Annotated in this window: 43 protein-coding genes (1 of these 43 cut by a window edge); 27 read left to right on the top strand and 16 right to left on the bottom strand. The window is 63.8% G+C overall.

Annotation, left to right across the window (positions count from 1 at the left end; all coding sequences use genetic code 11):
• The 12 genes from rplQ to B6V73_RS15075 form a co-directional block, all read left to right on the top strand.
• A protein-coding gene (rplQ, locus tag B6V73_RS15020; protein ID WP_075776021.1) for a 50S ribosomal protein L17 crosses the window boundary here: on the top strand, window positions 1-238 show its 3' portion. The gene continues 182 nt to the left of window position 1, outside the view; the window shows 238 of its 420 coding nt (coding positions 183-420); the start codon falls outside the window, past its left edge; its stop codon occupies window positions 236-238.
• 245 nt (window positions 239-483) lie between these two features.
• The gene (locus tag B6V73_RS15025) at window positions 484-1,095 is read left to right on the top strand and encodes an autoinducer binding domain-containing protein (protein ID WP_088725634.1); all 612 of its coding nucleotides are present in this window, start codon (window positions 484-486) and stop codon (window positions 1,093-1,095) included.
• A 52-nt stretch (window positions 1,096-1,147) separates the two neighbouring features.
• A complete protein-coding gene (locus B6V73_RS15030; RefSeq protein ID WP_075775950.1) occupies window positions 1,148-1,738 on the top strand; it encodes an acyl-homoserine-lactone synthase in 591 nt (196 codons plus the stop codon).
• An 87-nt stretch (window positions 1,739-1,825) separates the two neighbouring features.
• The gene (locus B6V73_RS15035; protein ID WP_088725635.1) at window positions 1,826-3,142 is read left to right on the top strand and encodes a replication-associated recombination protein A; all 1,317 of its coding nucleotides are present in this window, start codon (window positions 1,826-1,828) and stop codon (window positions 3,140-3,142) included.
• A gap of 44 nt (window positions 3,143-3,186) precedes the next feature.
• Complete coding sequence (gene crcB, locus B6V73_RS15040) at window positions 3,187-3,564, top strand: fluoride efflux transporter CrcB (protein WP_088725636.1); 378 nt, start codon at window positions 3,187-3,189, stop codon at window positions 3,562-3,564.
• Window positions 3,561-4,601, top strand: a complete 1,041-nt coding sequence (locus B6V73_RS15045) for an RluA family pseudouridine synthase (RefSeq protein ID WP_088720339.1) — start codon at window positions 3,561-3,563, stop codon at window positions 4,599-4,601. Before crcB ends, B6V73_RS15045 begins: the two co-directional genes overlap by 4 nt.
• The gene (locus B6V73_RS15050) at window positions 4,598-5,263 is read left to right on the top strand and encodes an HAD-IA family hydrolase (protein ID WP_088725637.1); all 666 of its coding nucleotides are present in this window, start codon (window positions 4,598-4,600) and stop codon (window positions 5,261-5,263) included. Before B6V73_RS15045 ends, B6V73_RS15050 begins: the two co-directional genes overlap by 4 nt.
• Entirely contained in the window at window positions 5,260-5,970 is a 711-nt protein-coding gene (locus tag B6V73_RS15055; protein WP_088722965.1) for an ATP12 family protein, read from the top strand. Before B6V73_RS15050 ends, B6V73_RS15055 begins: the two co-directional genes overlap by 4 nt.
• A 218-nt stretch (window positions 5,971-6,188) precedes the next feature.
• Window positions 6,189-7,205, top strand: coding sequence for an amino acid ABC transporter substrate-binding protein (locus B6V73_RS15060; RefSeq protein WP_075775956.1), 1,017 nt, complete (start codon window positions 6,189-6,191; stop codon window positions 7,203-7,205).
• Between the two features lie 137 nt (window positions 7,206-7,342).
• Window positions 7,343-8,605, top strand: a complete 1,263-nt coding sequence (locus B6V73_RS15065) for an ABC transporter permease subunit (RefSeq protein WP_075775957.1) — start codon at window positions 7,343-7,345, stop codon at window positions 8,603-8,605.
• Between the two features lies 1 nt (window position 8,606).
• Window positions 8,607-9,926 (top strand): amino acid ABC transporter permease, encoded by a 1,320-nt coding sequence (locus B6V73_RS15070; RefSeq protein ID WP_075775958.1) that lies wholly within the window; start codon window positions 8,607-8,609, stop codon window positions 9,924-9,926.
• Between the two features lie 16 nt (window positions 9,927-9,942).
• Window positions 9,943-10,734 (top strand): amino acid ABC transporter ATP-binding protein, encoded by a 792-nt coding sequence (locus B6V73_RS15075; RefSeq protein ID WP_075775959.1) that lies wholly within the window; start codon window positions 9,943-9,945, stop codon window positions 10,732-10,734.
• Between the two features lie 131 nt (window positions 10,735-10,865).
• Here the strand turns inward: B6V73_RS15075 and B6V73_RS15080 are convergent, their stop codons facing one another.
• The 4 genes from B6V73_RS15080 to argB form a co-directional block, all read right to left on the bottom strand.
• Entirely contained in the window at window positions 10,866-11,849 is a 984-nt protein-coding gene (locus B6V73_RS15080; RefSeq protein WP_075775960.1) for a malate dehydrogenase, read from the bottom strand.
• A 106-nt stretch (window positions 11,850-11,955) separates the two neighbouring features.
• On the bottom strand, window positions 11,956-12,474 hold the full coding sequence (locus tag B6V73_RS15085; protein WP_088725638.1) for a histidine phosphatase family protein: 519 nt from the start codon (window positions 12,472-12,474) through the stop codon (window positions 11,956-11,958).
• Window positions 12,471-13,121 carry a ferredoxin gene (locus tag B6V73_RS15090; RefSeq protein WP_233243099.1) on the bottom strand — a complete coding sequence of 217 codons (651 nt, stop codon included), beginning with the start codon at window positions 13,119-13,121 and terminating at the stop codon, window positions 12,471-12,473. The genes B6V73_RS15085 and B6V73_RS15090 overlap by 4 nt, the downstream gene beginning before the upstream one ends.
• The gene (argB, locus tag B6V73_RS15095) at window positions 13,114-13,992 is read right to left on the bottom strand and encodes an acetylglutamate kinase (RefSeq protein ID WP_075775963.1); all 879 of its coding nucleotides are present in this window, start codon (window positions 13,990-13,992) and stop codon (window positions 13,114-13,116) included. The genes B6V73_RS15090 and argB overlap by 8 nt, the downstream gene beginning before the upstream one ends.
• A 149-nt stretch (window positions 13,993-14,141) precedes the next feature.
• Here argB and B6V73_RS15100 point away from each other — a divergent pair, with 149 nt between their 5' ends.
• Complete coding sequence (locus B6V73_RS15100) at window positions 14,142-14,873, top strand: SDR family oxidoreductase (RefSeq protein WP_075775964.1); 732 nt, start codon at window positions 14,142-14,144, stop codon at window positions 14,871-14,873.
• Window positions 14,874-14,879: 6 nt separating this feature from the next.
• On the opposite strand, the gene plsY is transcribed toward B6V73_RS15100, so the two are convergent.
• From plsY to B6V73_RS15120, 4 genes are read right to left on the bottom strand one after another with little or no spacing between them, the layout of a single operon-like run.
• Window positions 14,880-15,488 carry a glycerol-3-phosphate 1-O-acyltransferase PlsY gene (gene plsY, locus B6V73_RS15105; protein WP_075775965.1) on the bottom strand — a complete coding sequence of 203 codons (609 nt, stop codon included), beginning with the start codon at window positions 15,486-15,488 and terminating at the stop codon, window positions 14,880-14,882.
• 19 nt (window positions 15,489-15,507) lie between these two features.
• On the bottom strand, window positions 15,508-16,788 hold the full coding sequence (pyrC, locus tag B6V73_RS15110; RefSeq protein ID WP_075775966.1) for a dihydroorotase: 1,281 nt from the start codon (window positions 16,786-16,788) through the stop codon (window positions 15,508-15,510).
• Window positions 16,789-16,798: 10 nt separating this feature from the next.
• Entirely contained in the window at window positions 16,799-17,284 is a 486-nt protein-coding gene (locus B6V73_RS15115) for a hypothetical protein (RefSeq protein ID WP_077701094.1), read from the bottom strand.
• Entirely contained in the window at window positions 17,277-18,242 is a 966-nt protein-coding gene (locus B6V73_RS15120) for an aspartate carbamoyltransferase catalytic subunit (protein ID WP_075775967.1), read from the bottom strand. Before B6V73_RS15120 ends, B6V73_RS15115 begins: the two co-directional genes overlap by 8 nt.
• Before the next feature lie 98 nt (window positions 18,243-18,340).
• Here B6V73_RS15120 and B6V73_RS15125 point away from each other — a divergent pair, with 98 nt between their 5' ends.
• From B6V73_RS15125 to B6V73_RS15135, 3 genes are all read left to right on the top strand, one after another.
• A complete protein-coding gene (locus tag B6V73_RS15125; RefSeq protein WP_088725639.1) occupies window positions 18,341-19,165 on the top strand; it encodes a uracil-DNA glycosylase in 825 nt (274 codons plus the stop codon).
• Between the two features lie 162 nt (window positions 19,166-19,327).
• Window positions 19,328-20,788, top strand: coding sequence for an efflux RND transporter periplasmic adaptor subunit (locus B6V73_RS15130; RefSeq protein WP_088725640.1), 1,461 nt, complete (start codon window positions 19,328-19,330; stop codon window positions 20,786-20,788).
• A 1-nt stretch (window position 20,789) separates the two neighbouring features.
• Window positions 20,790-24,158, top strand: coding sequence for an efflux RND transporter permease subunit (locus B6V73_RS15135; RefSeq protein ID WP_088725641.1), 3,369 nt, complete (start codon window positions 20,790-20,792; stop codon window positions 24,156-24,158).
• A 24-nt stretch (window positions 24,159-24,182) separates the two neighbouring features.
• Here B6V73_RS15135 and B6V73_RS15140 read toward each other — a convergent pair whose 3' ends face one another.
• Complete coding sequence (locus B6V73_RS15140) at window positions 24,183-25,040, bottom strand: protein-disulfide reductase DsbD domain-containing protein (protein WP_088725642.1); 858 nt, start codon at window positions 25,038-25,040, stop codon at window positions 24,183-24,185.
• A 174-nt stretch (window positions 25,041-25,214) separates the two neighbouring features.
• Here B6V73_RS15140 and B6V73_RS15145 point away from each other — a divergent pair, with 174 nt between their 5' ends.
• On the top strand, window positions 25,215-25,775 hold the full coding sequence (locus B6V73_RS15145; protein ID WP_075776024.1) for a YqgE/AlgH family protein: 561 nt from the start codon (window positions 25,215-25,217) through the stop codon (window positions 25,773-25,775).
• Window positions 25,776-25,851: 76 nt separating this feature from the next.
• On the opposite strand, the gene B6V73_RS15150 is transcribed toward B6V73_RS15145, so the two are convergent.
• Window positions 25,852-26,814, bottom strand: coding sequence for an L-threonylcarbamoyladenylate synthase (locus B6V73_RS15150; protein WP_088722971.1), 963 nt, complete (start codon window positions 26,812-26,814; stop codon window positions 25,852-25,854).
• A gap of 114 nt (window positions 26,815-26,928) precedes the next feature.
• On the opposite strand from B6V73_RS15150, the gene B6V73_RS15155 reads away from it, so the two are divergent.
• The 5 genes from B6V73_RS15155 (at window position 26,929) to B6V73_RS15175 (ending at window position 31,039) form a co-directional block, all read left to right on the top strand.
• Window positions 26,929-28,620: an acyl-CoA dehydrogenase gene (locus B6V73_RS15155; protein WP_075775972.1), complete on the top strand. Its 1,692-nt coding sequence runs from the start codon at window positions 26,929-26,931 to the stop codon at window positions 28,618-28,620.
• Window positions 28,617-29,669, top strand: a complete 1,053-nt coding sequence (locus B6V73_RS15160) for an MBL fold metallo-hydrolase (RefSeq protein ID WP_088725643.1) — start codon at window positions 28,617-28,619, stop codon at window positions 29,667-29,669. Before B6V73_RS15155 ends, B6V73_RS15160 begins: the two co-directional genes overlap by 4 nt.
• Window positions 29,666-30,160, top strand: coding sequence for a DUF6173 family protein (locus B6V73_RS15165; RefSeq protein ID WP_075775974.1), 495 nt, complete (start codon window positions 29,666-29,668; stop codon window positions 30,158-30,160). Before B6V73_RS15160 ends, B6V73_RS15165 begins: the two co-directional genes overlap by 4 nt.
• Window positions 30,161-30,222: 62 nt before the next feature.
• Window positions 30,223-30,357 (top strand): aa3-type cytochrome c oxidase subunit IV, encoded by a 135-nt coding sequence (locus tag B6V73_RS15170; protein WP_075775975.1) that lies wholly within the window; start codon window positions 30,223-30,225, stop codon window positions 30,355-30,357.
• Between the two features lie 46 nt (window positions 30,358-30,403).
• Window positions 30,404-31,039: a hypothetical protein gene (locus tag B6V73_RS15175; RefSeq protein WP_240504148.1), complete on the top strand. Its 636-nt coding sequence runs from the start codon at window positions 30,404-30,406 to the stop codon at window positions 31,037-31,039.
• 5 nt (window positions 31,040-31,044) lie between these two features.
• On the opposite strand, the gene B6V73_RS15180 is transcribed toward B6V73_RS15175, so the two are convergent.
• Window positions 31,045-32,193: an AbrB family transcriptional regulator gene (locus B6V73_RS15180; protein WP_346426029.1), complete on the bottom strand. Its 1,149-nt coding sequence runs from the start codon at window positions 32,191-32,193 to the stop codon at window positions 31,045-31,047.
• Window positions 32,194-32,379: 186 nt separating this feature from the next.
• On the opposite strand from B6V73_RS15180, the gene B6V73_RS15185 reads away from it, so the two are divergent.
• The 4 genes from B6V73_RS15185 (at window position 32,380) to B6V73_RS15200 (ending at window position 36,320) form a co-directional block, all read left to right on the top strand.
• Complete coding sequence (locus B6V73_RS15185) at window positions 32,380-33,330, top strand: TAXI family TRAP transporter solute-binding subunit (RefSeq protein ID WP_075775976.1); 951 nt, start codon at window positions 32,380-32,382, stop codon at window positions 33,328-33,330.
• A 90-nt stretch (window positions 33,331-33,420) separates the two neighbouring features.
• Window positions 33,421-35,502 carry a TRAP transporter permease gene (locus B6V73_RS15190; protein WP_088720327.1) on the top strand — a complete coding sequence of 694 codons (2,082 nt, stop codon included), beginning with the start codon at window positions 33,421-33,423 and terminating at the stop codon, window positions 35,500-35,502.
• A complete protein-coding gene (locus B6V73_RS15195; protein WP_088725644.1) occupies window positions 35,499-35,864 on the top strand; it encodes a DUF1850 domain-containing protein in 366 nt (121 codons plus the stop codon). The genes B6V73_RS15190 and B6V73_RS15195 overlap by 4 nt, the downstream gene beginning before the upstream one ends.
• 138 nt (window positions 35,865-36,002) lie before the next feature.
• Window positions 36,003-36,320: a hypothetical protein gene (locus tag B6V73_RS15200; RefSeq protein WP_088725645.1), complete on the top strand. Its 318-nt coding sequence runs from the start codon at window positions 36,003-36,005 to the stop codon at window positions 36,318-36,320.
• On the opposite strand, the gene B6V73_RS15205 is transcribed toward B6V73_RS15200, so the two are convergent.
• The 3 genes from B6V73_RS15205 to B6V73_RS15215 are packed head-to-tail and all read right to left on the bottom strand — an operon-like array spanning window position 36,293 to window position 38,980.
• Window positions 36,293-37,819, bottom strand: coding sequence for a hypothetical protein (locus B6V73_RS15205; RefSeq protein ID WP_088725646.1), 1,527 nt, complete (start codon window positions 37,817-37,819; stop codon window positions 36,293-36,295). The two genes, B6V73_RS15200 and B6V73_RS15205, sit on opposite strands and share 28 nt — an antisense overlap.
• Window positions 37,816-38,532 (bottom strand): FAD:protein FMN transferase, encoded by a 717-nt coding sequence (locus tag B6V73_RS15210; protein WP_206185584.1) that lies wholly within the window; start codon window positions 38,530-38,532, stop codon window positions 37,816-37,818. Before B6V73_RS15210 ends, B6V73_RS15205 begins: the two co-directional genes overlap by 4 nt.
• A 37-nt stretch (window positions 38,533-38,569) precedes the next feature.
• On the bottom strand, window positions 38,570-38,980 hold the full coding sequence (locus tag B6V73_RS15215) for an FMN-binding protein (RefSeq protein WP_075775981.1): 411 nt from the start codon (window positions 38,978-38,980) through the stop codon (window positions 38,570-38,572).
• 494 nt (window positions 38,981-39,474) lie between these two features.
• On the opposite strand from B6V73_RS15215, the gene B6V73_RS15220 reads away from it, so the two are divergent.
• Window positions 39,475-40,332, top strand: a complete 858-nt coding sequence (locus tag B6V73_RS15220) for a hypothetical protein (RefSeq protein WP_088725648.1) — start codon at window positions 39,475-39,477, stop codon at window positions 40,330-40,332.
• Window positions 40,333-40,344: 12 nt separating this feature from the next.
• Here B6V73_RS15220 and B6V73_RS15225 read toward each other — a convergent pair whose 3' ends face one another.
• Both B6V73_RS15225 and B6V73_RS15230 read right to left on the bottom strand, forming a co-directional pair.
• On the bottom strand, window positions 40,345-40,980 hold the full coding sequence (locus B6V73_RS15225) for a recombinase family protein (protein WP_088725649.1): 636 nt from the start codon (window positions 40,978-40,980) through the stop codon (window positions 40,345-40,347).
• Between the two features lie 422 nt (window positions 40,981-41,402).
• Window positions 41,403-42,230: ParB/RepB/Spo0J family partition protein (locus B6V73_RS15230; RefSeq protein ID WP_346426030.1), on the bottom strand; the 828-nt coding region annotated here is incomplete at its 5' end.

The raw sequence follows: 42,230 nt of genomic DNA on the forward strand, positions 1-42,230 counted from the left end.
CGCTCGCCGTCAGGCGGCCTCGCAGCTCAAGCAGGACCAGTATGTCGCGAAGCTGTTCGACATCCTCGGCCCGCGCTACAAGGAGCGTCAGGGCGGCTACGTTCGCATTTTGAAAGCCGGTTTCCGTTACGGCGACATGGCGCCGATGGCGATCATCGAATTCGTCGACCGCGATCTGGACGCCAAAGGTGCTGCAGATAAAGCACGCGTCGAAGCCGAAGAGGCTGCAGAGGATTGATCCTCGCAGATGATTTCCCTGCGAAATCAACGAGTACTGGGAAATCCCGCCTTTTGGGCGGGATTTTCTTATTTCCGCCTGCATTTTCACGCAATTCTCGCGCAAAAGGTTATTGCGCAGGTGTGAAGCTTTCGCGAGTGTAAACGCGAGGGCGAGTGGGGACGTAAAGCCACTGTCGGAGCGAACTCCGCAGGGCGCGAACACTTTTAAGTTGACCGGGTTAATTCCAAACTGTCTAAAAAGATATGTCGATACAGAGCAGAATCGATTTGAAACTCCGTGACTTGGATCGTTTAGCTCCAGGTGGTTATTTTGTTGGACTGCATATTCGTTTTACGGCGCCGCTGATGACGTTCCAGACTTACGACAAGGCTTGGCTCGATCATTACACCGCAAACGGCTATGTGCTCCGCGACCCAATGACTGCTTGGGGGTTTAGCGAGACCGGCGCAATCCGGTGGAGCGACCCGCGGCTACCCGATCCTTTCCGTCTCTTCGATGAGGCCAAGAAATACGGTCTTATCTACGGGGCGACAGTCTCATGCGGCCCGATCCGGTCCCGTACTATCGCAAGCATGGCGCGCGATGATCGGGAATTCGACCTTACCGAGATCGAGACCTTCGAGCTTATCGTGCGTGAAATGCACGATATGACTGAACCGCCTGAGGAACTCACGCGAGCTCAGATCGAAGCCCTGCGCTGTGTTGCTGGGGGTGACCGACACGCGGCGGCGGCCGCGAAACTTGGAATTTCGGAAAGCGCGCTCAAGGCGCGGCTGAATTCTGCGCGCGCAAGACTGATGGCTCGGACGACCGCCGAAGCTATTCAGCGCGCAAAGGATTTCCGCCTGTTATAGTGTTGTTGACCCTCCGCACGGCTGTACTGTGTTAAACCTGCAGGAGGAAGACATGCAGACCACTACGCTTTCGTTCACCAATTTCCATAATCATGGTGAGCTATTCGCAAACATGCTGCGCGCACGTCGCGAGCTCTTCATCGTCCAGAACAAATGGGACCTCCCTGAAGCGATGGGCATGGAATATGATCAGTATGACACCCCGGCGAGCCGCTGGGTGGTGGTCCATGACGAACTGGGCAAGGTGCTGGCAGGCAACCGTCTCACGCCCACGACGGCAACCTGCGGGATCTACAGCTACATGATCCGCGACGCGCAGCGTGGGCTACTCGCGACGATCCCGTCAGATCTTCTCTATGACGAAGCTCCGGTCAGCGAGACCGTGTGGGAAAGCTCGCGTCTCTTCGTGTCGCATGACGTTCCGATGGCGCTGCGCCGCAAGGTCCATGCGCGACTCGTGCAGGAAATCGGCAATTCTGCCCGGCAACTCGGCGCAAGCTCCGCCCTTACCCTTCTGAACGCGAATTGGCCGCGTTGGGCGGGTCGGGTTGGAGTGGACATGACGGCGATGGGGCCGGTCATGGAGATCGACGGGATCAAGAACCAGGTCGTGTCGATGGACTTTTCCCAGAACCTTCATTGAAAGCGTGGGGGAGATCAGGGCTCCCGTGCGACCCCACACGCACGGGGGCTTTTCGTGAGCCGAGCTAATCACTAGGTTCACGCCATCATGGCCGACCTATTCGACACGCCCCCCGATCCCTCCGCGCCTGCGCCCGAAGCGCCGCGCCCGCTCGCCGATCGCATCCGCCCCAAAACGCTGGGTGAGGTGATCGGTCAGGAGCAGGTGCTTGGCCCCGATGGGCCGCTGGGTGCGATGCTGGCCGCGGGCTCGCTTGGCTCGCTGATCCTTTGGGGGCCGCCCGGCGTCGGCAAAACGACCATCGCGCGACTGCTGGCCGATGCCTCCGACCGCGCCTTCGTACAGATTTCCGCAATCTTCACCGGCGTGCCGGAACTGCGCAAAGTCTTCGAAGCTGCCAAGCTTCGGCGCGGGCAGGGCAGGGGCACGCTCCTCTTCGTCGACGAGATTCACCGTTTCAACAAGGCGCAGCAGGACAGCTTCCTGCCGCATATGGAAGACGGCACGATCATGCTGGTGGGGGCCACCACCGAGAATCCGAGCTTCGAGCTGAACGCCGCTGTGCTGAGCCGGGCGCAGGTCATGGTACTCGAGCGGCTCGACCTCGCCGATCTGGAGCGCCTCGCGCAGCGCGCCGAGAAGGCGCTCGGCCGTCCCCTGCCGCTGACCGGCAAGGCGCGCGAGGCGCTGCTGGAGATGGCCGATGGCGACGGGCGCGCGCTTCTGAACCTGATCGAGCAGGTCGCGGCATGGAAAGTGACCGGCAATCTCGACACGGACGCGCTCTCGACCCGACTGATGCGCCGCGCGGCGAAATACGACAAATCGGGCGACGAGCATTACAACCTGATCTCGGCGCTCCATAAATCCGTGCGCGGATCGGACCCGGATGCCGCGCTCTATTGGTTCGCGCGGATGCTGGAGGGCGGCGAGGATCCGCGCTACCTCGCGCGGCGCTTCGTGCGCATGGCGGTGGAGGATATCGGGCTTGCCGATCCGCAGGCCCAGACGCATGCGCTGCATGCGTGGGAAATCTACGAGCGCATCGGCTCGCCCGAGGGGGAGCTGGCGCTGGCGCAGACGGTGATCTATCTCGCACTCGCGCCAAAATCCAACGCGGGCTACGTCGCCTACAAGGGGGCGCGGGCGCAGGCGCAGAAGACCGGCTCGGAGCCGCCGCCGAAGCATATTCTGAACGCCCCGACCAAGCTGATGTCGGAACAGGGCTACGGTGCGGGCTACGCCTATGACCACGACGCCGAGGACGGGTTCTCGGGGCAGAACTACTTCCCCGACACGATGAAGCGCCCGGTCCTCTACCAGCCGGTCGAGCGTGGCTTCGAGCGCGAGTTGAAAAAGCGGGTCGACTGGTTTGCCAAGCTGCGCGAACAGCGCAAATCTTGACATTCAGGCCCGTGACCGCTCTTACGGCGCCAAAGGAGACAGCGATGCTTTCTACGATCTTGCAGGTCGCGCTTGGCGGCGCGATGGGCGCATCGGGGCGGTACCTCGTGGGCGTCGGGGTGATGCGCAGCTTCGGCCCGCAGCCCTTCCCGCTGGGCGTGATCACGGTGAACATCCTCGGCTCGTTCCTGATGGGCGCGCTCGTGGTATTCCTTGGTGACAAGCAGCTGACCCATTGGAACGCCTTCCTAGCGACCGGCTTCCTCGGGGGCTTTACGACCTTCTCCTCCTTCTCGCTCGAAGCCTATCGCTTGATCGAGAAGGGCGACGTCACATTGGCAGTCAGCTATATCGGACTGTCGGTCGGCGCGGGGCTTCTAGGCCTCGTCGCGGGCATTCTACTTATGAGGGCCATGCTATGAGCGGCGTCCAGCATATCACCGTCACCGAGGAAGAGGGCGAACAGCGCCTCGACCGGTTCCTGAAAAAGCGGTTTCCGCATCTGTCCCAAGGCATGATCGAGAAGTTTTGCCGCAAGGGCGACCTGCGCGTGGACAAGGGCCGGGTAAAGGCCAATTCGCGCGTCGCGCCGGGGCAGGAAATCCGCGTGCCGCCGATCCCCGATTCCGCGCCCGCGCCGAAGACCGAGGGCATCTCGGAGGCGGATGCGAAATTCATCCAGAGCTGCGTGCTGTGGAAGGATGAACACATCATCGCGCTCAACAAACCGCCGGGGCTGCCCTCGCAGGGCGGCTCGGGGCAGGGCAACCGTCATGTCGACGGGCTGAGCGAGGCGCTGAAATTCGGCTACAAGGACAAGCCGAAGCTGGTGCATCGCTTGGACAAGGACACCTCCGGCGTTCTGCTGCTCGCGCGCACCGACCGCGTCGCGCGCCGCCTGTCAGAGGCGTTCCGCGGTAAGACCACCCGCAAGATCTATTGGGCGGCCGTCGCAGGCGCACCCGAACCGAAGACCGGAACGATCCGCTTCGGCCTCGTGAAGGCGCCGGGTCATGGCCGAGGTGGCGAGGGCGAGAAGATGATCTGCGTGCATCCCGCGAAGGTCGACAAGACCGAGGGCGCCAAGCGCGCGACTACCGATTATTTCACGCTGCACATCCTCGGGCAGCGGGTCAGCTGGGTCGCGCTGGTGCCGATCACCGGGCGCACCCACCAGCTGCGCGCACATATGGCCGAGATCGGCAACCCGATCATCGGTGACGGCAAATACGGCGGCTCGGGTCAGGAGAATCTCGGCGATGGCTGGGGCGCGCAGCTGGGAGGAGAAATCTCCCGCAAGCTGCATTTGCACGCGCGCCAGATCAGCTTCGATCATCCGATCAGCGGCAAGCGGATCACCCTGACCGCGCCGCTGCCCGAACATATGAAACGGACATGGGACCTGCTGGACTGGCACGAGAAAGACGTGCCCGCCGACCCGTTCGAGGATCTGGCATGAAACTTGCGATCTTCGACGTCGACGGCACGATCTCGGACAGCCAGAATCATATCACCCACGCGATGACGCTCGGGTTCGAGGCGGCGGGCCTTCCCGCGCCGACCGCGTCCGAAGTGCTCCAGATCGTGGGCCTGTCGCTGCCGCTCGCGGTGGCACGGCTCGCGCCCGAGCACGATGCCGAGACGCAGGCGCGCATCGTCGAGGGCTACAAGCAAAGTTACATGACCACCCGCGCCGCCTCTCCCGCACCGCTCTATCCCGGGGCGGAGGCGCTCCTGCGCAAGCTCGCCGCGCGCGATGACATGCTGCTGGCGGTCGCCACCGGGAAATCCCGCCGCGGGTTGCGCGCGCTGATCGAGCATCACGGGCTGGAAGGGCTGTTCGTCAGCCTGCAGACGGCGGACGATCACCCCTCCAAGCCGCACCCGTCGATGATCGGCGCGGCGCTGAGCGAGACCGGCGTGGACGCACGCGACGCGGTGATGATCGGCGATACTAGCTTCGACATGGCGATGGGCCGCAGCGCGGGCGTCGCGACGATCGGCGTGCGCTGGGGTTACCATGCGCCACAGCTGCTAGAAGCGGCGGGCGCGCATTGGATGGTCGATGATTTCGACTCGCTGGAAACGACACTTCTGGACCTGTGGGAGATGAGCGCATGAGCGAATGGGCGGCGAAACGGTTCTGGAAAGAAACCACCGTCACCGAGCGTCCGGAAGGCTTCGGCGTGGCGCTTGACGGGCGTGCGGTGAAGACGCCGGCGAAAGCCGCGCTGACCGTGCCGACCCGTGCCTATGCCGAGGCGATCGCCGCCGAATGGGACGCGCAAGAGGGCGCGATCCAGCCCCACAAGATGCCGGTCACCCGTTCGGCCAACGCCGCGATCGACAAGGTCGCGCGCCAGCATTCGGAGGTGGTCGCCCATGTCTGCGAATTCGGCGGCACCGATCTTCTGTGCTACCGCGCCGAGGCGCCGGCGGAGCTGGTCGATCTTCAGGCAGAGAAATGGGATCCGTTGTTGGAGTGGGCCGCGCAGACCTATGGCGCAGCGCTCAAGGTCACGACGGGTATCCTGCCGGTCGATCAGCCTGCGGACCATCTGGCTCGGCTGGAAGCGGAAGTCGCAGCCCTCGATCCGTTCGCGCTCGCGGCGCTCCACGATCTCGTGGGCATCACCGGCTCGCTCGTTCTGGGGCTGGCGGTAGCCCGCGGTCGGCTCTCGGCGGAAGAGGCGTGGGCGCTCTCGCGGCTCGACGAGGATTGGCAGATCGCGCAATGGGGGGAGGACGAAGAGGCGGCCGAGATCGCCGCACACAAGCGCGAGGCGCTGTGTGACGCGGCTCGAATCTGGTCGCTCGCCGAAAGGTGACCGCCCGGGATTCTTACGCCGCTTACGGACCTGCCAAAAGCATCATCACTTGCCGATGATTTGCGCAGCTACCCTCACGAAATCCGGAAACTAGCCTTGACCTTCTTTGATCGGATGGACCAAACTTTCGTTACTCCGTGTCATGGGACACGATCGACCAGGTCCGTGAGGGACCAAGAACCGCTCTGTCAGAGCGGCGACAACAGGAAGAGGTAAAAATGAAGAAATCCGTCTTTTTCGGCGCGCTGACGGCTGCGACGCTGACTGCCGGTCTGGCTGGCGCGGCCACGCTCGATGACGTGAAATCGCGCGGAGAGCTGATCTGCGGCGTGAACACCGGTCTCGTCGGCTTCGCCGCGCCGGATGCCAACGGTAACTGGTCCGGCTTCGACGTCGCGGTCTGCCAGGCCGTCGCCGCCGCTGTGCTGGGCGACCCCTCGAAGGTTAAGTATGTTCCCACCTCGGGCCAGACGCGCTTCACCGCGCTCGGTTCGGGCGAAGTGGACCTGCTGGCACGTAACACCACCTGGACCTTCTCGCGCGACACCGACCTCAAGCTCCAGTTCACCGCGACCAACTACTACGACGGTCAGGGCTTCATGGTGCGCAAGGACTCGGGCGTGACCTCGGCCAAGGAACTCGACGGCGCGTCGATCTGTATCCAGACCGGCACCACGACCGAGCTGAACCTTGCCGACTACTTCAAGGCCAACAACATGTCCTATCAGCCGATCACGGTTGATTCGAATGCCGAAGGCGAACAACAGTTCCTCGCTGGCGCTTGTGACGCCTACACCACCGACGCGTCCGGCCTCGCTGCCACCCGCGCCGCTTTCGCGAACCCGTCGGATTACGTGATCCTGCCGGAAATCATCTCGAAAGAGCCGCTGGCTCCCGCCGTCCGTCAGGGCGACGATCAGTGGACCGACATCGTCCGCTGGACCGTCTTCGCGCTGATCGCGGCCGAAGAATACGGCGTGACCTCGGCCAATATCGACGAGCTGGCCAAGGGCACCGACAACCCGGAAGTCAACCGCCTGCTCGGCACCGAGGGTGACCTCGGCGCGATGATCGGCCTCGACAAGACTTGGGCCGTCAACGCCATCAAGGCCAACGGCAACTACGGCGAGATCTTCGCAGCGACCATCGGCGAGCAGACCCCGATCGGTCTGGCCCGTGGCCTGAACGCACAATGGACCCAGGGCGGTCTGATGTACGCTCCTCCTTTCCGCTAAGGAGGGCCCGGCAGGGGCGCGGTTCAATCCGCGCCCCTGATCCGTTTTCAAGAGACCGTGCGTAGGGGAGACATCCCCGCAAGGGCCCGTAAGAATGGCCTTACAAAAACAGCGACGCGGCAACAGGGGAAATAAGAATGACAAGCGCGCCCGACGCGCCGGAGCAGGGCTTCCGGCTCAGCCAGCTTATCTATGACACGCGTTATCGCTCCCTGACGATCCAGGTGGTCGTCTTCATCCTCGTGATGGGCGGCGCGGCATGGCTGGTGGACAATGTGATCCAGAACCTCAACGATCTCGGGAAGGATTTCAATTTCTCCTTCCTCGGGCAGAGGGCCGGTTACGATATCGGCAATGCCATCATCCCGTATAACAACGACATGAGCCACGGCCGCGCGCTGCTGGTCGGTCTGATCAACACGCTCTGGGTGTCCTTCCTAGGCTGCGTCGCGGCGACGATCATCGGGATCTTCGTGGGCGTGCTGCGCCTCTCGAAGAACTGGCTCGTGGCGCGGCTGATGACCGTCTATGTCGAAGTCTTCCGCAACATCCCGGTGCTGCTCTGGATCCTCGTGGCGATCGCGCTGCTGACCGATGTGGCCCCGTCGCCCAACGCCTACAAGGTGAACCAGCAGACCGGCGAGGCGCAGGCGTCGATGATCCTCGACTCCGTCGCCTTCACCAACCGCTATACCGCGATCCCCGCGGTGCATTTCGACCGCTCGCTTGGATCGCTCGACACGGCTCTCGCGCCGATCTCGCTCGACTTCCTCGCGCTCGTGATCGTGCTGATCGCCTCGATCTGGGTGAACAAGCGGCTTATGACCCATGCCGCCAAAGTACAGGAGGCGACCGGGAAGAGGCCGACCACGTGGTGGAAGAGCATCCTCATCATTCTCGGGCCGGTGCTGATCCTCGCAATCGCGCTCGGCATCAATCCCGAAGAGCCGCAGATCAAGGGCTTCAACTTTACCGGCGGCACGAACGTGTCGAACTCCTTCGTGGCGCTCTGGCTGGGCCTGTCGCTCTATACGGCGGCCTTCATCGCCGAGATCGTCCGCGCCGGTATTCTCGCCATCTCGAAAGGCCAGACCGAGGCCGCCTTTGCGCTGGGTCTGCGGGCCAATCGCACGATGAGCCTCGTGATCCTGCCGCAGGCGCTGCGGGTCATCATCCCGCCGCTGATCTCGCAATATCTGAACCTGACGAAGAACTCCTCGCTCGCGATCGCCGTGGGCTACCTGGAACTGCGCGGCACGTTGGGCGGCATCACCCTGAACCAGACCGGGCGCGAGCTCGAGGCGATCACGCTGATGATGCTGATCTACCTCGCGATCTCGCTGACGATCTCGGGCGTGATGAACGTCTACAACAATCGCGTGAAGCTGAAGGAGCGGTGAGATGAGCGATACCGAAGCCCATTCCGTCGCCTATGTCCGCGACTCGATGCTGCCGCAGCAGCCGGCCCCCGCGGGGCAGTCCGGCGCGGTCCAATGGCTGCGCGAGAACCTGTTCTCGGGCTGGCTGAATACGCTGCTGACCCTTGTGGGCGTGGCGGTGATCTATACGCTGGTCATGCATTTCCTGCCGTGGTTCCTGCATGGCGTCTGGGACGCCAACTCGATCAAGGAGTGCCGCACGATCATCACCGACCGTTACGGCGAAGGCGCAACCGGCGCCTGCTGGGCGGTGATCCGCGAGCGGTGGCACCAGTTCATCTTCGGTTTCTACCCGCCGGAGCTCTACTGGCGTCCGATTCTCGCCTTCCTGCTGCTCTTCGTGGCGGTCGGCCCGCTTCTCTTCACCTGGGTGCCGCGTGCGCTGGCGTGGTTCACGCCGGTCTACCCGTTCCTCGCCGTCTGGCTGCTCTGGGGCGGCACCGGCTGGGCCCCGGTCATGGTGTTCGCGGGTTTCTTGCTGGGCGGGGCGATCTTGATGCTGCTCGCGTCGCGCATCGGCTCCATCGCGGCCTTCTCGGTCGGTGCTTTCGTGACGATCCTCTATTTCCTCTTCGTGGTGGGCCCGCTGATCGGCGGTCTGCAGGCGATCCTCCCCTGGGGAATCGAGCCGGTGGAATCCGCCAAGTTCGGGGGCTTCCTGCTGGCGATCACGCTGGGCGTAGGCGGCATTATGATGTCGCTGCCGCTGGGGATCATCCTTGCACTCGGGCGTCAGTCGGACATGCCGCTGGTCAAGGCCTTCTCGGTGATCTTCATCGAGTTCATCCGCGGCGTGCCGCTGATCACGCTGCTGTTCGTAGCCTCGCTGCTGCTGAACTACTTCCTGCCGCCGGGCACGAATTTCGACATCATCCTGCGGGTGATGATCCTCGTGACCTTCTTCGCCGCGGCCTATATCGCCGAGGTGATCCGCGGCGGTCTCGCGGCGCTTCCGCGGGGCCAATACGAAGCGGCGGATGCGCTGGGGCTCGACTACTGGAAGGCGCAGCGGCTGATCATCCTGCCGCAGGCGCTGAAGATCTCGATCCCGGGCATCGTCTCGACCTTCATCGGCATGTTCAAGGATACGACGCTGGTCGTGTTCGTGGGTCTCTTCGACCCGCTCAAGGGCATCCCGGACTTCATCCGCGCCGACTTCAACTGGAAAGGCATCTACTGGGAGCCCTTCATCTTCGTCGGCGCCATCTTCTTTATCCTGAACTTCGCAATGTCGCGCTACTCGATGTCTCTCGAGCGTCGACTGCAGCGTGATAACCATTAATCGGGGACTAGACACAATGACCGAACCGCATTTCGAACGTCAGGTCGACCGCAGCCACATGCAGGTCTCCGACGAGGTTGCGATCCAGATCGAGAACATGAACAAGTGGTATGGCCAGTTTCACGTGCTGCGCGACATCGATCTGACCGTGCAGCGCGGCGAGCGCATCGTCATCGCCGGGCCCTCCGGCTCGGGGAAATCGACGCTGATCCGCTGCATCAACCGGCTCGAGGAGCACCAGCAGGGCAAGATCATCGTCGACGGAATCGAACTGACCAACGACCTGAAGAACATCGACAAGATCCGCCGGGAAGTCGGCATGGTGTTCCAGCACTTCAACCTGTTCCCGCATCTCACGATCCTCGAGAACCTGACGCTGGCCCCGATCTGGGTGCGCAAGACGCCCAAGAAGGAAGCCGAAGCGACGGCGATGCATTACCTCGAGAAGGTGAAAATCCCCGAGCAGGCCGACAAGTATCCTGGCCAGCTCTCGGGCGGCCAGCAGCAGCGTGTGGCGATCGCGCGTTCGCTGTGCATGAAGCCGCGCATCATGCTCTTCGACGAACCGACCTCGGCACTCGATCCGGAGATGATCAAGGAAGTGCTCGATACGATGATCGAGCTGGCCGAAGAGGGGATGACCATGCTCTGCGTGACCCACGAGATGGGCTTCGCGCAGGCGGTGGCGAACCGGGTGATCTTCATGGCCGACGGTCAGATCGTCGAGCAGAACAACCCGCATGACTTCTTCAACAACCCGAAATCCGAGCGGACTCAGCAGTTCCTGAGCCAGATCCTCGGGCACTGAGCCAAGGCTGCGGGCAGAGGCTGGGGGTTTCATACCCCCAGACCCCCATGGGATATTTCCGCCAAGGCGAAGAATTAAGAGAGGGGCGGCGCGAATAATCGTGCCGCCCCTGTTCTATATTCGGGTCTGATTTAAAGCAGGTCGGAAACCGCTTCGCGCTCTTCTTCCAGTTCGCCGACGGTGCGTGCCATCATCTCTTTCTGGAAGTCGTTGAACTCGAGCCCTTCGACGCGCTCGTAATGGCCATCCTTGCAGATCACCGGCAGACCGACCATCAGCCCCTCGGGGATGCCGTAGAGGCCGGTCGACGGCACGGCCATCGACACCCATTTACCATCGGTGCCGTGGATCCAGTCATGCATGTGATCGATCGCGGCATTCGCGGCGGACGCGGCTGAGGAGGCGCCGCGCGCTTCAATGATCGCCGCGCCACGGGTGGCGACCTGCGGGATCAGCGTTTCGCGATACCAGGTCTCGTCGCCGATAATCTCGGAAAGCTTGCGGCCCTTCGCTTCGGCTTCGGTCCAATCGGCGAACATGGTGGGCGAGTGGTTGCCCCAGACCACGAAGCGCTCGATGTCGTCGACATGCAGATCGGCTTTCGACGCGAACTGGGTCAGCGCGCGGTTATGGTCGAGCCGGATCATCGCCGTGATGTTCTCGGTGGGGAAGTTCGGCGCGTTGGCCGCGAGGATCATCGCGTTGGTGTTGGCCGGATTGCCGACGACCACGCATTTCGCGTCGCGCTTGGCAGCCTTGTCGAGCGCTTCACCCTGCACGCGGAAGATCTCGGCATTGGCCGACAGCAGGTCGCGGCGCTCCATGCCTTTGGTGCGGGGGCGCGAGCCCACGAAGAACGCGGCATCGATATCGGTGAAGGCGGTCACCGGGTCATCGGTCACGACTGTCCCTGCGAGCAGCGGGAAAGCGCAGTCTTCCAGTTCCATCACGACGCCGCGCACCGCGTCGAGCGCCTGCGGCAGGTCGAGAAGCTGCAAGATCACCGGTTGATCGGGACCGTAGACATCCCCCTTGGCGATGCGAAACAGCAGCGCGTAGCAGATCTGACCGGCAGCCCCGGTGACGGCGATGCGTTTCGGCGTTTGAGCGGACATGGAAACCCTCCTGTGATGATTACGCCCGAGAGATAGGGCACCGGCGCGCGACTGGCCACAGAAAACCGTGTCCCGACGTCACGATCATGGGAGAGAAATGCCGCGATCAGCCGCGCCGGGTCGGCGTGAAGAAATCGAGCACCGATCCCTGTCCCGGCTGCACCTCGTCCCAGCTTTCGATCTGGAAATCGATGATCAGCGTGGCACAGGTGGGGAAGCGGCGGAAATCGGGGTCGTGCAGGGCGCGCGCGGGCAGGCGATGGGCGAATTCCGCGATGCCCGGGTTGTGGCCCAGCATCATCACCGTCGGCGCGGAGGCGGTGCGCAGGACCTGCAGCATCATCTCGGGGGCGGCGTGGTAGAGGTCTTCGACATAGCTCACCTGCGGCCGCGTCTCGATCACCGCGCGTTCGACCCGGTCCCACGTCTCGCGGGTGCGGGTGGCCGAGGAGCAGAGCACCTCTTCCGGCTCCAACCCGCGCGAGGCGAGGAAATCGCCGAGTTCCAGCGCGGCGGCTCGGCCACGCCCATTCAGCGGGCGGTCACGATCCTCCATCGCCGGGTCATCCCAGCTGGATTTCGCATGACGGGTCAGGATCAGGCGGCGATAGCCGAGCGGGGTCATGGGTGAAACTGCCTCATATGCCATGCGGATTGCTGGGGCAGCCTGCCATAGCTTTCACCTGCCGGGCAAGCGCGTCTTGCAAGGCAGCCGAGATCGCGACAGGTCGCACCCTCGGGGCGGTCGAGATGCGCGTGACAGCTTGCCGTGTCGTAACCGTCCGCCGTGAGCGCGTCGACCGGGCAGGCGGTGGCGCAGGGCGCGGGGCAACCGAGGCAGGGATTGGCTGCGGCTGCGGGCAGCGGAAGCAAGCCGGGCAGGGCCAGCGCGCCCCGTACCGAGGCCCAGAGGCCCATATGCATATGGCACATCAGGTGGACCGGCGAGGCGAAGCTCTGTCCGCTTTTCAAGGCCCAGCTTACGAATGGCTGCCAGGGCGGACCGGTGAAGGGGAAAAGCGCGCGGGCTTCAAATTGCCGTGCGATGGCGCCGATCACCCGTGCCGACCAGCGATCCAGAGGATCGAGAACGTCCTCGGCGAATTCCGGCTGAGCGGTGACATGCGCCCAAAACCCCGGCTCGTCGGGGGAGATCAGCGCGATCGTCTCGCTGCCCTCATGCAGCAGCCCCGATACGAACAGCCGATGCGGGGCGAGCGCCTCCGCGAGCGGCTCGATCGCCGGAAAAGTCACCGGCGGCGTCTCACTCACCGCGCGGTTTCACGCGCGGCTCGGTCGAGCGGATCATCGAGCCCGCCCCATGTTCGGTGAACAGTTCCAGCAGGCAGGCATTGGCCACGCGCCCGTCGACGATGACAACCGCGCGCACGCCCTCTTCGACCGCTTTCAGCGCGGTCTCGACCTTGGGGATCATGCCGCCCGCGATGGTGCCATCGGCGATCATCGCTGTGACGTCTTCCGGCGTCAGCTGCGTCACCACTTCGCCGGCCTTGTTCTTGACGCCCGCTACGTCGGTCAGCAGGAGCAGGCGATCGGCGCGCAGCGCGCCCGCGATGGCGCCAGCCGCAGTGTCGCCATTGACATTGAATGTCTCGTTATCGGCCATACCGGTCGCGACCGGGGCGATCACCGGGATCATGCCCGCGTTGTAGAGGTCGCGGATCACCTGCACGTTCATCTCGACCGGACGACCGACGAAACCGAGTTCCGGGTCGTCCGCCTCGCAGACCATCAGGTCGTCGTCCTTGCCCGAGATACCGACCGCACGACCGCCCTGATCGTTGATCGCCTGCACGATGCGCTTGTTGACGAGGCCCGAGAGGATCATCTCGACCACCTCGACGGTCGCCTTGTCGGTGACGCGCTTGCCGCGGACCCACTGGCTCTCGATGCCGAGCTTGCCCAGCATCTCGTTGATCATCGGCCCGCCGCCATGCACCACGACCGGGAAGATGCCGACCTGGCGCATCAGCACGATATCGCGGGCGAAATCGGCCATCGCCTCTTCGTCGCCCATCGCGTTTCCGCCGAATTTCACCACGACCACGGCGCCGGAATAGCGTTGCAGGTAGGGCAGGGCTTCGGAGAGGGTGCGGGCGGTGGCAATCCAGTCACGATCCATGGTCTGCTTTCTCATCTGGCTGGTCCTCGGGCAGGGTGATCCCATCTTGCTAGACCGTTCGCGCCGGGTTTGGAAGGGTGCAATCGGGGCCGTTGCGCTCGGACCAAAACCGACTAGGGTCGGGAACGCGCTGACGGGGAGTTCGAGTGATGGACGATCGCAAAGTAATGCTGCTGACAGGGGCGAGCCGCGGGATCGGCCACGCCACGGTGAAACGTTTCGCAGCCGAGGGGTGGCGCGTGATTACCTGTTCGCGCCAACCGTTTCCCGAGCAATGCCCGTGGGGCGGCGGCCGCGAAGACCACATTCAGGTCGATCTCTCGAAGCCCGACGAGGTGATCGACGCGATCGCAGATATTCGCAGCCGGATCGACGGGCGGCTGCATGCCTTGGTGAACAATGCCGGGATTTCGCCCAAAGGGCCCGAGGGCGAGCGGCTCAATACGCTCGACACCGATCTGCGTACCTGGGGGCAGGTGTTCCACGTCAATTTCTTCGCCTCCATCGTGCTTGCGCGCGGGTTGGTCGAGGAACTGTCGGCGGCGCAGGGGGCTGTGGTCAACGTGACCTCCATCGCCGGGCTGCGGGTGCATCCTTTCGCGGGGGCGGCCTATTCCACGTCGAAGGCGGCACTGAAGGCGCTGACGCGCGAAATGGCGCATGATTTCGGGCCGCTCGGCGTGCGCGTGAACGCGATCGCGCCGGGCGAGATCGAAACCTCGATCCTCAGCCCCGGCACCGAGAAGATCGTCGAGAACCTGCCGTTGCGCAGGCTCGGCCAACCGTCGGAAGTGGCGGATGTGATCTGGTTTCTGTGCTCGGACGCGTCGAGCTACGTCACCGGCACCGAGATCGAGGTGAACGCGGGCCAGCACGTCTGAGGTGGCTCAGGTCTTCTTGCCGATCTTCGGCTCCGTGCCCATTGCAAGGCGTGCGATATTGGTGCGGTGGCGCCAGAAGATCAGCACCGACAGGCCCGCCGCCAGCATCATCAATTCGCGATAGCCGAGGAAATAGGCCAACGGTACCGTCGCCGCCGCCGAAACAAGTGCTGCGAGCGAGGAAATCCGCGTTACCACCGCGGTCACCAGCCAGACGGCGCATGTCGCGAGACCCACAGGCCAGGCCAGCGCGATCATCGTGCCGAGGAAGGTCGCGACCCCTTTGCCGCCCTGAAAGCGCAGCCAGACCGGGTAGATATGACCGATGAAGGCCGCAGCGCCCGCCACCTGTGCGGCGGTTTCTCCCAGCACATAGCGCGCGATGAGAACCGCGATCGCGCCTTTGCCGCTGTCGAGGAGCAGGGTCGCGAGCGCCGCGCTCTTGCTTCCGGTGCGCAGGACGTTCGTCGCGCCGATATTCCCGGAGCCGATCTTGCGCAGGTCGCCCAGTTTGAAAAGCTTGGTGATAACGAGCCCAAAGGGCACGGATCCGAGCAGGTAGCCCAGTGCAGCCACCAGCCCGAGCCATGCGGACCCGTTCTCAATTCCCGGCATGTGCCTGCCCTCGCCTCATTTATGAGTCGTTATTGTTGTTATAAACCTGCACCCCTGCGACGAATGTGGCAAGCGTTTTGCCTTCCATTCGAGCAGTATCGAAGGGGGTATTCTTCGATTTTGAGCGCAATTTAAACCTGTCGAGCACGAACGGCGCGTCCGGATCGAAGAGCACGAGGTCTGCCGGAGCTCCCTCGGAAAGCCGCCCCTGCGGCAGTCCGAGCCGCTTTGCCGGGTTCAGCGACATCGCCCGGAAGAGCTGCGGCAGGGTCAGCTGACCGGCATGATACAGGCGCATCGCAGCGGGCAGGATCGTCTCTAGCCCGACCGCGCCAGAGGCCGCTTCCTCGAAGGGCAGGCGCTTGGATTCCTCGTCGGCGGGCGTGTGGAGCGAGCAGATCACGTCGATCGTTCCGTCCGCCACCGCCTCGATCACCGCGAGCCGGTCTTCCTCGTCGCGCAGCGGCGGCGTCAGTTTGAAAAAGGTTCGGTAATCGCCCACGTCGAGCGCGTTCAGCGTCAGGTGGTGGATCGAGACCCCGGCGGTGACATCAAGCCCCGCCGCCTTCGCACGGCTCAGCGCGGGCAGGGCCTTCGCGGTGGTGATCTGGTCGGCGTGATAGGCGAGGCCCGTCATCTCCACCAGCGCAAGATCGCGGTCGAGCCCCATCCGCTCGGCCATCGGGGACACGCCGGGAAGACCGCGCAGTGAGGCGAATTTGCCCGAGGTGACGGCCGCTCCTTTCGACAGGACCGGTTCCTGCGGATGGCCGATCACCAGAGCCCCCAGGTGGGCCGCATAGGTGAAGGCGCGTTGCAGCACCTTGGTCTGATCCGAGACGCGCGTAACATCGGTGAAAGCCACCGCGCCGGCATCTTTCAGAAAGCCGATCTCGGTCATTTCCTGCCCGTCGCGGCCCTTGGTCAGCGCCGCCATATGGAGGATACGCACCGGCGCATCCGCTGCACGGCGGGTGACGAATTCCAGCGTCTCGGGATTGTCGATGGCGGGCTGCGTGTCGGGACGGGCGATGATGGTGGTCACGCCCCCGGCTGCGGCGGCCAGCGCCGCCGTGCGGAAGCTTTCCATGTGGCGCTCGCCCGGCTCACCGATCTTCACCCCCAGATCGACGATCCCCGGCGCGAGGCATTTGCCGCGGCAATCGATCACCTCGGCATCGGCGGGCGCGGACATGTCGCCGATCGCCGCGATCCGGTCGCCGTCGATCACCACGTTTCCGGTAGTTTCGGTCAGTGCCTCGGGGTCGATCAGGCGGGCGTTTTCGAGGAAAAGGGTCATGCTTCGTGCCTCACTTCGCCACCAGTTTGCGCGCGGCCCGCGCGCTCTCGATTTCGCGCACCACCGGGCCTGCATCGGCGAGGTGGCGGATCAGATGCTTGTCGCCGCTTTTCGTCACGACCTGCACGTCGCCCATCAGCGAGCGCACCGCGTCAATCTGCAGCAGCATCACCTGTTTGCCCTGTGGTCCGATCAGGCGGCGGTCGGTCAATTGCCAGCGCCGCGCGAAGGCCTCCGAGCGGAAATAGAGCCCGCGGGCAGCCATGCCGACCACGATGGCGAAGCTCGCGATCACCACCTGATCGGGTTTGCCGAGCCAGAACAGCACCGCCGAGACCAGCACCGCACCGATCACCGCCAGAACCGCATGGTCGGTCCAGTAGCGTTTCTTGTCCGCCGTGAAGACGGCCAGAACTTTCTCGCCCTCTTCCAGCGGCAATTCGCTTTCGGGGCCGGGGCGGTAGTTGAGAACCTCGTCGCGCTTGATCTCAGACATAGGTACCCTCCGTCAAAGCGCGCCCGCGCTCTGCCCGCAGGTTGCGCGCCAAGAGGTCCATCACCGCCATGCGCACCGCCACGCCCATCTCGACCTGTTCCTGAATGACCGAGCGGTTGATGTCGTCGGCGATGGTGCCGTCGATCTCCACGCCGCGGTTCATCGGGCCCGGATGCATGACGATCGCGTCTTCCTTGGCATAGGCGAGCTTCTCGGCATCCAGCCCGTAACGGTGGAAATATTCGCGCTCCGACGGGATGAAGCCGCCATCCATCCGCTCTTTCTGAAGCCGCAGCATCATCACCACATCGGCGTCGCGCAGGCCTTCGCGCATGTCGTGATAGACTTCGCAGCCGAATTCGCCCACGCCCGAGGGCATCAGCGTCGGCGGCGCCACGAGGCGTACGCGGTTCTCCATCTTGCCCAGCAGGATCAGGTTGGAGCGCGCCACCCGGCTATGAGCGACATCGCCGCAGATCGCGACCGTGAGGCGCTTGATCCGGCCCTTCTCGCGCCGGATCGTCAGCGCGTCGAGAAGCGCCTGCGTGGGGTGTTCATGCTTGCCGTCGCCCGCATTGATCACCGCGCATTCGACCTTCTGCGCCAACAGATCGACCGCGCCGGACGAGCCGTGCCGCACCACCAGCAGATCGGGATGCATCGCGTTCAGCGTCAGCGCGGTGTCGATCAGGGTTTCGCCCTTCTTCACCGAGGAGGTCTGCATCGACATGTTCATCACGTCCGCTCCGAGCCGCTTGCCCGCAAGCTCGAAACTTGATTGGGTCCGCGTCGAATTCTCGAAGAACATGTTGATCGCGGTCATCCCGGCCAACGCGTCGGTCTTTTTCACCGTGCGACGGTTCAGATCCACATATTGTTCGGCGAGGTCGAGAACGGTGAGGATATCCTCGGGGCTCAGATGTTCGATCCCCAGCAGGTGCCTTGGGCGAAAAGCCATTGCGCGATGCTCCGGTTAGACTGCGACGCTTATGGCAAACGGGGGGGCGGGCGTCCAGCCGCTTTACCGTCGCAGCGCCCATGGGGTAGGGTCGCGCAATGGAGACTCAGCCGACCCCGGAAATCGACTATCACGCAGCTCTGGCCGCCCTCGAATGGCAGCTGGAAATGGGCGTCGACACCGTCATCGGTGACACGCCGGTCGACTGCTATGCGCTGCCCGATAAATCCGCGCAGGCCAAGGCGAAGGCGCCCGAGGCTGCGCCCGTGGCGGACCGGGATTTGCCGCCGGTGGCGCAGATGGCAAAGATCGAGGGCCCCGATCCGGTCGTGGTCGCGCGTGATGCAGCGGGCAAGGCCGAGACGCTCGAAGCTCTGCGGGCCGCAATCGACGCCTATGAGATGTGTGATCTGAAGCTCGGCGCGCGCAATACGGTCTTTGCCGATGGCAAGCCTGCCGCGCGGGTGATGATCATCGGCGAGGCGCCGGGGCGCGAAGAGGACCAGAAGGGCCTGCCCTTCGTAGGCCGCGCCGGTCAACTGCTCGACAAGATGTTCGGCGCGATCGGTCTCTCGCGGCAATCGCCCGATGCCGAGGCGGCGCTCTATATTACCAATGTCCTGCCTTGGCGTCCGCCGGGCAATCGCGACCCCGCGCCTGCCGAGATCGCGCAGATGCTGCCATTCCTCGCCCGCCATGTCGATCTGGCCGATCCTGACCTGATCGTTCTGATGGGCAATGCGTCCTGTGCGGCGGCGCTGGGCAAACGCGGCATTCTGCGGCTGCGGGGCACATGGGCCGAGGCCTTCGGGCGGCCTGCGCTGCCGATGACCCACCCGGCCTACCTGCTGCGCAATCCGGCGGCGAAGCGCGAGGCATGGGCGGATCTGCTGCAAATCCGCGCCCGTCTCGATCAGGCGTAAACCGCGCCAAACGGTCGCGTTTTCGTGAAAAAGTGACGGACGCGGCCCCGTGACGCGTAGAGATAACCATTCCCTGCACCTATTTCGGCAAGGTAACATGGAAATCGCGCGACCGTGGGCAATCGCGAGCGCCCGCGCTACTGACGACTGATCGGAGATGCCATGCGCTTTCTCACCCGCTCCTTGATGGGGCTGTTTCTTCTGGCGCTGACCGTCGGCCTGCTGGCGATGGGCGGCTTCTCGATCTTTCAGGCGATGAAGTCCCGCAATGCCGAGAGCGGGCGTGCCCCTACCGCGCGCGAAAGGATTTTTGCTGCCAATGTGATCCCGGTCACCTTCAAGACGATGTCGCCCGTGCTGACCGCCTATGGCGAGGTGCGCTCGACCCGCGAGCTGGAACTGCGCGCCTCGACGGCAGGCACGATCGTCGAGCTTGCCCCCGATTTCGAGGATGGTGCGGAGGTTGAGAAGGGCGAGCTTCTGGTCAAGCTGGACCCGGCGGAGGCGCAGGCGGCACGCGACAGCGCGGCTGCGACCGTGGCCGAGGCCGAAGCCGCGCTTGCGCAGGCCGAGCGCGCTTTGACCATCGCGAGGGACGACGTCACGGCGGCGCAGCGGCAAGCCGATCTGCGGCTCAAGGCGCTCGACCGGCAGCGCTCGCTCTCGGAGCGGGGCGTCGGCTCTGCTGCCAATCTGGAGACTTCGGAACTGGCGGCCTCGGCGGCCGATCAGGCGGTGTTGAACCGCCGCTCGGCATTGTCGACTGCGCAGGCGCAGCTCGATACCGCGCGCACCTCGCTGACCCGCGCCAAGATCGGCCTGACCGAAGCCGACCGGAAACTGGCCGATACCGAGATTCGCGCTGAATTTTCCGGGCGACTGGCCGAGGTGAACGCGGTCTCGGGTGGGCTGGTGTCGAATAACGAGATGCTGGGCAAGCTGATCGACCCCAACGCGCTGGAAATCGCCTTCCGCGTCTCCACCGCGCAGTTTGCGCGCCTGATCGACGCGCGGGGCGCGCTGCGCGATCTTCCCGTGGGGGTGGAGCTGGTCGCGGGCGAGGAGACGCTGACCGCCAAGGCAGAGCTTTCGCGCGTGTCGGCGGCGGTCGATGACGGGGTGACGGGGCGCCTGCTGTTCGCGCGTGTCACCGACGGTCTGGGCAATCTGCGTCCGGGCGATTTCGTGACCGTCCGTCTGGAGGAGCCCGCGCTCGAGAATGTCGCCGAGATTCCCGCCGCGGCGGTCGATGCGGATGGCACGGTTCTCGTGCTCGGCCCGGAAGACCGTCTGGAAACCGCCGATGTCACCGTGCTGCGCCGGCAGGGCGACGCCGTCATCATCCGCGCCGAATTCGCGCCCGGCACCGAGATCGTCGCCGAGCGCACGCCGCTTCTGGGCCGTGGAATCAAGCTGCGTCCGATGCGCCCCAGTCAGTCGCAGGCGGCCGCCGGACCGGAGACGATCAATCTCGATCCCGAGCGCCGCGCCAAGCTGGTAAGCTTCGTCGAAACCAACAAAGTTATGCCTGATACTGCCAAGCAGCGGTTCCTTGCCGAGCTGAAGCAGGACGAGGTGCCCGTCGCCACCGTCGAGAAGCTCGAATCCCGGATCGGAGGCTGAGATGCGCTCCGACCTCGATCCGCGCGAATTGCCGCCCGCCCGCGGGCTGATCGGCCTCTTCACCCGCCACGCGACGCTGGCGAATATCGTGCTGGTCGTGATGATCTGCGCGGGGCTCGTTGCCCTGCCGCGGATGCGCGCGCAGTTCTTCCCGGACTCGGTCGAGGAATCGATCACCGTCTCGGTGAAATGGGACGGCGCTGGCGCGGAGGAGGTCGACCGGGCGATCGTTCAGGTGCTGGAGCCGTCACTGATCTCGGTCGAGGGGGTGGAAGCCTCGGACAGCCGAGCCTCGGAAGGCTCGGCGCGGATCAGTCTCGATTTCGAACCCGGCTGGGACATGTCCCGCGCGGTGAACGATGTCGAGAACGCGTTGGCCTCGGCAGGCGATCTGCCCGAGGGGGCCGAAGACCCGGAAGTCGCACGCGGCGTCTGGCGCGAAACGGTGACCGACATGGTGATCACCGGGCCGCTCTCCCCCGAGCAGTTGGGCCGGCTGGGCGACGAGGCGGTCGTGCGGCTCTACCAGCAGGGCGTCACGCGCACCTCGCTCGCCGGGATCGCTGCGCCCGAGACGGTGGTCGAAGTGCCGACCGTGTCGATGATGGCCCATGACGTGACGCTGACGCAGATCATCGATGTGATCTCCGCCGAGGCGAATACCGATCCGGCGGGCGAAGTGGCGGGCGGTGCCACGCGGGTACGCACGGGCGAAGAGCGCCGCTCCGCCCCCGAAATCGAGAACCTCGTGATCCGCACCGAACCGGACGGTTCGCAGCTGACCGTGGGCGACGTCGCAAATATCCGGGTCGAGGGCGGGGACCGCAATCAGGCCTATTTCGTCGGCGACAATCCGGCAGTGGTGATCAATGTCGCGCGCTCTGCGGCTGGCGATGCGATCGCGATCCAGCGCAAGGTCGAAGGCGTGATCGACCAGATGCAGCCGACGCTGCCGGTGGGCACCTCGATGGATCTGGTGCGCACGCGCTCCGACGCGATCACGCAGCGCCTCGATCTGCTGGTGGGCAACGGGGTACTGGGGCTGGGCCTCGTGCTGGTGCTGCTGTTCCTGTTCCTCAACGCGCGCACGGCCTTCTGGGTGGCGATGGGGATCCCGACCTCGATGGCTGCGGCTCTGGCGGTGATGTATTTCACCGGGATGACGCTCAACATGATCTCGATCTTTGCGCTCATCCTGACGCTGGGGATTGTCGTCGACGATGCGATCGTGGTGGGCGAGCATGCCGATTTCCGCGCCCGCCATCTGGGAGAGCATCCCACGCTCGCCGCCGAGAATGGCGCGCGGCGCATGGCCGCCCCGGTCTTCGCCTCGACCTTGACCACGGTGATCGCCTTCGCCGGGCTGACCGTGATCGGCGGGCGCATGGGTAATATGATCGTCGATATTCCCTACACGGTGATCGCGGTGCTTGCTGCCTCGTTGATCGAGTGCTTCGTGATCCTGCCCAACCATATGAGCCACGCGCTGCGCCACACCTCCGAGGGCAAATGGTACGACTGGCCTTCGCGGCAGGCGAACCGCGGGCTCGACTGGTTCCGCCGCGTGGTGATGAAGCCGTTGACCCGCCTCATCGTCATCGGGCGCTACCCGGTGATCGCGGCGGCGATTGCGCTTCTGCTGTGGCAGGTCAGCTTCGTGATGTCGGGCAAGGTTCAGTGGCGCTTCTTCAACCCGCCGGAACAATCGACGGTGAACGGCGCCTTCTCGATGGTCGAGGGCGCGACGCGGGCCGACACCGAAGAGATGATGCGCGCGATGCAGGCGACCGTCACCAAGGTCGCGAAGGAGTTCGAGGATGAGTACGGGGTGAACCCGGTCGAATACGCGCTGGGACAGATCGGTGGCGCGTCGGGGCGCGGGTTGGCCTCTGCCGATACCAAGGATGCCGATCTTCTCGGCTCGATCTCCATCGAGGTGATCGACCCCGATTACCGGCCCTATTCCAGCTTCGACTTCGTCTCGCGACTGCAGGCCGAAACGCCGCGCATGCCGCTGGTCGAGGAGATCAGCTTCCGCCGTTTCCGCTCCGGCGGGGCAGGGGACGGTATCGCGGTCCAGTTCTCGGGTAGCGAGACGCGCATCCTGAAGGAGGCCGCCGAAGACCTGAAGACGCAGCTTGCGCAATTCCCCGAAGTCTCGGCGGTGGAGGACAACCTCGCCTATGACAAGCAGGAGTTGATCCTTGATCTCACCCCGCAGGGCGAGGCGCTGGGCTTCGATATCGCGACGCTGAGCCGAGAATTGCGCGCGCGCCTGAACGGCACCGAGGCTGCGAGCTTCCCCGACGGGGTGCGCTCGGCCACGATCCGGGTGGAGCTTCCCGAGCAGGAACTTGCTGCCGATTTCATCGACCGGATGCAGTTGCGCGCACCGGGCGGCGAATGGGTGCCGCTGGCCGATATCGTCTCGGTGCGCAGCCAGACGGGCTTCTCGACGATCCGGCGCGAGGATGGCGTGCGGCAGGTCTCTGTCACCGGCGATGTCTCCGAGGACGACCCGGCGCGGGCCAACGAGATCATGGCGCGGATCAGCGGCGACATCCTGCCCCGCATCGCCGAGGAGCGCGGCGTGGCCTATACGCTCACCGGGCAGGCCGAGCAGGAGCGCGACTTCCTGAGCGACGCCATGATGGGCCTGATCATGTGCCTGATCGGCATCTACATCGTGCTGGCGTGGATCTTCGCGAGCTGGACCCGGCCGATCGTGGTTATGTCGGTGATCCCCTTCGGCGCGGTCGGCGCGATCTGGGGTCACTACATCTGGAACCTGCCGATGTCGATGTTCGCCGTTGTAGGCGGAATCGGCATGGTGGGGATTATCATCAACGACGCGATCGTGTTGATCTCAACGGTGGACGAATATGCCGAACGACGCGGCATGGTGCCCGCGATCGTCGACGCGGTCTCGGATCGTCTGCGCCCGGTGCTGCTGACGACGCTGACGACGGTTCTGGGCCTCGCGCCGCTACTTTACGAACAGTCGAGCTCGGCGCTGTTCCTGAAATCCACTGTCATCACGTTGGTCTACGGTCTGGGCTTCGGGATGGTGATCGTGTTGCTGGTCGTGCCCGCGGTGCTGGCGGTGCAGCTCGATTTCGGGCGGCAGGTGCAGGCGGTGCGTCACGGCGTGCGGGTCGTACGGCTGCGCGGCGTTCTGGCCGGGGTTGCGGCGCTGATGGCGGTGGGCTTCGCGCTCACGCTGGGCCGCGCGATGTGGGAGGGGGAGGCGCTGATGCCCGCCTTCGGAGGCTTCGCGCTGATCGCGGCGATGGTGGCGATGGGGGCGGGGCTGATCGCGCCGCGGCTTTTGCGCGGCCATATCCGCCACAGGCCGCCGCCCGAAGTCTGAGAAGCCCGACGCCTGAAGGGGGGATTACTCGGTGCAGCCCATGATTTCGACCGCGCCGCGATCGGAGAGCACGGTGATGCGTAGATCGCTCGGATCGAGGTCGAAGGGCTTCGCGTCGGGCGGCACGAAGTCGGCGCTCGTCACGAGGGTGTCGCCCTCGCGGTGGCTGTCGGCCTCGGACACCCAGACCGGGCGCGAGGCCAGTTCCAGAAGAGTATTTTCCTTGCCGATAGCGGGCGGCAGGTCGATCCGCGCCGTGAGTCGCACCCCGTCCTTCTTCGGCTCCGTCTCGCAGCGCGTCGGCGGGTCGATCTGGCGTGGTTCGCGTGCAAGCGCCGCCTGAATCTTCGGATCGGTGGTGCCGTCGGCGGTGACCTCCGTTTCCAGCTGCAGGCTGACCGGCACGCAGATATTCTCGCAGATCCCGATCATCACATCGACTTTCAACTGCACCGGCTTGTCCGGGTCTTTCGGCGTCACCGAGATCGGCAGCACGACGCCGTCGTGATAGCCGACGGTGCGCATCCCGGAGGACAGGAACACTTCCGGTGCGGGCCAGTGGACTACGGCGGAGGCGAGATTGCTCGACCCGGTGAACTGAATATGCGGCGGGATGCCTGCATCGCCCGGCGAGCGCCAATAGGTCTTCCAACCGGGAGCGAGCGCGATCTCCAGCGCCGCCATACGGGCGCCATTCGCGCCTTTTCCGCCTGCGCGCAGCCGCGCCTGTTCCAGCCCCGGGGGCGTCGGCAGTGCGGGCATTGATGCCTCCTGCGGCGCGACCTGCTCCTGCGCTGCGATCTGCGCAACAGCTTCCTGCGCCGCCACGCCAAGCGGGCAACAACCGAGCAGAATTCCCATCACTGGTAACAAACGTGTCATATCTTTTACCTAGTCGCTTCCCTGCACGTTCAGAAGTCACAAACGCGACAGAAGCGTGCAACATTTTGTCCAGGCGCGTCACAATACCAAACAATTCCTGCGTCCGGCTTGAATCGACGTCTTCCCCGCGCCACCTTGAATAGAGACGGGATGCATTTTGCGAAGGGGATCGAGATGGACCTGACAGGCAAGTTTCTGATCGCGATGCCCGGCATGGGCGATCCGCGATTCGAGCATTCGGTGATCGCCGTATGCGCCCATTCCGATGAGGGTGCGATGGGCTTGATCATCAACAAGCCCTTGCCGTCGCCGGCCTTCTCGGACCTTCTCGAAAGCCTCGATATCGACCGGCCCGGCGCGGATATCCGCCTCGATCAGCCGATCCTGTTCGGTGGCCCGGTCGAGACCGGGCGCGGCTTCGTGCTGCATTCGCCCGACTGGACGACCGGCGAGGGCCAGATGGAGGTCACCGATCGCCTGCGCATGACCGGCACGCGCGACATTCTCGAAGACATCGCGCGGGGGCGCGGCCCGAACCAGGCGCTGATGGCGCTGGGGTATGCGGGCTGGGGGCCGGGGCAGCTTGAAGAAGAAATCCTCGACAATGGCTGGCTCACCGCCGACAGCGATGCCGATCTCGCGCTCGATAGCGATCACGAGACGAAATGGGTGCGCGCGCTGGAAGGCATGGGGATTGACCCGAGGACGCTTTCGGCTGCAGCGGGGCATGCCTGAGGGCTGAACGGGGCTCCGCCCTCTCGGCGCGTCCGCGCCTCACCCCCGGGATATTTAAGCCAACACGAAGACGCAATCAGTCGCGCGGCGCCGCCGCGCGGCGCAGGCGGTCGTTGATCGCGCGACCGAGGCCGGTTTCCGGGACCGGGGCGAAGGCGAGCGTGTCGAGGCCGCGCGTCTTCGCCAGCGCATCGCCTTTGCGCAGCATAGCGAAAAGATTTGCGGCGGCTTCGGTCAGATCGCCTGAAGGCGACAGGTTCAGATCGGCGGTCGGGCAATCGCCGCCGAAGCCGATCCAGACCGCGTCGGGGCGCGGGGCGGTCACGTCCAGCAGCACGGCCGCGCCCGGCGCGTAATGCGATTTGAGCTGCCCCGGTGCATTTGGTTTGGATGCGTCACCGCCGGTGGGCAGTGGCTGGCCGATCAGTGCCTCGATCTCTTCCGCAGCGACCCCGCCGGGGCGCAGCAGCGCGGGCGGATCGAGCGCGAGAATGGTGGATTCCACCCCGACCACGCAGGGCCCGCCATCGATCACCGCCGCGATCTTGCCGTCCAGCCCGTCAATCACATGCTGCGCTGTGGTCGGGCTGATCTTGCCGGAGGGGTTCGCAGAGGGCGCGGCGAGCGGCCCGCCGAATTCCGTCAGCAGCGCGCGGGCGACCGGATGCGCGGGCAGGCGGATCGCGACCGTGTCATGCCCGGCGGTCACCAGATCGGAAAGCCCGGCATCGGGGCGCAGCGGCAGCACCAGCGTCAGCGGTCCCGGCCAGTAGCGCGCGGCGATCTGGCGTGCATCGTCAGAGACCACGGCGATCTCTTCCGCCGCCTCGATCGAAGGCAGATGCACGATCAGCGGATTGAATTTCGGACGTCCCTTCGCCGCGAAGATGGCCGCCACCGCGCGGTCGTTGCGCGCATCGCCTGCAAGCCCGTAGACCGTCTCGGTCGGCATCGCGACCAGCTCGCCCGCGCGCAGCAGAGCGGCTGCCTGTGCGTAGCCCTCGGCATCGGCGGAAAGGAGTTTCGTGTCTTGGCTCATGCAGTCGTGACGCAGCGTTGGAGTTGAAGGGGGCTGCCCTTGCGGTAGGGTGATGGCAACCCGACAGGACATAGACGCGCGCGCGGCAATTGCCAAGCTGCCCGGAGGAGACCCATGACTTATCGTTCCCCCGTCACCGACATTCGTTTCATCCTCGATCACGTCGTGCCGCTTGCGCCCGTCGCCGCCACCGAGATGTTCGCCGAGGCGACCCCTGATATGGTCGAGGCGATCCTCACCGAAGGCGGCAAGCTCTGCGACGAGGTGATCGCGCCGACCAATCGCGACGGCGACCTGACGCCCGCGAAACTGGAGAACGGCGTTCTGCGCTCGTCGCCCGGGTTCAAGGAGGCCTTCGCGGCGCTTGCAGAAGGCGGCTGGATTGGCATCGCGGCGACCCCGGAACATGGCGGGATGGGCCTGCCGCAGGCGCTCAACGTCGGCTTCAACGACATGCTATCGGGCGCGAACCTCGCGCTGCAGCTCAGCCCGCTGCTGACACAGGGCCAGATCGAGGCGCTGGAGCATCACGCCTCCGACGAGATCAAGGCGCTGTATCTGCCCAAGCTGATCTCGGGCGAATGGTCGGGCACGATGAACCTGACCGAGCCGGGGGCAGGCTCCGACGTGGGGGCGCTCAAGACCAAGGCGGTGCCGAATGACGACGGCACCTATGCGATCTCGGGCCAGAAGATCTACATCACCTGGGGCGACAATGATTGCGTCGAGAATACCTGCCACCTCGTGCTGGCGCGCCTGCCCGATGCGGCGCCCGGCACGAAGGGCATCAGCCTGTTCATGGTGCCGAAGCTGATCCCGGATGCCGATGGCAAGCCGGGCGTGGCGAACTCGCTGAAAGTGGTTTCGCTGGAGCACAAGCTGGGTATCCATGGCTCGCCGACCTGCGTGATGAGCTACGAGGGCGCGACTGGCTGGCTCGTCGGCGAAGAGAACAAGGGCATGGCCGCGATGTTCACGATGATGAACAACGCGCGTCTGAACGTCGGCGCGCAGGGCATCGGCGTGGCCGAAGCGGCCTATCAGCAGGCGCTGGCCTATGCGAAGGACCGGGTGCAATTCGCGCCGATCGTGGAGCATGCCGATGTGCGCCGGATGCTCTCGGGCATGAAGGCAGAAATCTTCGCGGCGCGGTCGATTGCGCTGGCCTGTGCGGTGGCGATCGACATGGGGCGTGCGACCGGCGATGCGAACTGGCAGGCCCGCGCGGCGCTGCTGACGCCGATCGCGAAGGCCTATGGCACCGATATGGGCATCCGCGTTGCCTCGACCGGGATCCAGATCCATGGCGGCATGGGCTTCATCGAGGAGACCGGCGCTGCGCAATATCTGCGCGACGTGCGGATCACCACGATCTACGAAGGCACCAACGGCATTCAGGCGATGGACCTCGTGGGCCGCAAAATGATGGACGAGGGCAAGGCCGCCTTCCGTCTGCTGCAGGAGATCGAGGACGAGGCGCAGGGCGCCCGTGGCGATTTCCCGGTGCTGGCCGAAGACGTCTGGCAGGCCGCCGAGGAATTGCGCGAGCACACGGAATGGATGGTGCGCCAAGGCATGCAGGATCGTTTCGCGGGTGCCGTGCCCTATCTCGACGCCTTCGCGCGGGTGCTGGGGGGCTATTACCACCTGCGCGCCGCCATGGCCGAGGGTCGCGATTCCGCGCGCGGGCATCTGGCCGCCGTCTATATCCGCCGCCTGATGCCGGCCTATGCGGCCTCGCTGGCCGAGGCGAAGGAGGGGGCCGAGGGGCTCTACGCGCTCAGCGTCGAAGATCTCGAGGCATGAGGGGCGAGGACACCCCCGCCTCGACGAGCGGAATCCGCTATCCGTGGGCGGAGCCGCCAGATCCGGGCGGCGCGATCGAGGTCGCACCCGGCGTGATGTGGATCCGGCTGCCGCTGCCCATGGCGCTCGATCACGTCAATTGCTTTGCGTTGGACGAGGGCGATAGCTGGGCGCTTGTCGATCCGGGCATCGACACGCGCAAATGTCGCGCGGCGCTGCAGGCGGCGATGGACGGACCGCTGGGTGGTAAGCCGGTCACGAGGGTTCTGGTGACCCATTACCACCCCGATCATATCGGGCTGGCAGGCTGGCTGCAGGAGCAGGGCGCGGAGATGATAACCACGCGGACCTCGTGGCTGTTTGCGCGGATGTTGCAACTCGATCCGCAGGATCGGCCCGTGGCCGAGACCCTGACCTATTACCGCCGCGCCGGGATGGACGCGGCGCTTCTGGACAAGCGCGCCAATGAACGCCCCTTTAACTTCGCCGATTGCGTTCATGCGATGCCGCTCGGTTTCACCCGGATCGTGGAGGGAGATGAGATCACCCTCGGCGGGCGGCGTTGGTCGGTGAAGATGGGCGACGGTCACGCGCCCGAACACGCGACGCTGTGGAGTTTGGACGACGATCTAGTTCTGGGCGGCGATCAGCTCCTACCCTCGATCTCGGCCAATCTCGGTGTTTACGCGACCGAACCCGAGGCCGATCCGCTGGCGGACTGGCTTACCTCCTGCGCGCGGTTTGCCGAGATCGCGGAGAACCGCCATCTCGTGCTGCCCGGCCACAAGCTGCCTTTCACCGGGCTGCCGCTGCGGCTGCGTCAGATGATCGAGAACCACGAGGGCGCGCTGAAACGTCTGCGCAAGCATCTCGACACCCCGCGCACCGCTTGCGATTGCTTCCCGCCGCTGTTTAAGCGCCAGATCGACGAGAGTACCCATGGGCTCGCGATGGTCGAGGCGATGGCGCATCTCAACCATCTTTGGCACAAAGGGGAGGTGAGCCGCACCTTGCGAGAGGACGGCGCCTGGCTCTGGAGCCTGAAATGACCGAAATACGCACCACCGCCGAAGCCCATGAGGAAGCTGCCCTTCCGAATGCAAAGGTGGTGCATACCTCGGAGAACGCGCCGAAGACCGCCGAGGTCAAACCGCTTCCGCCCGAACTGGCTCGGGCGCGGCCCGAGGACAAGAGCCCGGCGCAATGGGCCTATGAGCGAGTGTTGCTCTATATCCAGAACTTCGAAGAGCAGCTGCAGGAAGACGAAGAAGTCGTGCTTGGCCTCACCGGCGGCGAGGCGGGCGTCCTGCAGATCGAGGGGATCGGTTTTTTCGATCCCGACATCCTCACTTTCTATGGCACCGACGAATACGGTGCGCGCACGCAGCTCATCCAGCATGTGAACCAGCTCAACGTGATGCTGATCGCGCAACCGAAACCCGCCGAGGACGAGGCGCCGCGTCGGATCGGCTTCCGGCTCGCCCGTGCGCTGGAGGAAGAAATTGCGCCGGAGACCAAGAACCCGCAAGACGAGACGTGACAGCCTGTCGCAGCTCGGCTAGTTTTCCCTCTGGGAGATCAGCGCAATAGGGAGAACGCGCAATGGCCGAGTACAAACCGGGCAACATGGACATTCGTGACCAAGAGAGAACATTCAACGGATTTGTTCGCTTCGTCACGGTTTCGGTGATTGTGATCATCTGTTTTCTGGTGTTTCTCGCATTGGTGAATGGCTGACGCGACCGGCGCAGCTGAGAGACACTCAGAACGGGAGATCAGGTAGATGATGCGCCTGCTTCTTGTCTGCCTGATGCTGCCGCTTTTCCTGGCAGGCTGCGGTGCAGACCACATTTACGCCTCGGATGCCGAGGTCGCCAAATATCGCTATGTTTCCGACGAGCCGCCTTCGGTCACGCTTTATACCGTGATCTCGACCAATACCGGGTCGGGCGGGCATTCGGCATTGCTGATCAACGGGCGCGAGCGGATCATCTTCGATCCGGCGGGCACCTGGAACCATCCCTGGGCACCCGAGCGCAACGACGTGCATTTCGGCATCACCGAGAAGATGCGGAAATTCTACATCGACTATCATGCCCGCAAGAGCTGGTACGTGCGCGCGCAGAAAATGCCACTGACGATGGCGCAGGCCGATCAGTTGATGGCGCGGGTGGAGCGCAACGGCTCTGTCAACAAGATGATGTGTGCGGATTCGGTGTCGAGCGCGCTGCGCGATATGCCGTGGCTGCACGATCAGATTCCCTTCACCTTCTCTCCGTTGAAGCTGTCGCGGGCGTTCGGGGAACTGCCGGGCGTCACCGAGAAGGATCATTACGACGACGATCCCGATGACAATTCGGGCGTGTTGATGATCCAGCAGCAGCCCTACAATCACGGTGACACCCAGTTCAACGAGTGAACGGGTTACACATTACCTCGCCTGCGTGACAATGCGCGGGCGAGCGCGGGGCCCGCGACCAGCACCAGCAGGAATCGGGCGATCTGCATCGCCATCACGAAGGGCACATCAACCTGCGTGCCCGCCGCGATGATCGCCACCGAATCCGCGCCGCCGGGGCTGGTGGCGAGATAGGCGGTCACCGGCTCGATCCCGGCGAAATAGACCAGCCCCATGGCAAAAGCGGCGCAGAGCGCGATCAGCGCGATGATCGAGCCGAGGATGCGCGGCAGAAGCCGTGCGGCATGGCCCAGCACGGCACGGGTAAAGCGCATTCCGATGCCCCAGCCGACGACCGCGTAGCTGATCGCGAGCACGGTCTGGGGCAGGGTGATCTCCAGCAGGCCCGTGGCGCTGGCGATCAAGCCGAAGGCCATCGGCAGCAGCAGCCCGCCGCCCGGAATGCGCAGCCGCACCCCCAGAAAGCCCGCCCCGATCCCGAGCGCAAGCGACTCCGCCGCGCCGAGGAAGTCGGTCGGACCCTCCTGAGCCATTGCCGTGCCAACCTCGCCGCCCTGTGCCACGCCGAAGAGCTGCACGACGGCAGTTGCGGCGATCGCGCAGCAGGCGACACGGGTATATTGCATGACGGCGACAAGGCGCATATCGGCGCCGTAATCGTCCGACATCAGCGTCATCGCTGTCGCGGCACCGGGCGAGGAACCCCATATCGCCGTCGTCCCCGGTAACCCGCCCGCACGCGCCATCACCCAGCCGAGCGCGCTCGCCCCCAGCACGGTCGAGAGTGTCCCGGCAAGGAAGATCGGCCAGTCGCGGGCGATCTCGGGCAGGATCGAGGCGGGAAGCTTCGAGGCGATCATCACCCCCACGACACCTTGCGCGGCAACGAAGCCCAGAGGCGGCAAACGCACGGCCCCGCCGCTCGCGGCGAGCGTGATCGCGGCCGCCATCGGACCCAGCAGAAACGCAGCCGAGAGATGCGCAAGGCTCAGCGCGAAAGCCAAAACTGCGGAGCTCGCAAGCAGCACGGCCCAACGCAATGCTGCGGGCCAGCGGGCGGGGGAGTATCGGAAGGGAGGCAAAGAGCGCATAGGGGCTTTGAAGAAGAAAATCATCTGTTTCCGAGCAGATAGGGCTCGTAGCGTCAAGCGCATAGCGAAATTCGAAACTTCCGCTCGGGAACCCTGATTGCGATCGAGCGCGCCGTCGTTCACGTCAAGCGGAGAATTTTCCGCTTTCTGGTTTCATCGACGTGAATTGAATTGATCCCCGCGCAAAACCCGTCACTTTGGGGCCGGTCCCGCTTTTCACTGCGGGCAATGACATATGGGAGGATTACGATGTTCCAACACATCAAGCTCGGCGCGCTCGTCGCCGGGGCGATTGCTTTGAGCGCACCCGTGGCCAAGGCCGAAAGCTTCATCAACATCCTGACCGGGGGCACCTCGGGCGTTTATTATCCGCTCGGTGTGGCTCTGTCCGAAGTCTATGGCGAGAACATGAAGGACGTGCGCGTTCAGGTGCAATCGACCAAGGCGTCGGTCGAGAACCTGAACCTGCTGCAACAGGGCCGGGGGGAGCTGGCCTTCGCACTGGGCGACTCGGTAAAGGATGCGTGGGAAGGCAATGCGGATGCGGGCTTCAAGGCCAAGCTCGGCAAGCTGCGCGCGATCGCCGCGATCTACCCGAACTACATCCAGCTCGCCGCACTCAAGGATGCCGGCGCGACCACGATCACCGATCTCAAGGGCAAGAGCCTTTCGGTCGGTGCGGCGAAATCGGGCACCGAGCTGAATGCGCGCAAGATCTTCGACGCGGCGGGCATGAGCTATGACGATCTGGGCAAGGTCGAATACCTTCCGTTCTCGGAATCGGTCGAACTTATGAAGAACCGCCAGCTCGACGCGACTTTCCAGTCCTCGGGGCTGGGCAACGCGGCGCTGAAGGATCTGTCGACCACGCAGGACGTGACCTTCGTCGAGATCCCCGCCGACATCGCCGAAAAGCTCGGTGCACCCTACAAGGCAGGCGTGATCCCGGCAGGTACCTATCCGGGGCAGGACGCGGATGTGCCGACGGTGGCGATCACCAACATCCTCGTCACCCGCGAAGGTGTTTCGGATGAAGAGGCCTACCAGATGACGAAGCAACTCTTCGAACATCTCGACACGCTCAAGGCCGCGCATTCGGCCGCGAACGGCATCTCGCTCGAGGCGGCGGTGCAGGGTCTTCCGATCCCGCTGCATCCGGGTGCGGAGAAATACTACAAGGAGCAGGGCGTGCTGAAATAAGCCGCTAGAGCTCAGGTGAGGGGCGGCGCGCTTTTCGGGTCGCCCCTGATCGTTCGGGCCAAAGCGCCCAAACCGGGGGAGGAGACAGGCATGGACAACAAAGAAGAAGCAGCGGTCGACGCGGCGGTGCACGATCCGCTGGCTGGCGGCTTTCCGCAATCGCGCGAGGGGCGGGCGCTGTTCTGGCTCGCGGTCGCTTTCTCGGTCTGGCAGATCGCCTTCGCCGCCCATGTCATCAACCCCTCGAGCCAGATTGCGCGGGCCGTCCATGTGGGCTTCCTGCTCGCGCTCGGCTTTCCGCTGCTTGCCATCGCCCGAGGCTTCGGTCCGGTCGGACGCTCCATCGCCTATATCCTGGCCGCAGCCGGAGTCGCTGTCGCCGCCTATCAATGGATCGAATACACGCCGCTTCTGCTGCGCGCGGGTGATCCGAACACGCTCGACCTCGTGGTCGGCTGCGTGCTTCTGATCACCGTCTTCGTCGCCGCCTGGATGCTGATGGGTCCGGCGCTGCCGATCATCGCGGGCACGTTCTTCCTCTATGCCATGTTCGGCCAACACCTGCCGTCACCGTTGAACCATCGCGGCTACGCCTTCGAGCAGGTGATCGAACAGATGAGTTTCGGCACCGAAGGCATTTACGGCATCCCGACCTATGTGTCGGCAACATATATCTTCCTGTTCATCCTCTTCGGCGCCTTCCTCGAGAAAGCCGGGATGATCAAGCTGTTCACCGATGTCTCGCTCGGTATGGTCGGGCACAGGATGGGCGGGGCCGCGAAGGTCTCGGTCCTGTCTTCGGGGCTGATGGGCACGATCTCGGGCTCGGGCGTCGCCAATGTCGTGACCACCGGGCAGTTCACGATCCCCCTGATGAAGAGCTTCGGCTACCGCTCCGCCTTCGCGGGCGGCGTCGAGGCCACGTCTTCGATGGGCGGGCAGATCATGCCGCCGGTGATGGGCGCTGTGGCCTTCATCATGGCAGAGACGCTGGGCGTCGATTACGTCGAGGTCGTCAAGGCCGCGCTGATCCCGGCGATCCTCTATTTCGCGGGGGCGTTCTGGATGGTCCATCTGGAGGCCGGAAAGCGCGATCTGCGGGGCCTTGCGAAATCCGAACTGCCGAGCCCGCGCAAGGCGCTGAAAGAGGGGTGGTATCTGCTGCTGCCTCTGGCCGTGCTCGTCTACCTTCTGTTCACCGGCTACACGCCGCTTTTCGCGGGTACCGTGGGCCTGTCGCTCACGGGCCTCCTGATTCTCGGCGGGTCGGTCGCGCTCGGCCTGCCCAATCAGGTGCTGCGTGTGATCTTCTGGGTCGTGCTGGCGCTGGTCGCGGCGGCTTTCTTCGAATTCGGCATCTGGGCGGTGCTGCTGGCCATCGCGGTGCTGATCGCGATCAACGTCTTCTCGAAGGGCGGGCGTGAAACCTTGGCGCTCTGTCGCGACAGCCTCGCTGATGGCGCGCGGACCGCGCTTCCCGTCGGCATTGCCTGCGCGCTCGTCGGCGTGATCATCGGCGTGATGACCCTGACGGGGGCCGCGACCACTTTCGGTCAGTTCATCGTCGGCGTCGGCAAATCGAGCCTGTTCCTGTCGCTGATCCTGACCATGATCACCTGCATCGTGCTGGGCATGGGGATTCCCACGATCCCGAATTACATCATCACCTCCTCGATCGCGGGCCCGGCGCTTCTGGACCTCGGCGTGCCGCTGATCGTCAGCCACATGTTCGTCTTCTATTTCGGGATTCTCGCGGACCTGACGCCCCCCGTGGCGCTCGCCTGTTTCGCGGCGGCACCCATTGCGAAGGAGAGCGGTCTGAAGATCAGCTTCGAAGCGATCAAGGTCGCCGCCGCAGGTTTCGTCGTGCCCTTCATGGCGGTCTACACGCCCGCGCTGATGCTGCAGGATGGTGGGCCACTCGCCGCCGCGATCGGCTATTGGCCGGCGGTCGCCTACATCGTGATCAAGGCGCTGCTGGCGCTGTCGCTCTGGGGTGTTGCGGTGATCGGCTGGCTGGGCCGCCCGCTGGCGATCTGGGAGCGCGCGCTGGCCATGGTCGCGGGCTTCACCCTGATCGCGGCGTTGCCGCTGACCGACGAGATCGGCTTCGCGCTCGTCGCCGCGTTCGGCGCGGCGCTCTGGCTGGGCCGCAAGCGGGCGATGGCATGAGCGCCTCCTGCCTGATGGTCGGCGCCGCGATGGTGGCGCTGGCGAGCGATGGTCAGTTCTCGCTCCAATGGATGCATTCGGTCGAGCATGAGGGCTGGCGCGAACATTGGCAGGTGACCGACCATGACACGCTGCGCCTCGTCGGCGCGGCGGTGAAAGGCTCGGGTGCTGGGATGGAGCCCGGCCCGGGCGGTCATTTCGAGGATGGCTGGTGGGTTTGGACGACCGATGGTCCGGATGTGCCCACGCTGACCCTCGCGGCTTCCGGCGCCACGATCTCGGGCTGGACGCTCTGCTCGAAGAAATGCGAAACCATAGGTGCCGATCGCGAGGTCCCGATCCACATCGCCCCCTGCGACTGACCGGAGTTCCGAGTAGCGACTGGTCGGCCTCGACCGCGCCGTTTTTTTCGTGAGTTGTCGTGAATCGTATTGTGAACGGCGTCAGAAATCGGATACGAATGATTCATATATAGATGATTGTATTCATTCAGAGATTTCATGACCTATCCGTTTCAAAACGGCGCAGGGGTTAGCCAGTGCGCTGCGCTGGAGGCCGCCTGCGATATTTTTTCATCCGGGATAGTCGCCGGGCCGAATGCGCCGATGCAAACCTTCCTCAAACGAGACCTCGGCATCACCGCGCGCGAACCTCTGAGCCTGTCGATGGTCCCGGGCGGACGCCTCTTGCGCGCGCCGGTCCTCTCGGCCACCGCCCGTTGGGCGGCGCAAGCCACCGTGCTCCGGCCTCGCGTCGAGCGCCTGCCGAACCTGAGGCAACTCCGCGGAGCTCAAAGTCCGGAAAAGGCATCCGTGTGAATCCGCCTGCGACGGACGCCGCAATTTCGAAGTGTCTTTCGGAAGCCGGCGACCATCGCGCTCGCTCCGGACACGTAGACACGCCGTTCGTCCAGATCGGGAACGCATTCGCGTAGTTTCGTCTCGTCCATTCGGCCCTCGACCACTGTGCCGGGGAGGGTCGAGGCGTCGCCGGGGGCCCCGGAAACCGCGTAGACAACTTTCATTCCGAGTTCGCTTCGCGCGCGCGTCAGCAGCTCTCGATATGCGACCTCGTCAGCCGACCTGTTCGCGTAGACCAGCACGATATCGCGTTTCTCGCCGCGTTCGAGGAGATCGGCGATCATGCTCCGGAACGGGGTGATTCCGATCCCTCCCGCGATGAAGAGGAGCTTCTTCTCACGTTGTCGGGGCAGGACGAAGGTGCCGGCGATCTGGGAGCCATAGATCGGGTCGCCTTCCTGCATCTCCAGGAGCCCACGCTTGAACTCGCTGCCGTCGGAGGTGAACTTGACGCCGACCCGCACCGAAGTCGCCCCGGGGGCTGAAGCGATGGTGAAGGTTCTGCGATTGCCGCGCGTGTCGGATTTCGCCAGTCCCAGCGTCCAGTCGAGATACTGTCCCGCGCGGAATTTCAGGGCGCGGTCCGACTGAAAAACGAACTCGTAGCAGTTCGCTGCGATCTCCTCGACACCGATCAGCTTCATCTTGAAGCGTCCCTTCGGACTCGCGGCCCAGGCGTAGATATTGGCCACGAGGAAGGCCATTTCAGGAGAGAAATATAGCGTCCCGATATGGATGTTCGAGCAGGACAACACACCGACGATGGCCGCATAGACATGCCGTGACCAACGGCCATGGGCGGCTGTCAGGGGCTCGGTGAGCATCGCGAAGCCGGCGAAGAACAGCGGCGAGTAGAGGAGCGTTTGTTGCAGCGCCATGCCCATCATGCCCGGGGGCGTCGTCGCGATGACCGCCGCGAGGTTCGACAGGATGTAGACCGCGATCATGCCGAGGCGCTCTATCTTGTAGCCGACGAGCAGCCCGCCGAGGATCACCAGAGGCAACAGTTGCGGCGTGCCGCCGACCCACCACAAGGCCGGGGTGTTGAGCCCGATCCCCGCGACGACGGCACCGAGCGCCACCGGGTTGAAGATGTGTTTGTGCCCGATCGTCAGGATGAATTTCGAGGCGATGGCTGCGACCGACGCGAGCACGATCGCGGCGAGCGTCGTCGGGTCGGCAATATCCGCTGGCGGCATGATGAGCGCGAGGATCAGGGCCGTAATATGCACGGATTCCGAATTCGTCGGCAGCTTGAGCACAATGCTGAAAAGCCGGTTCGTGACCCATGCGCTCGCGACCGCAAGCACGAGCGACAAAAGCAGACCGGCAGGGTCGAGGAATGTCGCTCCAGTCATCCCCGCGGCAAGTCCGCCGACGAACAGGAGCCCGAGATAATAGACCATCAACCGATACATGGTGACGCCATTCAACGCACGTCTGATCAGCCTCATCATGAGAAGACAAACTCCTTGAAACCGGTCGTTTGCACGGCAGTGCCATCGCGGTGGATCTGGTAGGCTTCGACGCCCTCGAGGTCTTCGATGTAGTAAATGCCCGCGTCACCCATCGCGAAGGCCGCCGTGGCATGCAGGTCCGCGACGAGGACGTCCCTTCCGATTACGGTAATGCTGACGGGGCCTTCGATGCGGCGGGCGCGATCATGCGGGTCATAGATGTGATCGCCACGGATGTAGTTTCCCGAGGTCGCAACGCCTTGTCCCCTCGGCTTGACGGCTTTGACGATCTCCTGCGGCGCGAAAGGATTGCGGATACCGATCGACCATTCCTGTCGCGACGCATCGCGTCCGCCGACTTGTATATCGCCACCGGCGTCGATGCAGAAATCCGCGAACCCCTCTCGCTCGATCAATTGGGCCGCGCCGAGGATCGCCCATCCCTTCACGACACCCGAGGGATCGATGGTCCCGTCGTTGCGCCTTATGTCGAAATACCCGTCCGTGAACTCTCGCATGCGATGCGCAATTTCCAGCACGTCGCGCATCTGGGAACTGAGTGCGGAATTCCCGACCTCGCCCGCATTGAAGCGCGACACTTCGCTGTCCGGCCGGAACGGACTGAAGCGTATATCGACGTCGGTGAAGAAACCGAACACGCGCTCGTGAATGCCTGTGTGCTCTGAATTCGGGATGTCGAGCGTGATCGGCATTCCCATGATGAGCCGCGTCTCGACTGTCATGGCCGGGCTATTTCAGGGATTTCCGCAGCGCATCATGGACCGAGTTCAGAAAAGCCTGGCTCGTGAGCGTAGCGCCGGAGATGTAGGAGACGTTGGTATTCTGCGCCATGACGATCTCGCGTTCGAGCATCGGCAGGGCCTTGCTGTTGATATATCGGCTGGTCCTGCGATCCGTCGGTGCCCTCAGGATGTCGATGGAGGAAATTTTTCCGTTTTTCACATGGGCTTGGGCCTGCACATAGCCATAGTATTGCCGGACGGGCGAACCAGTCCATGTGCCATCCTGATACTGCGCTCCGTCAGGCAGCGCCTGAGGCTGCGAGAAGCTCGAGAAAAAACCTGCCGATGCCGCGGTCGAACTTAGCAGCACCGCGAGAATACTGGCTGAAAGAGCATTTGGTAACTTCCAACGCGTCATTTTGGACCTCCTGACGTACCTTTCGTTTCCGGCCCGGTGAATTCGATCTGACGGTCGCTCAAGTGACCCGTGGCCTGTAGTAAAGATACGTGCTCGACCCCGATATTGAAGTCGCGCCCGTTCCCCTTTGCGTGAGGCGAACGTGCGTGAAAATGTGATGTGACATACCGACGGGTGCTGAGACGCGGCGCCTTCGATCAGGTGGTGGAAGACAAGAGGACCCTCTCGAAAACCCTCGCCCTAATGTGGGTCAGGATCGCGATGTAGCGCTCGGGACGCTAACGGAATTCGATTTTCGAAGGGGAAGTGGTGCTGCTGGAGAGACTTGAACTCCGCAGGCGTCTACCTCAACGCACTGATTTATAAGGAAAAGCCGCCTCCTTCATGCTGCCAGTATGTACCAGCGGCGTGACCAGCTGGCAAGCCATAGTCACTTGCGTTGCGGCGGTTGTCGTCGGACGATGCAGGCTGATTTCGCAAAAGGACAAATTATAATGCGACTTGAGGTGGATACGTTCAAAACCACCAGCCACGCCGCAGCTCACGAAGGGCTACACCAGCTGGCTTTCGAACTGAACCAAGCGAATGTCTCCTTCATCCTCTCCACGGCACAGCTTCCTCATGGAGCAAAGCGGACGCAGGGTAGTGTCGTGTCGTCTCAGATCATCGCTGCTCTCGGCACGTTATCATCGATCCTCGAAATCACCCAAGAACTCAGCCTGCGCGTCAAAGAGGCGATTGCGCTTTCGCGTGTGTTCTATGAGACCTGTTTGATCGCGGCTTTCATTTCTAGCGATGAAGGGGAGAGCGCCGAAAAGGCTGAGCTGTATTCAGTTTATAAAGCGTTCCGCACCCAAACTCAGTTCCGCGAGGTGCTGGGCGTTAAGTTCGGGATCAAGCGGCAGCCCGCTATCCGCCGGGACGATCCTCGCGTTCGTGATGCGTTGGAGGTTTTTGGTGGCTCGTCAAATGTGCGTCCCTGCTTTGTCGAAAACAGGGAGGAAATGGTTCAGTGCATTGGGCAGCACGACCGAACCGCTGCCTTGCTGTTCGGAGGTGTCGAAGCGATGGTTCACGACTTCGCTTCTGAGGTCATCCATGGTTCGTATTACGGTGCGCAGATGTTCGATTTCTTGGCGAACGGACCTCAAGACAAAGCGCGGAACATCGAGTCTCACTTCGAAGCAGTCTATTTCAGCGTGTGCCTTTCGATTGCTGCTCTTGCCCGTTCGGTAACGAGGCTCCAGAGCGCCGAGGCTCCAATGGCAAGCGTAGCCAGTTCTGCGGTGGAATTACTGCTTCCTCATGTGCCTGAAGACCTCAGAGAGCAACTCTGTGGCCTTTCTCTGTAGAGATAGGGCAGTTCACCCTTCCCAGCGCTCTAGAGCTGTCTCAGCGGCCACAGGGTCGCCTTTGATGCGCAACACCGTCTGCCGCGACAGCCCGGTCGCGCTGGAGATCGCAGTAGTCCCAGCCCCCTCGGAGAGCATCGAGCGCACCTGCTCCAGCCCAGCGCGGTCGTAGCTCGGCTTCTTGCCCCGGTAGCGTCGTGGGTCGCTTTTCGCCGCCTCGATGCCTGCCTTCTGGGCTTCCTTCGTCGCCTCAGCTTGCGCTTGCGCCGTAGCAGCCATGAAGCCAATAAGAGCGTCTCTCACGGCCATCTGGGTCGGGTCGGTGGTGGAGCCGTCAAAGGTCATGTTGTTGATCACAGTGCGGATCACAACGCCCCTGCGCATGAACTCACGGATGGTGTCGGTCACGTCTTGGTAGTTGCGTCCGAGGCGGTCCACCCAGCGCACGACGAGGGTGTCCCCACGCCGCAGCTTGTCGTAGAGGCGCTTGCCCTCGGGTCGCTCCGAGAGCTTGGTGCTGACCCCCGACACGCCATGATCGGCCACGACCTCGTCCACCTTGAAGCCTGCTGCTTCGGCTTGAGTCCGTTGATGCTCGATGGTCTGGTCTGCGGTGCTGACGCAAGCGTAGAGGATGGTTTGCGACATGCCTGCCTCCTATCCGTTAGGGTGGTGTCCGTTGGATTTCATGTCCGTTGATTGAAGTCAACCCTTACGGACAGCCTTACGCCGCGCCACCGGGGTGTCCGATGCGGTATACCCTTACGGACAAAAGGGCCTTGGCGTGTACCCCTCGTGCGAAAGGGCCAGCTCGAACCTAACCTAGATACTATCTCTGTTAGAATTCATAGGACTAGGGCTTGGCGTAGCTTTTGCGGATCAGGGTGCTAAGCGAGCGATCTGCTAGCTTAGGCTTCGTGGTCGTTTGGCTCTGACTCTAAGGCGCTCGTCACAGAGCATCCCACGGTTCGGCCACCCACACATGCAGCGCCACCCCATGGGGGAGAATAACGTTTCGCTGAGTATATGGTTAGCCGCTCAGATTTCTGCGCCCAAAATCGGCCCTGCTCTCAGAAAATGGGATCGTCCTCTTCCTCGTCGTCGTTGCGCAGCTCGTCCACGAGATAAGACAGCACTTGTCTATTGAGGCGGCGTTCGAGAACCACCGCGACAGCCTCCCATTGACGCCGCCCCATGCGACCCAGCTCCTTGCCAATCGCGTCATCCAGCGCGTTCGCCCTTGCTTCGATCACTTGTGCCTGCATGTCCTCATCCCACTCCTGTTGCTCGATTCCCTTCACAGCCCGCATGGCCATCCACCACGTCTCAGGCAGACCTAGTTCTTGCTCGTCGAGTGCATTGCGGGTTCTGCGCATCTTGGCGACCGTGCCGTCGCTCACGCCCGTCGCCTTCACGGTCTGCGCCTTGGACAGCTGATGCTCTGAACAGACGAGACGCCATGCTGCGTTGTCGCGCTCGGTCTTGGTCATGGGGAGTTTGGTCTTCGTGTTCTCGTTCAGCGCCAACAGTATAGCGTCAGCCTCGCCGCACTCATGGACCACAACGGGAACGGACTTCGCGTAGACTGCATCCTCGTAGGCGGCGTGGCGGTGGTGGCCATCAACCATAACGAAATCGCCTTCTCCCCGCTTGCAAACGGTCATCGGGTCCAGCTCGTTTCCTGCGATGATGGCGGCGGTCAGGTTGCGAACGTGATCCTCGGTGGTCTCAAATTCGCGGAATTGGAAAGTCTCCGGCTCGACCTTGAGCTTACCAAGAGGCAAGCGCATTTGCTTGGGGCGGCTATACCCCTGTTTTTCCGTAAGCGGTGTCTGAGCGGCACGTTGTCTACGCCGGCGCGGACTGCGAGGTGATACCCATCTCAAGATGGGAGTGCG

The sequence above is a fragment of the Thioclava sp. JM3 genome, assembly GCF_002213185.1.
GTDB classification, from domain to species: Bacteria; Pseudomonadota; Alphaproteobacteria; order Rhodobacterales; family Rhodobacteraceae; genus Thioclava; species Thioclava nitratireducens.

Coding starts and splice junctions, on each gene's coding strand:
- B6V73_RS15135 (WP_088725641.1), top strand. CDS start 20,790: ATGCGCTCCGACCTCGATCCGCGCGAATTGCCGCCCGCCCGCGGGCTG.
- B6V73_RS15180 (WP_346426029.1), bottom strand. CDS start 32,193: ATGCGCTTGACGCTACGAGCCCTATCTGCTCGGAAACAGATGATTTTC.
- B6V73_RS15220 (WP_088725648.1), top strand. CDS start 39,475: ATGCGACTTGAGGTGGATACGTTCAAAACCACCAGCCACGCCGCAGCT.
- B6V73_RS15085 (WP_088725638.1), bottom strand. CDS start 12,474: ATGACCCCGCTCGGCTATCGCCGCCTGATCCTGACCCGTCATGCGAAA.
- B6V73_RS15055 (WP_088722965.1), top strand. CDS start 5,260: ATGAGCGAATGGGCGGCGAAACGGTTCTGGAAAGAAACCACCGTCACC.
- B6V73_RS15140 (WP_088725642.1), bottom strand. CDS start 25,040: ATGACACGTTTGTTACCAGTGATGGGAATTCTGCTCGGTTGTTGCCCG.
- B6V73_RS15170 (WP_075775975.1), top strand. CDS start 30,223: ATGGCCGAGTACAAACCGGGCAACATGGACATTCGTGACCAAGAGAGA.
- B6V73_RS15050 (WP_088725637.1), top strand. CDS start 4,598: ATGAAACTTGCGATCTTCGACGTCGACGGCACGATCTCGGACAGCCAG.
- B6V73_RS15190 (WP_088720327.1), top strand. CDS start 33,421: ATGGACAACAAAGAAGAAGCAGCGGTCGACGCGGCGGTGCACGATCCG.
- B6V73_RS15145 (WP_075776024.1), top strand. CDS start 25,215: ATGGACCTGACAGGCAAGTTTCTGATCGCGATGCCCGGCATGGGCGAT.
- B6V73_RS15120 (WP_075775967.1), bottom strand. CDS start 18,242: ATGGCTTTTCGCCCAAGGCACCTGCTGGGGATCGAACATCTGAGCCCC.
- B6V73_RS15225 (WP_088725649.1), bottom strand. CDS start 40,980: ATGTCGCAAACCATCCTCTACGCTTGCGTCAGCACCGCAGACCAGACC.
- B6V73_RS15035 (WP_088725635.1), top strand. CDS start 1,826: ATGGCCGACCTATTCGACACGCCCCCCGATCCCTCCGCGCCTGCGCCC.
- B6V73_RS15165 (WP_075775974.1), top strand. CDS start 29,666: ATGACCGAAATACGCACCACCGCCGAAGCCCATGAGGAAGCTGCCCTT.
- B6V73_RS15185 (WP_075775976.1), top strand. CDS start 32,380: ATGTTCCAACACATCAAGCTCGGCGCGCTCGTCGCCGGGGCGATTGCT.
- B6V73_RS15080 (WP_075775960.1), bottom strand. CDS start 11,849: ATGTCCGCTCAAACGCCGAAACGCATCGCCGTCACCGGGGCTGCCGGT.
- B6V73_RS15100 (WP_075775964.1), top strand. CDS start 14,142: ATGGACGATCGCAAAGTAATGCTGCTGACAGGGGCGAGCCGCGGGATC.
- pyrC (WP_075775966.1), bottom strand. CDS start 16,788: ATGACCCTTTTCCTCGAAAACGCCCGCCTGATCGACCCCGAGGCACTG.
- B6V73_RS15075 (WP_075775959.1), top strand. CDS start 9,943: ATGACCGAACCGCATTTCGAACGTCAGGTCGACCGCAGCCACATGCAG.
- argB (WP_075775963.1), bottom strand. CDS start 13,992: ATGGATCGTGACTGGATTGCCACCGCCCGCACCCTCTCCGAAGCCCTG.
- B6V73_RS15195 (WP_088725644.1), top strand. CDS start 35,499: ATGAGCGCCTCCTGCCTGATGGTCGGCGCCGCGATGGTGGCGCTGGCG.
- B6V73_RS15155 (WP_075775972.1), top strand. CDS start 26,929: ATGACTTATCGTTCCCCCGTCACCGACATTCGTTTCATCCTCGATCAC.
- B6V73_RS15030 (WP_075775950.1), top strand. CDS start 1,148: ATGCAGACCACTACGCTTTCGTTCACCAATTTCCATAATCATGGTGAG.
- B6V73_RS15150 (WP_088722971.1), bottom strand. CDS start 26,814: ATGAGCCAAGACACGAAACTCCTTTCCGCCGATGCCGAGGGCTACGCA.
- B6V73_RS15175 (WP_240504148.1), top strand. CDS start 30,404: ATGATGCGCCTGCTTCTTGTCTGCCTGATGCTGCCGCTTTTCCTGGCA.
- B6V73_RS15070 (WP_075775958.1), top strand. CDS start 8,607: ATGAGCGATACCGAAGCCCATTCCGTCGCCTATGTCCGCGACTCGATG.
- B6V73_RS15210 (WP_206185584.1), bottom strand. CDS start 38,532: ATGCCGATCACGCTCGACATCCCGAATTCAGAGCACACAGGCATTCAC.
- B6V73_RS15130 (WP_088725640.1), top strand. CDS start 19,328: ATGCGCTTTCTCACCCGCTCCTTGATGGGGCTGTTTCTTCTGGCGCTG.
- B6V73_RS15160 (WP_088725643.1), top strand. CDS start 28,617: ATGAGGGGCGAGGACACCCCCGCCTCGACGAGCGGAATCCGCTATCCG.
- B6V73_RS15025 (WP_088725634.1), top strand. CDS start 484: ATGTCGATACAGAGCAGAATCGATTTGAAACTCCGTGACTTGGATCGT.
- B6V73_RS15065 (WP_075775957.1), top strand. CDS start 7,343: ATGACAAGCGCGCCCGACGCGCCGGAGCAGGGCTTCCGGCTCAGCCAG.
- crcB (WP_088725636.1), top strand. CDS start 3,187: ATGCTTTCTACGATCTTGCAGGTCGCGCTTGGCGGCGCGATGGGCGCA.
- B6V73_RS15200 (WP_088725645.1), top strand. CDS start 36,003: ATGACCTATCCGTTTCAAAACGGCGCAGGGGTTAGCCAGTGCGCTGCG.
- plsY (WP_075775965.1), bottom strand. CDS start 15,488: ATGCCGGGAATTGAGAACGGGTCCGCATGGCTCGGGCTGGTGGCTGCA.
- B6V73_RS15205 (WP_088725646.1), bottom strand. CDS start 37,819: ATGATGAGGCTGATCAGACGTGCGTTGAATGGCGTCACCATGTATCGG.
- B6V73_RS15215 (WP_075775981.1), bottom strand. CDS start 38,980: ATGACGCGTTGGAAGTTACCAAATGCTCTTTCAGCCAGTATTCTCGCG.
- B6V73_RS15060 (WP_075775956.1), top strand. CDS start 6,189: ATGAAGAAATCCGTCTTTTTCGGCGCGCTGACGGCTGCGACGCTGACT.
- B6V73_RS15115 (WP_077701094.1), bottom strand. CDS start 17,284: ATGTCTGAGATCAAGCGCGACGAGGTTCTCAACTACCGCCCCGGCCCC.
- B6V73_RS15045 (WP_088720339.1), top strand. CDS start 3,561: ATGAGCGGCGTCCAGCATATCACCGTCACCGAGGAAGAGGGCGAACAG.
- B6V73_RS15125 (WP_088725639.1), top strand. CDS start 18,341: ATGGAGACTCAGCCGACCCCGGAAATCGACTATCACGCAGCTCTGGCC.